The 57,671-nt window shown below is 56.7% G+C and carries 59 protein-coding genes and 1 riboswitch (1 of these 60 running past the window's edge); of the genes, 16 read left to right on the plus strand and 43 right to left on the minus strand.

Translation table 11 applies throughout. The annotated features are described in order from the left end of the window. The 3 genes from P8Z34_08645 to P8Z34_08655 form a co-directional block, all read left to right on the plus strand. Nucleotides 1-235: hypothetical protein (locus P8Z34_08645; GenBank protein ID MEJ2550735.1), on the plus strand; the 235-nt coding region annotated here is incomplete at its 5' end. A gap of 31 nt (nucleotides 236-266) precedes the next feature. Beyond that, nucleotides 267-764, plus strand: coding sequence for a DNA starvation/stationary phase protection protein Dps (gene dps, locus P8Z34_08650; protein ID MEJ2550736.1), 498 nt, complete (start codon nucleotides 267-269; stop codon nucleotides 762-764). 138 nt (nucleotides 765-902) lie between these two features. Next, nucleotides 903-1,391 (plus strand): DUF1801 domain-containing protein, encoded by a 489-nt coding sequence (locus P8Z34_08655; GenBank protein MEJ2550737.1) that lies wholly within the window; start codon nucleotides 903-905, stop codon nucleotides 1,389-1,391. A 254-nt stretch (nucleotides 1,392-1,645) separates the two neighbouring features. Here the strand turns inward: P8Z34_08655 and P8Z34_08660 are convergent, their stop codons facing one another. Further along, the gene (locus P8Z34_08660; GenBank protein MEJ2550738.1) at nucleotides 1,646-2,158 is read right to left on the minus strand and encodes a ClbS/DfsB family four-helix bundle protein; all 513 of its coding nucleotides are present in this window, start codon (nucleotides 2,156-2,158) and stop codon (nucleotides 1,646-1,648) included. Nucleotides 2,159-2,659: 501 nt separating this feature from the next. Between P8Z34_08660 and P8Z34_08665 the strand changes: the two genes are divergently transcribed. The 6 genes from P8Z34_08665 to P8Z34_08690 all read left to right on the plus strand — a co-directional run bounded on the left by P8Z34_08665 (nucleotide 2,660) and on the right by P8Z34_08690 (nucleotide 7,429). Further along, nucleotides 2,660-3,304, plus strand: coding sequence for a CGNR zinc finger domain-containing protein (locus P8Z34_08665; protein MEJ2550739.1), 645 nt, complete (start codon nucleotides 2,660-2,662; stop codon nucleotides 3,302-3,304). A gap of 73 nt (nucleotides 3,305-3,377) precedes the next feature. After that, nucleotides 3,378-3,947 carry a helix-turn-helix transcriptional regulator gene (locus P8Z34_08670; protein ID MEJ2550740.1) on the plus strand — a complete coding sequence of 190 codons (570 nt, stop codon included), beginning with the start codon at nucleotides 3,378-3,380 and terminating at the stop codon, nucleotides 3,945-3,947. Next, nucleotides 3,944-5,086: an ABC transporter substrate-binding protein gene (locus P8Z34_08675; GenBank protein MEJ2550741.1), complete on the plus strand. Its 1,143-nt coding sequence runs from the start codon at nucleotides 3,944-3,946 to the stop codon at nucleotides 5,084-5,086. Before P8Z34_08670 ends, P8Z34_08675 begins: the two co-directional genes overlap by 4 nt. A 17-nt stretch (nucleotides 5,087-5,103) precedes the next feature. Beyond that, nucleotides 5,104-6,096, plus strand: coding sequence for an iron ABC transporter permease (locus tag P8Z34_08680; GenBank protein MEJ2550742.1), 993 nt, complete (start codon nucleotides 5,104-5,106; stop codon nucleotides 6,094-6,096). After that, the gene (locus P8Z34_08685) at nucleotides 6,093-6,884 is read left to right on the plus strand and encodes an ABC transporter ATP-binding protein (GenBank protein ID MEJ2550743.1); all 792 of its coding nucleotides are present in this window, start codon (nucleotides 6,093-6,095) and stop codon (nucleotides 6,882-6,884) included. The genes P8Z34_08680 and P8Z34_08685 overlap by 4 nt, the downstream gene beginning before the upstream one ends. Continuing rightward, complete coding sequence (locus tag P8Z34_08690; protein MEJ2550744.1) at nucleotides 6,881-7,429, plus strand: nucleoside-triphosphatase; 549 nt, start codon at nucleotides 6,881-6,883, stop codon at nucleotides 7,427-7,429. Before P8Z34_08685 ends, P8Z34_08690 begins: the two co-directional genes overlap by 4 nt. Before the next feature lie 45 nt (nucleotides 7,430-7,474). On the opposite strand, the gene P8Z34_08695 is transcribed toward P8Z34_08690, so the two are convergent. Further along, the gene (locus P8Z34_08695) at nucleotides 7,475-8,398 is read right to left on the minus strand and encodes a hypothetical protein (protein MEJ2550745.1); all 924 of its coding nucleotides are present in this window, start codon (nucleotides 8,396-8,398) and stop codon (nucleotides 7,475-7,477) included. Nucleotides 8,399-8,800: 402 nt separating this feature from the next. Here P8Z34_08695 and P8Z34_08700 point away from each other — a divergent pair, with 402 nt between their 5' ends. From P8Z34_08700 to P8Z34_08725, 6 genes are read left to right on the plus strand one after another with little or no spacing between them, the layout of a single operon-like run. Beyond that, a complete protein-coding gene (locus P8Z34_08700; protein MEJ2550746.1) occupies nucleotides 8,801-9,571 on the plus strand; it encodes a hypothetical protein in 771 nt (256 codons plus the stop codon). Nucleotide 9,572: 1 nt separating this feature from the next. Continuing rightward, nucleotides 9,573-10,415, plus strand: coding sequence for a DegV family protein (locus P8Z34_08705; protein MEJ2550747.1), 843 nt, complete (start codon nucleotides 9,573-9,575; stop codon nucleotides 10,413-10,415). A 23-nt stretch (nucleotides 10,416-10,438) separates the two neighbouring features. Next, entirely contained in the window at nucleotides 10,439-11,329 is an 891-nt protein-coding gene (locus P8Z34_08710; protein ID MEJ2550748.1) for a DUF1295 domain-containing protein, read from the plus strand. A 26-nt stretch (nucleotides 11,330-11,355) separates the two neighbouring features. Further along, entirely contained in the window at nucleotides 11,356-11,778 is a 423-nt protein-coding gene (locus P8Z34_08715) for a hypothetical protein (GenBank protein ID MEJ2550749.1), read from the plus strand. A 14-nt stretch (nucleotides 11,779-11,792) separates the two neighbouring features. Next, nucleotides 11,793-12,125, plus strand: a complete 333-nt coding sequence (locus tag P8Z34_08720) for a DUF1475 family protein (protein MEJ2550750.1) — start codon at nucleotides 11,793-11,795, stop codon at nucleotides 12,123-12,125. After that, nucleotides 12,118-12,795, plus strand: a complete 678-nt coding sequence (locus P8Z34_08725) for a DUF3159 domain-containing protein (protein ID MEJ2550751.1) — start codon at nucleotides 12,118-12,120, stop codon at nucleotides 12,793-12,795. Before P8Z34_08720 ends, P8Z34_08725 begins: the two co-directional genes overlap by 8 nt. Before the next feature lie 153 nt (nucleotides 12,796-12,948). Here P8Z34_08725 and P8Z34_08730 read toward each other — a convergent pair whose 3' ends face one another. The 36 genes from P8Z34_08730 to P8Z34_08905 form a co-directional block, all read right to left on the minus strand. Then, entirely contained in the window at nucleotides 12,949-13,293 is a 345-nt protein-coding gene (locus P8Z34_08730) for a type II secretion system protein (GenBank protein MEJ2550752.1), read from the minus strand. 220 nt (nucleotides 13,294-13,513) lie between these two features. Further along, entirely contained in the window at nucleotides 13,514-14,575 is a 1,062-nt protein-coding gene (locus tag P8Z34_08735) for a type IV pilus twitching motility protein PilT (protein MEJ2550753.1), read from the minus strand. Between the two features lie 7 nt (nucleotides 14,576-14,582). After that, nucleotides 14,583-15,320, minus strand: coding sequence for a prepilin peptidase (locus P8Z34_08740; protein MEJ2550754.1), 738 nt, complete (start codon nucleotides 15,318-15,320; stop codon nucleotides 14,583-14,585). A gap of 5 nt (nucleotides 15,321-15,325) precedes the next feature. Then, on the minus strand, nucleotides 15,326-16,201 hold the full coding sequence (gene pilM, locus P8Z34_08745) for a pilus assembly protein PilM (protein MEJ2550755.1): 876 nt from the start codon (nucleotides 16,199-16,201) through the stop codon (nucleotides 15,326-15,328). Nucleotides 16,202-16,258: 57 nt separating this feature from the next. Then, nucleotides 16,259-16,831 carry a hypothetical protein gene (locus tag P8Z34_08750; GenBank protein MEJ2550756.1) on the minus strand — a complete coding sequence of 191 codons (573 nt, stop codon included), beginning with the start codon at nucleotides 16,829-16,831 and terminating at the stop codon, nucleotides 16,259-16,261. A gap of 102 nt (nucleotides 16,832-16,933) precedes the next feature. Beyond that, a complete protein-coding gene (locus tag P8Z34_08755; GenBank protein MEJ2550757.1) occupies nucleotides 16,934-17,581 on the minus strand; it encodes a PilN domain-containing protein in 648 nt (215 codons plus the stop codon). Nucleotides 17,582-17,600: 19 nt separating this feature from the next. Beyond that, nucleotides 17,601-18,860, minus strand: coding sequence for a hypothetical protein (locus tag P8Z34_08760; GenBank protein MEJ2550758.1), 1,260 nt, complete (start codon nucleotides 18,858-18,860; stop codon nucleotides 17,601-17,603). Nucleotides 18,861-18,901: 41 nt separating this feature from the next. Then, nucleotides 18,902-19,444, minus strand: a complete 543-nt coding sequence (locus P8Z34_08765) for a hypothetical protein (GenBank protein MEJ2550759.1) — start codon at nucleotides 19,442-19,444, stop codon at nucleotides 18,902-18,904. Beyond that, nucleotides 19,444-19,863 carry a hypothetical protein gene (locus tag P8Z34_08770; protein ID MEJ2550760.1) on the minus strand — a complete coding sequence of 140 codons (420 nt, stop codon included), beginning with the start codon at nucleotides 19,861-19,863 and terminating at the stop codon, nucleotides 19,444-19,446. Before P8Z34_08770 ends, P8Z34_08765 begins: the two co-directional genes overlap by 1 nt. Then, nucleotides 19,860-21,068, minus strand: a complete 1,209-nt coding sequence (locus P8Z34_08775; protein MEJ2550761.1) for a type II secretion system F family protein — start codon at nucleotides 21,066-21,068, stop codon at nucleotides 19,860-19,862. Before P8Z34_08775 ends, P8Z34_08770 begins: the two co-directional genes overlap by 4 nt. A 44-nt stretch (nucleotides 21,069-21,112) precedes the next feature. Beyond that, nucleotides 21,113-22,825 (minus strand): GspE/PulE family protein, encoded by a 1,713-nt coding sequence (locus tag P8Z34_08780; GenBank protein ID MEJ2550762.1) that lies wholly within the window; start codon nucleotides 22,823-22,825, stop codon nucleotides 21,113-21,115. Further along, nucleotides 22,800-24,011, minus strand: a complete 1,212-nt coding sequence (locus P8Z34_08785) for a hybrid sensor histidine kinase/response regulator (GenBank protein MEJ2550763.1) — start codon at nucleotides 24,009-24,011, stop codon at nucleotides 22,800-22,802. The genes P8Z34_08780 and P8Z34_08785 overlap by 26 nt, the downstream gene beginning before the upstream one ends. A gap of 92 nt (nucleotides 24,012-24,103) precedes the next feature. After that, entirely contained in the window at nucleotides 24,104-24,313 is a 210-nt protein-coding gene (locus P8Z34_08790) for a helix-turn-helix domain-containing protein (GenBank protein MEJ2550764.1), read from the minus strand. 507 nt (nucleotides 24,314-24,820) lie between these two features. Beyond that, entirely contained in the window at nucleotides 24,821-25,714 is an 894-nt protein-coding gene (locus P8Z34_08795) for a GGDEF domain-containing protein (protein MEJ2550765.1), read from the minus strand. 225 nt (nucleotides 25,715-25,939) lie between these two features. Then, complete coding sequence (locus P8Z34_08800; protein MEJ2550766.1) at nucleotides 25,940-26,545, minus strand: biotin transporter BioY; 606 nt, start codon at nucleotides 26,543-26,545, stop codon at nucleotides 25,940-25,942. A 151-nt stretch (nucleotides 26,546-26,696) separates the two neighbouring features. Further along, nucleotides 26,697-27,134: a DUF3795 domain-containing protein gene (locus P8Z34_08805; GenBank protein MEJ2550767.1), complete on the minus strand. Its 438-nt coding sequence runs from the start codon at nucleotides 27,132-27,134 to the stop codon at nucleotides 26,697-26,699. 200 nt (nucleotides 27,135-27,334) lie between these two features. After that, complete coding sequence (locus P8Z34_08810; GenBank protein ID MEJ2550768.1) at nucleotides 27,335-28,774, minus strand: hypothetical protein; 1,440 nt, start codon at nucleotides 28,772-28,774, stop codon at nucleotides 27,335-27,337. A 263-nt stretch (nucleotides 28,775-29,037) separates the two neighbouring features. Then, a complete protein-coding gene (locus P8Z34_08815; protein ID MEJ2550769.1) occupies nucleotides 29,038-29,664 on the minus strand; it encodes a hypothetical protein in 627 nt (208 codons plus the stop codon). A gap of 193 nt (nucleotides 29,665-29,857) precedes the next feature. Continuing rightward, complete coding sequence (locus P8Z34_08820; protein ID MEJ2550770.1) at nucleotides 29,858-30,406, minus strand: flavodoxin domain-containing protein; 549 nt, start codon at nucleotides 30,404-30,406, stop codon at nucleotides 29,858-29,860. A gap of 161 nt (nucleotides 30,407-30,567) precedes the next feature. Next, nucleotides 30,568-32,043 carry an IMP dehydrogenase gene (gene guaB, locus P8Z34_08825; GenBank protein MEJ2550771.1) on the minus strand — a complete coding sequence of 492 codons (1,476 nt, stop codon included), beginning with the start codon at nucleotides 32,041-32,043 and terminating at the stop codon, nucleotides 30,568-30,570. 20 nt (nucleotides 32,044-32,063) lie between these two features. Next, complete coding sequence (gene purH / locus P8Z34_08830; GenBank protein MEJ2550772.1) at nucleotides 32,064-33,566, minus strand: bifunctional phosphoribosylaminoimidazolecarboxamide formyltransferase/IMP cyclohydrolase; 1,503 nt, start codon at nucleotides 33,564-33,566, stop codon at nucleotides 32,064-32,066. 11 nt (nucleotides 33,567-33,577) lie between these two features. Beyond that, entirely contained in the window at nucleotides 33,578-34,201 is a 624-nt protein-coding gene (gene purN, locus P8Z34_08835) for a phosphoribosylglycinamide formyltransferase (GenBank protein MEJ2550773.1), read from the minus strand. Between the two features lie 24 nt (nucleotides 34,202-34,225). Further along, the gene (gene purD, locus P8Z34_08840; protein ID MEJ2550774.1) at nucleotides 34,226-36,496 is read right to left on the minus strand and encodes a phosphoribosylamine--glycine ligase; all 2,271 of its coding nucleotides are present in this window, start codon (nucleotides 36,494-36,496) and stop codon (nucleotides 34,226-34,228) included. 45 nt (nucleotides 36,497-36,541) lie between these two features. Beyond that, nucleotides 36,542-37,975 (minus strand): amidophosphoribosyltransferase, encoded by a 1,434-nt coding sequence (purF, locus tag P8Z34_08845; protein MEJ2550775.1) that lies wholly within the window; start codon nucleotides 37,973-37,975, stop codon nucleotides 36,542-36,544. Nucleotides 37,976-37,981: 6 nt separating this feature from the next. Further along, nucleotides 37,982-38,467, minus strand: a complete 486-nt coding sequence (locus P8Z34_08850) for a 5-(carboxyamino)imidazole ribonucleotide mutase (protein MEJ2550776.1) — start codon at nucleotides 38,465-38,467, stop codon at nucleotides 37,982-37,984. A gap of 16 nt (nucleotides 38,468-38,483) precedes the next feature. Beyond that, nucleotides 38,484-39,455 carry a phosphoribosylaminoimidazolesuccinocarboxamide synthase gene (locus tag P8Z34_08855; protein MEJ2550777.1) on the minus strand — a complete coding sequence of 324 codons (972 nt, stop codon included), beginning with the start codon at nucleotides 39,453-39,455 and terminating at the stop codon, nucleotides 38,484-38,486. Beyond that, nucleotides 39,452-40,858, minus strand: a complete 1,407-nt coding sequence (purB, locus tag P8Z34_08860) for an adenylosuccinate lyase (GenBank protein MEJ2550778.1) — start codon at nucleotides 40,856-40,858, stop codon at nucleotides 39,452-39,454. Before purB ends, P8Z34_08855 begins: the two co-directional genes overlap by 4 nt. A gap of 32 nt (nucleotides 40,859-40,890) precedes the next feature. Then, on the minus strand, nucleotides 40,891-41,640 hold the full coding sequence (purQ, locus tag P8Z34_08865) for a phosphoribosylformylglycinamidine synthase I (GenBank protein ID MEJ2550779.1): 750 nt from the start codon (nucleotides 41,638-41,640) through the stop codon (nucleotides 40,891-40,893). After that, entirely contained in the window at nucleotides 41,627-44,476 is a 2,850-nt protein-coding gene (locus tag P8Z34_08870; protein ID MEJ2550780.1) for a phosphoribosylformylglycinamidine synthase subunit PurS, read from the minus strand. Before P8Z34_08870 ends, purQ begins: the two co-directional genes overlap by 14 nt. 197 nt (nucleotides 44,477-44,673) lie before the next feature. Beyond that, a complete protein-coding gene (locus tag P8Z34_08875) occupies nucleotides 44,674-45,861 on the minus strand; it encodes an aminotransferase class I/II-fold pyridoxal phosphate-dependent enzyme (protein ID MEJ2550781.1) in 1,188 nt (395 codons plus the stop codon). A gap of 180 nt (nucleotides 45,862-46,041) precedes the next feature. Beyond that, nucleotides 46,042-46,153: riboswitch (SAM riboswitch) on the minus strand. Between the two features lie 167 nt (nucleotides 46,154-46,320). Continuing rightward, complete coding sequence (locus tag P8Z34_08880) at nucleotides 46,321-46,695, minus strand: ACT domain-containing protein (protein MEJ2550782.1); 375 nt, start codon at nucleotides 46,693-46,695, stop codon at nucleotides 46,321-46,323. A gap of 124 nt (nucleotides 46,696-46,819) precedes the next feature. After that, nucleotides 46,820-47,536 (minus strand): HAD family hydrolase, encoded by a 717-nt coding sequence (locus tag P8Z34_08885; GenBank protein MEJ2550783.1) that lies wholly within the window; start codon nucleotides 47,534-47,536, stop codon nucleotides 46,820-46,822. Between the two features lie 69 nt (nucleotides 47,537-47,605). After that, nucleotides 47,606-48,490, minus strand: coding sequence for a prenyltransferase (locus P8Z34_08890; protein MEJ2550784.1), 885 nt, complete (start codon nucleotides 48,488-48,490; stop codon nucleotides 47,606-47,608). 121 nt (nucleotides 48,491-48,611) lie between these two features. Then, nucleotides 48,612-49,052: an SRPBCC family protein gene (locus tag P8Z34_08895; GenBank protein MEJ2550785.1), complete on the minus strand. Its 441-nt coding sequence runs from the start codon at nucleotides 49,050-49,052 to the stop codon at nucleotides 48,612-48,614. Between the two features lie 28 nt (nucleotides 49,053-49,080). Then, the gene (locus tag P8Z34_08900; GenBank protein ID MEJ2550786.1) at nucleotides 49,081-49,545 is read right to left on the minus strand and encodes a hypothetical protein; all 465 of its coding nucleotides are present in this window, start codon (nucleotides 49,543-49,545) and stop codon (nucleotides 49,081-49,083) included. A gap of 19 nt (nucleotides 49,546-49,564) precedes the next feature. Next, nucleotides 49,565-51,175 carry a helix-turn-helix domain-containing protein gene (locus tag P8Z34_08905; protein ID MEJ2550787.1) on the minus strand — a complete coding sequence of 537 codons (1,611 nt, stop codon included), beginning with the start codon at nucleotides 51,173-51,175 and terminating at the stop codon, nucleotides 49,565-49,567. Nucleotides 51,176-51,291: 116 nt separating this feature from the next. On the opposite strand from P8Z34_08905, the gene P8Z34_08910 reads away from it, so the two are divergent. Continuing rightward, a complete protein-coding gene (locus P8Z34_08910) occupies nucleotides 51,292-52,785 on the plus strand; it encodes a von Willebrand factor type A domain-containing protein (GenBank protein ID MEJ2550788.1) in 1,494 nt (497 codons plus the stop codon). A 114-nt stretch (nucleotides 52,786-52,899) separates the two neighbouring features. Here P8Z34_08910 and P8Z34_08915 read toward each other — a convergent pair whose 3' ends face one another. The 5 genes from P8Z34_08915 to P8Z34_08935 form a co-directional block, all read right to left on the minus strand. Further along, entirely contained in the window at nucleotides 52,900-53,712 is an 813-nt protein-coding gene (locus tag P8Z34_08915; GenBank protein ID MEJ2550789.1) for a hypothetical protein, read from the minus strand. Nucleotides 53,713-53,792: 80 nt separating this feature from the next. Then, nucleotides 53,793-54,398, minus strand: a complete 606-nt coding sequence (locus P8Z34_08920) for a YcxB family protein (GenBank protein MEJ2550790.1) — start codon at nucleotides 54,396-54,398, stop codon at nucleotides 53,793-53,795. A 38-nt stretch (nucleotides 54,399-54,436) separates the two neighbouring features. After that, nucleotides 54,437-56,749 (minus strand): aminotransferase class III-fold pyridoxal phosphate-dependent enzyme, encoded by a 2,313-nt coding sequence (locus P8Z34_08925; protein MEJ2550791.1) that lies wholly within the window; start codon nucleotides 56,747-56,749, stop codon nucleotides 54,437-54,439. Further along, nucleotides 56,746-57,159, minus strand: a complete 414-nt coding sequence (locus P8Z34_08930; protein MEJ2550792.1) for a GNAT family acetyltransferase — start codon at nucleotides 57,157-57,159, stop codon at nucleotides 56,746-56,748. Before P8Z34_08930 ends, P8Z34_08925 begins: the two co-directional genes overlap by 4 nt. A 104-nt stretch (nucleotides 57,160-57,263) precedes the next feature. Beyond that, nucleotides 57,264-57,671, minus strand: the 3' end of a protein-coding gene (locus P8Z34_08935) for a hypothetical protein (GenBank protein MEJ2550793.1). Its footprint extends 1,212 nt past the window's final position; 408 of the gene's 1,620 nt are visible here — the last part of the coding sequence; its start codon lies beyond the right edge, outside the window — the gene reads right to left on this strand; its stop codon occupies nucleotides 57,264-57,266.

Here is a 57,671-nt window from a genome sequence, read left to right on the forward strand (position 1 = left end):
CAACAATACCATGCGAATAAGGATTGCCGATTTCCCTGAGGCGCTCGTTTGTCACAACCTGACGCATGCGCATCTTGCTGTCGACGTGATCTTTTCGAGAGACTCGGTAACCGTGTGTCAAGAATTCGTGAAAACTTCGACGTATCTTAACATCAAGACAACACAACCCGGGTTCCACGCGGTACGTAATGGACAACGCCGCGAACAAACACATCTATCCATTGCGCTGCCGTAGAGAACCCAAAAAGTTGAGAAGGAGAACTCAAATGGCAACAAAAGTAATAGAACATTTTAAGACTCGCAACGATATCCCTATGGATACGCAGTTGCACATGATCGACGTACTCAACGCGCAGTTGGCGGATACCTTCGATATGTTCAGCCTGATCAAACAGGCGCATTGGAACGTCAAAGGATCCCAATTCATCGCCCTGCACAAGTTGTTCGACGAGATCGCCGAAGGCTTGCTGGGTTATGTGGACATGATTGCCGAGCGTGCTACGGCGCTGGGCGGGGTGGCCCTCGGTACCGTGCGCATGGCTGCAGAATCTACACGTCTGGAAGCCTATCCGACGGACATCTTCGACAGTATGGGCACGGTGGAATTGGTTGCAGACCGCATGGCCTCGCTGGCGAAGAGCACCCGTATGGCCGCCGATGACGCCGACGATATTCATGACATGGACACCAACGACATGCTCATCGAAATTTCGCGAGACCTCGATAAGTGGTTGTGGTTCCTGGAGGCCCACTTGCAGGGATAGTGTGAGTTTTTCGATACAATTCAAAAAATGCGGACCGACTGTCCGATGTTGGCTGTTTACCAACGAACATTATGATAGGAGGTCCGTATTCGTATTGCGGAAAAGTTGCCGATCCTGAGTAAATACGAGGAGGGTACCATGAGCCCGAAGAAGGGAACGAATAAGACTGCTAAAGGCCCCACCGAAAGCGGCAAGTCCAAGGGATTCACGGAAGAGGAACGAGCCGCCATGAAAGAGCGCGCCCGAGAAGTGAAGGTGGAAGCAACTCGCAGATCTGGTGCGAAGAAAGGCAAGGCGGACGGCGAATCTGACGTGCTGGAAAAAATCGCTGAAATGCCGGAACCGGATCGCACCATGGCCGAGCGGCTGCATGCCATCATTAAAGCCAGCACGCCAATTCTCTCGCCGAAAACCTGGTATGGCATGCCCGCGTATGCCAAGGACGACAAGGTCGTCTGCTTCTTTCAAAGCGCGCATAAGTTCAAGTCGAGATATGCGACATTCGGCTTCAGTGACAAGGCAAACCTGGACGAAGACGATATGTGGCCGACATCCTTCGCACTGAAGAAGCTGACCGACGCCGAAGAGGTAAGGATCATCGCACTCGTTAAGAAAGCGGTGAGTTGAACCACACCGAACGCATCAATGGATTACGCCCGAAATCTTGCGCATCTCCTGCAAACCTGACCCCAAACGACGCAAAGCGGCGTGCTAGTCGCCAAAATATCAGATGGCACTTACCCGCCTTGCTGCAGCGATCTGGGTTTGAAAGAAGATCTGGCGGGTAATTAATTTAGAGGCTGACCCTATCGATTCAAACGGATTGAAGCCGGAAGATGATTCGCATTTTTTAGAGTACAAACGAGAATCCGGTTCACTGTCTACATCAATTCTTCAATCGATTCTCGATGTTCCCTGTAATGATCGTACGTGTTGGCTGCGATTCCCACCAACAGCGGTTCTCCTGCTGGATCCCCTGGCAGACGCTCTTCGAGCATCGTTTCGAACGGCAATTCCCGTATACTACGTGTTGCCTGCTCGTGATAAGAATAAAAATCACTGCGGACGTCCTTCAACACCCGATCACGATTGCGTTCGTATATGATGGCGTTGAAACCATCCTCCTCCAGAGACTCGAATTCCTTCGGACTCAATCCGAAGGCCTCGTGGGCGGCCTCATGCTGCAGATAATTCAGACACATGAAACGTTCCCAAGCCGTGATATGGGCGAGGATGTCTTTCACGGACCAACCGCCGAATTTTGGTGTAAGCATCCGATCGGCTCCGATGCCGGATATCACGGCCTCCAGCAGCTTCCATTCCTCATCAATTCGTGCCAGCAGTTCCTCCTTATTCTGGGGTAGATTAGCTTCTTCGTGCACGTCGTCATTCATGATCTTTTCCTTTGTTGGAGTTGCCATAGAAATGGGTTTCGACCTACCATCCTGCGTCGGCCCCTTCGCCAACGCCTCCCGTGCCGTGTGCTTTCGATTCCAGATCGTGTTAGGATAATCGAGTTTCGCAGACTCCGGCTGAACATTCCTTTCTCGGATTGGCTGACGCACGTTGCAGAACATGCACGCTGCGTAATACCTCCACCGGAAAGCGCACGACCGATAATGCCGTCCGTACAAAACGCAGGGGGCTCTTTTGTTTTCGAATGCTTCCCAGGCTTTGCAATATGTGTTGTTGTTTTATCATCTTCCGCAACTCTTTTTGTCGTTCGGCGATCGAGTATTCCAACTGACTCAACGGTAACATCTTGCACCTCCTGCCCTTTTTGAAATTTGACCGGTATATTATAACCTGCTATAATTATTATAGTGGTTATAGAATAGCACAGATTACCTAACCTGTCAAGATGATTATGGTGGTTATTAGGAGTATCGAAAACTATGGCGAGCTTGAATCGAGAGAAGAATTGGGATTTCGACGCAGGATTGCTGCCGTTGGACTTCACCAACACGGCGGAATGGCACGCCCGATCCGATCCGATTGAAAATCTCAATTCATATGCTGACCTGGTAAGCTGGTCCTGGAAAGCCGGTTTGCTGACGGAAAAAGCGGCGCAGAGCTTGTTGGAAACAGCCGAGCGGCGGCCGCAAGACGCTCGTCGAGCGCTCGATCGAGTCATCGAACTCCGCGAGGCGCTCTACCGCATCTTCTCCCATAGCGCGGCAGGAACACAGATACCGAACGAAGATCTGGCCTCGTTCAACGCCGCCCTTGGCGAAGCGCTGCACCGGGTCAGACTGGACGCCTCACGTGATGGATTTTCGTGGGGCTGGTCCGACGATAACCAGAATCTTGAAGCCATGCTGTGGCCCATCTTGTGGAAATCCGCGGAACTGCTCACCTCGGAAGATCTGAAACGGGTGGGAGAATGCGCCGACGATCGCGGCTGCGGCTATCTTTTCTACGACAACAGCCGCAACCACAGCCGGCGCTGGTGCAGCATGGAAAGCTGCGGCAATCGAGCCAAAGTGCAGCGACATTACCAGCGTTCGAAAACGCAGGATGAAAACCTCGACGGGGGATGATCGACACGAAAGAGACTCACGCACCATCCTGACACAGCTTCGGATATGCGATATACTCACTCAGTGAGTAACCATGCCCAAAGCGCAAACGATCGCACATTCGCTGTCCCCGGAATACGTCGTGTTGGGTTTGTTGAAGCTGCAACCCAGTCATGGCTATGCCCTGCACCGACGCCTCGACGATGAGTTGAGCCACGTCTGGCGCGTGAGTCTCAGTCAGGTATACAACGTCCTCCACAGGCTGGAAAAACACGGACACATCAAACCATCGGATATCGATTCATCGATACAGCAAGCGGATCGAGTCCCCTACCGGATCACGAGGACGGGCGATCGGTATTTCGAATCATGGATGCGCACGCCTGTTGGGCCGAGCGTACGGGCGATTCGCATGGCTTTCATCACCAAACTATATTTCGCCCATCACCTCGGAGCACCCTCACTCGAAGATTTGATCAAGCGTCAACGTTCGGCGATCGAAACCCAACTCGAACAACTGGACACGAGGTTCAATGCGATCCCCAGAACACAAGTCATCAACCGTCTGGGCCTGCAGCTGCGCATCAAACAACTGCAATCGCTGGAGGCCTGGTTCGAAGAAACGATCAACAATATCCCGAACACCTTGGAGAGAGAAAAATGAAGCGCAAACACATCATCGCCGGCTTGATCATCCTACTCGCATTCGCTTTCGCCTCCTGCCAGAGCGAGCCCACCCCGACATTCCCAGCACAGACGCCAACGCAGGCAGAACCCGAATCGGAAGTGAACGTGCCGGAAGTCGAACCGATAACAGTTATAGATGCCCTCGGCCGAGAGGTGACATTCGCATCTCCGCCCGAGCGAATCGTCGTCGCCGGAAAAGCCACCACACTGGTTGTCAACTCGGTCTACCTTTTCCCTGAAGCTCAGAAACGGCTGGTGGCCTTCGAGAACCGCAGCCAGCGAGGCTTTGACTTCTATCCCATCATCCAACCGCATTTCGACGAATTCGAACTACTCGAGCGCAACGCGGGACCGGAGCAGATCGCTCCCCTGCGGCCGGATCTCGTCATCATGAAGAGCTACATGGCGGACAGCCTGGGTGTGGCGCTGGAAGAAATTAATATTCCCGTGATCTACGTGGACTTGGAGACACCCGAGCAGTTCGAACGCGATACCGCCATCATTGGAAACGCTTTGGGAGATCCAGTCCGGACAGAAGAGATCATCGATTTTTACAACGCTCGACTCGAGATGATCGCAACAAAGGTCGAGAGCATACCGGAAGCCGATCGGCCTGAAGTCTTACTCATGCAGTACAGCGACGAAGAAGGAGAAATCGCCTTCGAAGTGCCCTCCGTTGACTGGATACAGACCGAACTCGTAACACTCGCCGGCGGCATCCCGGTTTGGACCGATGCTGCGGAAGCCGGCGGCTGGACGGTCGTCGGATTCGAACAAATTGCGGTCTGGAATCCCGAAAAGATTTTCGTCATCAATTACGCCGAGAATCCGGCTGCGGCGGTCGAAAGTCTGAAGCAGAATCCCAACTGGATGGCGTTGGACGCCGTCCAGCAAGGTGAAATCTACGGCTTCCCGGGGGATTTCTGGAGCTGGGATCAACCCGATCCACGCTGGATCATGGGATTGACCTGGATGGCCACGAAAATGCATCCCGAGCTCACGACGGACATTGATATGCGTCAGGAGGTCATGGATTTCTACACGCAGATGTACGGTCTGGCCCCCGGAGTCATCGAGGCGGAAATCCTGCCCCTGATCCAACCCGAGCTCGATTGAGTGTTTGGGAGCAGGTGATGCGCGTCGATCGGCGAAGGCTGTTGTTCATCACCCTCGGTGTGGCGCTGCTCGCCAGTTTTTTCTTGTCGGCGTTCGTCGGGCGCTATCCGCGGCCGTTCTGGATGCCCTTGCGGTTGTTCCGCGAAGATGCACTGGCGCGCCAGCTCGTGCTCGCGCTGCGGCTCCCACGATTGTGCCTGGGCTTGCTGCTCGGAATCACGCTTTCGGCGACGGGTGCGGTAATGCAGATGATCTTCCGCAACCCGCTTGTCGAACCCGGTTTCCTCGGCGTTTCGCAGGGAGCCACATTCGGTGCAGCGCTCAGCATCCTGTGGATCGGATCGTCCTGGAGCATGTACGGCATGGCCATCTTTTTCGCCATGGCAGGTCTCTTCGCCTCGTACTTCTTCGCCAGGCGCATGCGCTTCGGCGGCTGGGTGCTGCGGCTCGTGCTGGCCGGAATCGTCGTCTCGGCCTTGTTTTCCGCCGGCACAGGAATCTTGAAAACCATGGCCGATCCACTGACCCAGCTTCCCGAAATTACCTTCTGGCTGTTGGGCGGTTTATGGTCGGTGACCTGGCAGGACGTGCTTCATGTCCTGCCATTCGCCATTCCCGGGATGACCCTGGTGTACTTGCTGCGCTGGCGATTGAATCTGCTTTCCCTCGACGATGAAACGGCATGGTCGCTGGGCGCGGCTCCGGCGCGCGAGCGCAGTCTGCTGCTTTTCGGCGGGGTCGTCGCTACGGCATCCCTGACCGCCGTGGCGGGAATCGTGGGTTGGATCGGGCTCATCATTCCCCATCTCTCCCGCCGTCTGTTTGGTGCCGATTCGCGCTACAACCTGCCGGGCGCCATGCTGCTCGGGGGAATCTTCACCATATTTTGCGACGACATCGCCCGCAGCCTGATGGCGGGAGAAATACCCCTGGGCATCCTGACTTCGTTGATCGGCGCAGCCACGTTCATTGCCCTGATGATTACGATCAAACGGAAACAACGCACATGAACGACACCGCGCTGCTGCAGATCGAAGACCTTTTCTTCCGCTACGATTCGAGTCAAGCGTGGATCTTCGAGCATCTATCCGCAGCGATCCCCGGAGGAGAGATTACGGCCATCCTCGGCCCCAATGGCGTGGGGAAAACCACGCTGCTCCACATTCTCATCGGGCTGTTACCCGTTCAAAAAGGCTCGGTACGGCTCGCAGGCCGATCGTTGGAGAGTTACACTCGCGCGGAAATGAGCCATCTCATCGGTCTCGTGCCGCAGTTGGAACGGATTCCATTTTCTTTCACCGTCAGCGAATACGTCGCCATGGGCCGGGCGCCTCACATCGGTCTTCTGGGGACGCCTTCCGAAGAAGATCAAATGCGCGTCGATCGAGTCCTCGAAATTCTCGATCTTCAAACTCTGGAGCAGCGTTCGGTGCAAGAGCTCAGCGGGGGCGAAGCGCAATTGGTGCGTATTGCCCGCGCCATGGTTCAGGAACCCCGAATCTTGTTACTCGACGAACCCACTGCCCATCTGGATCTGGGCAACAAACACCGCGTGCTCGAAGTGCTGCAATCCCTGCTCGGTGACCGCACCACCGTGATTTTCACCACCCACGATCCCGACGCGGCGTTCGCCATCGCCGGAGAGGCGCTGCTGATGCACGGATCCTCGGCGCTGGCGTTCGGACCCGTAGGCCGTGTGCTCGACGGCGATAATCTTTCCCTCGCCTACGGACTTCCCATCGAGGTACGACGGGTAGACGGCCGTTTCATCGTCATGCGCAAGGATGAAGCCTCTTGAAACGCCGCGGCGAGATCACCCTCATCAGTGGAAGCGTGGGTTCGGGGAAAACCACGTTCTGCACACACGTGATCGACGCAATCCGGAATTCAACCAACCCAGCATGGCAAATCAGGGGAATCCTCGCTCCGGCTGTGCTTGAAGGCGATACAAAGACCGGCATCGATGCGCTCGATCTCGCCACGGGGGAACGGCGGCGGTTGGCGCAGCGGCGTTCGGATTCAGCTTCGGGGATCATGACGAAGGAATGGTCGTTGGATCGGGACACGATCGATTGGTGCAACCATGTGCTGCGCGCGGCCGTTCCCTGCGACATGCTCGTCGTGGACGAACTCGGCCCGCTGGAATTCGAGCGGGATGGAGGGTTTCAGGAAGGTTTGACCGCCCTGGATTCGGGCCGCTTCCAGGCCGCACTGGTGGTCGTCAGAATGGAACTGCTGCACTATGCCGAGGCGCGTTGGCCGGATGCAGCAGCATATTCGATCCGGAATCGGGATCACGCGCTTGCAAGCGCAGTGCAATTCGCAGCTGGAATCCAACGCTAAGACTGCCCATCATTCTTCCGGATCGATACATTTCACGGCCTTTTTTTATATCAAGTTGAAGTGTTTGAGGACCCGCAGCGCCCGCAGCGTGTTCCAGCGGCTGGGCTGCCCGGGCTTTTCCATTTCGAAGTGCAGCGCTCCGGTGTAGTTCGCCTGCAACGGCCAACGTCCGTCGGCGCGCCTTTTTTTCAACAGCACCTCACAAGCCGGGCGCATGCGCTCGTCCCAAGCGACGCCGGCGTCTTGAAAATAATCGAGAGCGCGCAAGATGTTGTAATGCCAGCGCGCCGGGAAACGCAGCATCAGGAAATCCTTGTTGATGATCTCGCCCGTGTGATCGGACATGTAGAGCTGGTGCAGGAGTATGAACTCGCGCGAGGTCCCGGCCGCGGCTTCTAAATCGTCAAGCCGATAAGAATATCCCTGGCGCGCATATTCCCGGATGCCTTCCAGCACGCAGATCGTCGAGTGCAGCGAGCTGTGTCTCGCACCCGGACGAATTCTCTCGCAGTTAAAGCCACCGTCTTCCATGCGCTCATCGATTATGTAATCCACGATAGACTTTAGGCGGCCCTCGTCCGTGCCAAAATAACAGGCATAGCTGAGGAACATGCCGTTGACGCACACGTCGCTCACTTCGATCGTCTTGGCGGGATTGATCCCGCCGTCTGCGGATTTGCGCGTATCGAGGATGAGATCGATGCTGCGCCGTACCCGTTCGTTCTCCGGGGGGATTTGCAGCGTTTTCAGATCGAGAAGCGTGTAATGTGAGCTGGTCCACTTCGGCTGGTAGAAGCCGCGTCCCCAATAGCCATCTGGATGCCGCTTCTCGAGGAACGCAGCCCCCCAACCTTCTCGATCGATACGCGCCTGGATGTCCGGGCGTAATTCGTCCAGCAGGTCTCGTTGGACTTGAAATTGAATCGATACGTCCCCTTCCAACAGCCAAGAGATCATTTCTTCATCCACGATCAGACTCCAAGTTGCCCTTCAAGTCCTCGATGATCTTCTGCCCCATCTCAGCCACGAGAACGAGCGCGGTAAAAGATCGACGGGAGGCATAGTGTAGATATTACTGGAACCGCCGCTCCATTGGAAAGACCTATTTCGATATGCGGTTCTGCCCGGACAAGCCCCGTTTAAATGTTAATTCTATATCAGAAACGTACGATCGCTGGGATATTTCCATGTTAAAGCTGATAAAATGGGAAGTGAAAATTGCCGCCTGGTGATGTTCTCTCTGTGATCTCGAAAGGTGGGCTGCAGTGAGAGAATGGAACCACGCTCGTAGAACCCAGCATCTCAGTTCGATAGGTCAATGTGTTTCGACGACAGCGATCTAAACAGATTAACAGAATATGGAGTTTTATGATGAAAAAGGTACCCTATTATCCGATCTTCACGCTGCTGGCGACCGCCCTCACCCTGACGGTGAACGGATTGGCCAATATCCTGCCGATCAACGGCCAAACCACGGGCGAAATCTCGGACCGCTTTGCGATCTACTTCGTCCCGGAGGGATATGTGTTCTCCATCTGGGGACTGATCTACCTTGGATTGATCGCCTTTGCTGTCTACCAGATCCTGCCCGCCCAGCGGGACAATTCCTTGCTGAAAGAAATCGCGCCGGCGTACTGGCTTGGCAGCCTCGCCAACGCCGCCTGGATATTCCTATGGCACTACGAATTCTTCCCACTCACGCTGGTCGCCATGCTCGTCCTTCTGGCGACTCTGCTGTTTATCTACGTTCGAATTTCGAAAGCCCGGCCAGGGCTCGATCGTAATCAAAGATGGTTCGTGCAGCTTCCCTTCAGCATTTACCTGGGATGGATATCCGTGGCTACGATCGCCAACGTGTCCCAGGTGCTTTTCTTCGCAGGATGGAACGGATGGGGAATCTCCGCGACTGCCTGGACGGTTATCATGCTCGCCGTGGCGACGTTCCTCGGATCGATGATGCAGTGGCGTGAAAAGGACGACGCCTATGCCCTCGTACTGATCTGGGCTTTCGTCGGCATCGCCAGCAAACACGCCAGTACAAGCGGTGTGGCCTATCCAGCCTGGACGGCCGTTGCAATCCTGGCACTCGGCCTACTCAGCGGAGTCCTCCGTAAACGAAGCAGAATTCCACAAGGGGCGTAAGATGGGCGTCAAGATCGTTACCGACTCGACCTGCGACCTGCCTCCAAGCATCATCCAGCAATTGGATATTACGGTCGTTCCGTTGTACATCAACATCGGCGACCAGGGATACCTGGATGGTGTCGACATCACGCGTACAGACTTCTATACAAATCTACCGGATTACGATATCCACCCCACAACGGCTACGCCGGGCATGAAAAGCTTCACCCAGGCGTACCGGCGGCTTGCCCATTCGGGCGCATCAGAAATCCTCTCCATTCACATTTCCGAGAGTCTGAGCGCCACGGTGGGAGTCGCCCGCAAGGCCGCACAGCGGTTCAAGGAAGTCCCAGTCACGGTGCACGACTCCCACCAGCTGAGTCTGGGAACGGGATTTCAAGTCGAGCTCGCCGGACGCATGGCCGCTGACGGTAAAACGATCGAGCAAATCCTGGCCGCGCTCGCACAGATCATCCCGCGCAGCTTCGTGGCCGCGAGGTTGGACACGCTCGATTTCCTGCGTCGCAGCGGTCGCATGAACCGCTTCATGAGCGGATTGGGCAGCCTGCTGCAGTTGAAACCCATTCTCACCATGAAACTGGGACAACCCGGTTCGGAACGCGTGCGCACGAAGGCGAGAGCAGAAGCTCGTTTGATTCAAATGCTGGAAGAGAGTCAGCCGATCGAACGCTTTGCACTGGTCCACACCAATGCAGCACACGAGGCGGAGATGTTCCGTGCGGAAATCAGTCACCTGATTCCGCAGGGTGAAGTGATCTCGATGGACATAACGCCTGTTATCGGCGCTCACATCGGACCGGACGCCGTGGGGTTTGCCATCATCTCGAAGACGGTGATATGAATCCGAGAAAGGGATTTTCGATCATGAAACAAGAACAACAGCGTGCACTGATCGCCATACCGGTTATTTTAATCATCGGCGCCGGCATTGCCCTCGCCGGCAGCCAGGGAGGATACACTGTAGGGAAGGTGCCCGTGTTTGTCACGTGTGTGGCACTGGCATTCATCATTCAATGGATCGCCTTCGTCCCGGCACACCGCTTGCAGACCGAAAAGTTTTTCGACCTCGCCGGCAGCATCAGCTACATCAGCGTCGTCCTGCTGGCTTTACTGCTCATTCCCACGGTCGACGGCCGCGCCTGGCTGCTGGCCGGCATGGTCATCGTTTGGGCGGTTCGCCTGGGTGCCTTTTTGTTTCGACGCATCCTGGCCGCCGGCGAGGACCGCAGATTCCGGGAGATCAAGACGTCCTTCGCCCGCTTTTTACTCACCTGGACCTTGCAAGGCCTCTGGGTCACGCTTTCGCTCGCCGCCGCGTTGGCGGCGATGACATCCGAATATCGAGCCGAACTCGGCGGCATCGCCGTTCTGGGCTTCCTGGTATGGCTTGCGGGTCTCAGCATCGAAGCGATTGCGGATTGGCAGAAGAGTAAATTCCGGGAGAATCCCCAAAACGCGGGTAAATTTATCCGATCAGGTTTGTGGGCCTGGTCACGCCATCCCAATTACTTCGGCGAGATCGTGCTCTGGATCGGTGTGGCCATTGTCGCCCTGCCGGTGCTGCGCGGCTGGCAGTGGCTTACGATGATCTCCCCCATTTTCATCTTCATCTTACTCACGCGTATCAGCGGCGTGCCGATGCTGGAAACTCGCGCCGATCAAAAATGGGGAGGGCAAGCGGACTACGAATATTACAAAGCCAACACACCGATCTTGATTCCGCTGCCGCCGAAGAAACCGCCATCGGCAAGCTAATCAAATTTGGATTTGACCACCGCATCGTGGAAATCAGCGCTCTCGGCCTGACGGCTCGCGGCGCGCATGCATCGGACGATGAAGCATTCGAAGAAAAGGAGAATATCAAAATGCTGCCGATTCTCAAGACGATATCCGCAATCGCAACGATCGTCACTGGAGCGGTCTCGCTCTTCTGGCCGCTGAAAGTGCTTGGTTTTACGGGATTGGACGTAAATGGCGGACGCGGAGTCACAGAAATTCGAACGATTCTCGGCGCGCTGTTCATCGGATTGGGCGCCGCTGTGCTCTACTTCAACACGCAGCAGGCGTATCAGGTGCTCGGTATTACCTATCTAACCATGGCCGTCGTCCGTGGCATGGCGATGTTCATTGATGATGCGATCGTTTCTTCGAATCTGATTAGCTTCCTCGCCGAACTCGTCTTGGGAATCATCCTGGTTGTGTAAAGGAGCGAATACGCATGCGATTTGCTAAGCTGCTCTCCATCTGCGGAATGATCGTCATGACGATAGCCCTGGTCAACGGCTTTACAAGCGGAAATTTCGCAGCGGACGGCAGACAACTGCTGCACAACCCCTGGGGCGTTGTGTCCATAGTTGACCTGTACACCGGATTTGCGTTGTTTTCGGCGTGGGTCGTGTTCCGAGAGAAATCCATAGCGCGTGCCCTCGTCTGGGTAGCGTTGATGGTCGTGCTTGGATTTCTCACCGCAAGTGTATACGTCTTCTTCGCGCTGCAAGCCAGCAACGGTGATTGGCAGCGTTTCTGGATGGGATGGCGAGCCGATGGATAGGCGCAGGGAATTGGTCGAGGAACTCCGCGTGGTGTTTGCCGGGAGAGGCGCCGGATTATTTGATTCCATTTTCCCTTTGTTGGTCTTTCTGATCGCCAACGCATTGTGGGGACTGAATCTCGCAGTGTGGGGATCCATCGGAGCAGCGGGCATCATCTCAGTCATTCGCCTCCTGCGTCGAGAGCCACTGCGCTTCGCCCTGGCAGGTCTCGGCGGTGTGGCCGTCGCGGCGCTGTTCGTCAAAATCAGCGGCTCTGAGGCGGGTTTTTTCTTCCCGGGCTTTATCTCCGGCGCCGTCACCGTCCTGCTCTGCATCGTCAGTGTGGCGCTGCGACGTCCGCTCGTCGCCTGGACCAGCTTTGTGGTCCGGCGTTGGCCCTTGGACTGGTATTGGCATCCACGAGTCCTGCCGGCCTATAACGAGGTCACGCTGATTTGGGCCGGAGTCTTTGCCGCCCGCCTGGGTTTCGAATTCTGGCTTTACCAGCGAGGTTCACTCGATGCATTGGGCGTTTTGAAAATCATCCTGGGTTGGCCATTGATTGTCATCTTGCTGATCGGCACGTATCTATACGGCTTGATGCGCCTGAGTAAGCTGCAGGGACCAAGCGTCGAGGAGTTCATAGCAGGCAAACCACCGCCCTGGGAAGGACAGCAGCGAGGGTTCTGATAATTACCACGCAGATCGACCACTGCAACGTCATCGATTATTGAAAAAAGACCTCTTTCGATATTGCAAAGAGGTCTTTTTATATTTTGCCTGTACTATATTTCGATACTCAGTCTCTTCAGCGAGATCGAATGAATCTTCAATCCGCAGCCGTTATGGCTGCGTAACGGTTCCGTCAGCGGCCCATGAATAGGTGTATTCCGTGGGCAGAGATCTCAGGTAGGAACAAAAATCACAGTCCGCGTCGGCTGCCGTGATGACAGCCGCAACTGCTCTCGGTGTGATGGTCGTAATCGTTGGATAATTCGTCGCCAGGTAGATGTCGACGGCAGTCTGGACCTGGTCCAGCTCGGCGGCTTTGGTGTTGGCGGTCGCCGACGTGCTCAAACCGTTCAGCGCCAGGGTCACGATGCCGAACAAAACGCCCATGATGGCGATAGTCACCAGCAGTTCGACAAGTGTAAAACCCTCTTCGTTTCGCTGTAATCGTTTCAACATTGGAACACCTCCACGTAAATTCTTTAATTTCGTAATGATTCAACGAGCAAAAATCAACCCGCACTTATACCAAGAATTCAAAACAAATGTCCCTCCTTTTTACCGTTCACACAAGAGTAGTATTGCACACAACCGTAAAACTCACGCTTACAAGATCCTTTCAAAACCAAATCATTCACCGTCCTCAACAACGCCGTTCATGCAGTGAAGCGGCTTCATTTCAACCTTGCTCGATCAAAGCGCGCAGTCCTTGCTCGTCGTGGGCAGCGGCGCAGGCATCATCCAAAGCTATTGCCTGCCGCCGATACAAATCCTTGAGCGCCTGTTCGAGAGTCTGCATCCCTTCCTGCACGCCAGTTTGCAGCACACTGTTCATCTGGTGCGTCCTGCCCTCGCGGATCAGGTTGCGAATCGCCGCGTTGGCCAGCATCACTTCCACGGCCGCCACGCGTCCTTCCGCATCCAGGCGGGGTATCAAGGTTTGCGAAAGAATCGCTTCCAGCGTCAAGGAAAGCTGCATACGGATCTGTGCTTGTTGATGCGGTGGAAAGGAATCGATGATTCGATCGATGGTCGAAGGTGCACTGCGGGTATGCAGCGTCGAAAGAACCAGGTGCCCGGTTTCGGCGGCGGTGAGACACGCCGCCATGGTCTCCGGATCGCGCATTTCCCCCACCAAAATCACATCCACGTCCTGGCGCAAGGCGGCACGCAGCGCGGTAGCGAAGGACTGCGTATCTTTGCCAATTTCCCGCTGTGTGATTACGCAGCGTTTGTCCCGATAGATGAATTCAATCGGATCCTCGATCGCCACGATGAGACGCGCCTCGTGCTGGTTGAGATGTTCGATCATGGCGGCCAGAGTGGTCGACTTCCCACTGCCCGTAGGACCGGTGACGAGGATCAGCCCGCGGGGTTTGAGGGCCAGGGTTTTGCATATCCCGGGAAGTTCCAATTCGTCGATGGTCGGCACCACAACGGCGATACGGCGGAACGCCAGGCTGATACTGCCGCGCTGCAAGCTGGCGTTGACCCTGTAACGTGCCGTATCGGTCAGCGTGTAGGAGAAATCCAGGTCCTTGTTTGCGGCGAAACGCTGCCGGGTGCCGTTGTCGCTGATCTGTTCGAAAGCTTGAATGGTTGCATCCTCCGTAAGAGGCTCCTGATCGGACGCCGGAACGAGTTTCCCGTGCACGCGATAGATAGGCGGCGATCCGGCACGCAGATGGAGATCGGAGGCTCCAATCTCGGCTGTGAAGTTCAGCAATGCCTTGATATCCATCACAATCCTACCTTGACCACCAACGAACGATCTGCTCGCCATAAAACAGGGTCGTCAATGCCCCGAGCGCCAGGAAAGGCGCAAATGCAATCGGATCACGCCGTCCAATCCGGCCCGCCATCAACAAGACTCCGGAAATCAAGCCGCCCAGGACGAACGACAAGAAAAGAGCTAAAATCACGTATGGAAAACCCACAACCAGTCCGATGAAACCCATCAACTTGACGTCCCCCATGCCCATCCCGGTTGGGTAGATAATCGCCAGCAGGAACAACAATCCGGAGCCGAGCAAACCACCGAGCAGGCGTTCGCCGAGCGTCGGCTCCGGGTAGATCAGTGCGAAGATCAAAGCAAAGCCGATCGCCGGATAGACAACGCGGTTGAATATCTTCTGATGTTCCAGATCGATGACCAGAATGACGATCAGAATGGCGCTGCAGCAGGCGACGAAGCCTGCATAGGTACTCGAGGGAAAACGCAGCCAGATCAGGCCAAAGAGCACACCCGTCCCCAATTCAACCCAGAGACAGCGCGGCGGAATCTGCGCTTTGCAATAACGGCATCGTCCTCGGCGCAGCAGAAAGCTGACGACGGGAATCAAATCAAGCGCTTTCAAGCGCCGCCCACACGTATCACACTTCGAAGGCGGCGAGATGATCGACCCACCGTTTGGCAAGCGGTCGATACAGACGTTCAAGAAACTGCCGACCGCAATTCCCAGCAAGGCGAATAAAAGCGTGGACATCGGCCTCACACCTTTTTCAACGCCAGGCCCAGATTGGCGGCGTAAGTCGCCACAGGAAATTCCTGAGGCAGGCGCATCGGCGGCTGCGGAAGTTGAATCGGAAAGGACACTTTCGATTTCAACAATTCGATCATTTTCGGATCATCGAACGGAGCTCCCGTAACGAATACTGGTGTGCGTGGGTCCAGCGGGCGGTCCCGGTTGCTGTCGTTGTGAAACTGGACCGTGCGGGTCAGTTCCAGCGAGAGTCGGTCGATGGCCGCGGCCGGGTTGGGTTTCCCATCGCCTTGCGGCATGCTGCGCACGATCATCGGCACGCCCCCGACGACGATGATCACGCCGATGCCTTGCTCTTCGAGATTGACGATGACCGCGTTGCTTTGATCGACCGCACGGATGAGCGCCAGCGGCTTCAAATCCATGACTCCGGGTTTGATCTTCGCAGCCCGCAGCGTCTCCACCTGACGATCGATCACCAGTCGCGGCACGGCCAGGGCATACACCAGAATCTGGTCTCCCTCCTGCCGGACGACATCCCACGAAAGATACGTCTCATCGAGCGGCAGCGGCATCTCCTGTTTGGCCTTGCGCCGAATCGCATCGTCCAGCAGATCGGGGTTGATCTCCGGTAAGGCAAGCAGCCGGGAAACAGACCGGTGCCCGGTGACGCTGGTCACGACCCTGCGTCTGGAAGCTTTGTGCACGCTGAGGAAGCGCGCCAGCCCCGCACCCATACGCTCGCTCTCCTGGATCACTCCCTGATTCATCAATTCCGGAGAGACGGAGACCGTCGACCAACGCAAGGGGCGCTTCCCGCGAACGACGAGCAATCGAATATCACGTCCGTCGAAATCCAACGTAACGATCTTCCTACCCAGCAAGAGATTCCTCCTTGCACTCGATGACGAGCGCACAGCTCAGCGAACGGAACGAGAACATCATTCGACATCCAACGGTGAAATACTGGCGATGCGGACGTCGAAACTGCAGGCTTCGAGGTCGGGTTCGATGTTGATGTTGTTCAGCGCCAGGGTCTCCAATCCCTCGCTTTCCAGGCTCGCCAAATACGCCAGACATTGTTCCAGATCTGCAGAAGCCGCGACACTGTAGCTGGTCACTTCAAGCGAACCGAAAATCGTGGATTGGACTTCTGCGCCCAGGCTGTGAACGCTCATTACGACCGCGTCGTTCGCAGTTGCCAGCGTAAAGCCCCGGCGATACAAATCGAAAGACGTTTCGAAGTCGGGGAAGGTCTCTTCGAGCGATGCCAGGGAACTTTGTGCTGCAATCAATTCATCTTGGATGCCCTGCAGACCTTCTCTGTCAGCCTCCTGTAGAAGCTGCACGCTCGATTCGAGTTCCTGGACCTGCTGTATCAATTGCTGCGTCAGTCGTTCTTTTTGGAATTTGCCCCCCAAGAAGAGCAGATTCACACCGGCAAACACAATTGTAAAACCCAGCATGACCCAGGCAGGATTTCCCTTAATCCAATTCCAGATTTTTTTCGCCATATCAACCCGCTCCCTGCATGCTGCGTCGCCGTTCCCGTTTGCGGCCGATGCCGCTGTTGCGGTAAAAACGTCCTATCGCATTGAAGAACACACATACCGCCATCATGGAAGCTCCTCGTCGTCTGCGACTCCAATATCGAGCATGATCTCGAATTCATACGCCGGCATCGACACGGTCGTGACGGCTTCTCCACTTTCGGTTTCTTCAGGAAGCTGCTGGACCATGTATTCGATACGTCCTTCGATGAAGAGCCCAGTGTCCATCAGGTCATCCATCAGATTCGGTGGAAGACGGCGATTCTCTGCCAACCCCACTAATCGAACTTCGTTGTCCAACTGACCGATACTGACGAGGTCTATTCCCTGAGGGATCGTCTCTACGATGGATTGCAGAATCTCACTCCAGGCAACTTCCTGGATCACCGCGTTTTCTGCCATCGTTTCGATTTCCAGGCTCTGATCTTTTACTTCCTCGATCTGCGCTATAAGTTCGTCTTTCTCCGCCACGAGTGGCTCGTACGCATCGAGCTTAATTTGGACCCCGGCGAGTGTCAATTCCTGACGCTTCAGGGCAACATCGGCTCGACGAAAGACAACGTAGCTGGGATAGATCAGACCGGCAAAAGCCAACATCATTAACCAGAGCCGCAATGTGCGTAATGAGAGCCTGCGGCGGCGATAGCGCGGCGGAAGAATGTTCAGATCCAGAATGTTTACCTGTCTGTCCGCTTTCCTTTTTGCTGCATCCATAACCGGATTTCCGCTCCTCTCAATTAATATCCCACGACAGAACGGTAACGTTCGATCCTGCAATCTCGATCAAACTGGTGATGGTCATATCACCCGTCTGGGCAACGATCTCGTATTGAGAGCCGCCTGCTTCGTAGCGGCCGAAATGGGGTTGATTATTGCCTCTCAATGCGTAGAAAACGCTGCTGCCCGTATAAACCAGCGCTGCCCCTTCATCGATCGTCGCCGGGACTGCGGGTTGAGTCGACCAACTGCCGCTGGAAATGTCGTAGCGCCAGAAGTCCGTTGCGCTGTTGCCGCGCAATGCGTAGACAGAACCGTTTTGATCGTAGGCCAACGATCCCCCGTCGCGCACCCGATCCGGCGCATTTGTCTCGGAATACCATCGGTTGGCGGATATACTGTAGCGCCAGAAGTCCGTCGAATTGCGGCCCCGGAAGGCGTACAAGTCGTCGCCGCCGGCGTAGGTGAGCGAGCCGCCCTCGCGCACACGGTCGGGTGCGTTGCGCATACTGTACCAGCGATCGCGAGAGATGCTGTAGCGATAGAAACTGCGCTGATTGTTCCCACGCAAGGCATAAATGTCGTCGCCGCCGGGATACGCCAATGCGCCGCCGGAATCGATGCGAGCCGGTGCGCGCTGCATGGTCTGCCACGTATCCGTTGAGATTCGATAGCGATAAAAATCACGCTGGTTGTTGCCGCGCAGCGCGTAAATATAATCCCCGGCCGTACAGACGAGCGACCCACCGGCACCTATCGTTCCCGGGGTATTGGCCAGATACGTCCAGCTGTCCCCTGAAATGCTGTATCGCCAGAAGTCTCGCGAATTGTTACCGCGTAAGGCGTAGATGGTATCAGCGCCGGCGTAACAAAGCGCGCCACCTGCGCGCACAGCATCCGGCGCGTTCGCCATGACCGTCCAGCCGCCGCTGGCAATCGTTTCGGCGCTGATGTCGACCAGCAGTTGGTTGACCGCAATCGCAGGAAGCGCCACCGGGCTTCCCGGGCTGGCATCGACCGACGAGCGGTAGGCCGAATCGTGCAGCAGCTTCCAGATGGCGAATTCGACCCCCGCATCCGCAGCATACTGCTCGCGTTGGTCGCCCCCCAAGTCGAGACCGGCGATGAGGCTGGTGCTCACGTTGGAGAGGAAGGGTCCCATGAGGATCGCGCCGATGGCGAGCACCCACAACGCAGCCGGCAGCGTTTTTCCGGCTTCCGCAGTATGGAGTCGTCGAAATCCGTTTGCGATTCTGACGAACAGGGACGTCTTCATTACAACCATCGAGTCAAATTTCTCCATCCGCCGGTGCAGCATCAATGCACACGCATGGCCAGATCTAATGACTTCGTTTCTGAAACGGCGCCGTCGTCGCTGGTCGCTGTGATCGACACGTGGATCAGATTTCCGATAACAGAAAAGACGATGTCGCCTTGATCTTCGATACGCCTGGCGACGACGAGAGTCGATTGAACGACACCACCGAGCAATTGCTCTCGCACGAGCGTCTTGTTCGCAGGATCGTAGGAATAACGATATTCCACGCTGGGGTCGCCCGTGGTCAGCGTGCCGTATACCAATCCGCTGCCGCCCGTGGCAGTTTGTGCTTCGCTTACGTCGCGGCCGAGCCAGACGGATGCATTCTGCAGACTTTGCAGCACGCTCAGGCGAGCGTTCCCGTTCGAAGTCACGACGAAGAATTGGAACACGGCGGTGCCGATCAAACCGGCCACAGAGGCCGTGATGAACATGGAGACCATCAGCTCCGGAATCGTGGCGCCGCGATCGCTCTGTCCCAATCGCCGTACGCGGCCCTTGCACACCCGCAGGTGCTCCAACACGACAGCCAACACTTCCATCAACGATCCACCTTGTAACAGGTCAAATCGAGAATCAGTCCCTCACTTCCCGATATCGAGACGGTGATCTTCTGCATTCCATCGTCCCACAGCGAACTGATGAACGTCTCACTGGAGGCCTGCCAGTATTCGATACTGACTGCAACCGTGTAGCCCGGTTCCGGCGCAACCGGGGGATACGGCGAGGAAATCGGATCGGCGCTGTACGGCGAGTCCTGGATCAATTCGAGCTGGGAGCGGGCGAGCACCTCCGCGCTCACCCGGCTGTGTTTGGCCTTCACGCCGGCCGTGCCGGTGTAGATCGAAGTGAGCAGGATCCCCACCGACAAAGCCAGAACGGCCAATGCGATCAGCTCTTCCACCAACGCCTGGCCGCGCTCGTCGCGATGCAGCGCTCCACGAGAAGCCGCGCGCATCATTTGATCGCCCCCAATAGTTGATACATGGGCATGATCACCGACACGGCCACGAATCCGACGACCAGTCCGACGAAAACGGTCATCGCCGGCTCCAACAAAGAAGTCATCGTCTTGATCGATCTGTCCGCTTCGTCTTCGTAAAAGTCGGCCAGCGTCTCCAGATGACTGTCCATCGTTCCGGTTTCTTCTCCGATACGCAGCATGAAGGAAACCATCTGGGGGAAATAGGGGATACGCGAAAACGGCTCCGACACCGTCCTTCCTTGGAGTGTTTCCTGGCGCACGTTCTCCAGGGCTGCGGAGATGACGACATTACCCACGGTCTGTCGGGTCAGCTCGATGACGTCGGGCAAGGGCAATCCGGCCTGCAGCAGCGTGGCCATCGTACGGCTGATCCGCGATACCGTTCCCTGAACGAGGATGCGGCCCAGAATCGGCAGCCTGAGCAAAACTGCATCCCGGCGCCGGCGCCCTTCTTCCGTCGAAACGTACCAGGTGAGGAAGACGGCGATCACCGAAGCGCCGACGAACAGATAAACGTTGTAGGCCGTGAATGCGTTGACCAGCGCCAGGAGCAATTTCGTCGTCCAGGGTAAATCCGCGCCGAATTCCTCGAACAACCCCATCAGGGGCGGCAGGGTGACGTTGATGATGATGATCGCCACGACGACCGCCAGCATCAGAATGCCGACGGGATACGCCATGGCACCGCGGATTTTCGAAGCCGTAGCTTGCGCCTTCTCCATGTAGGCGGCGAGCTGCCGCAGGATGACGCCGAAATTCCCCGTCCGTTGACCGACCTCGACCATGCGGCAGTAGATGTTGTCGAAGGCCAGGGGGTGTTTCTCCATGGCAGCGGACAGCGAGCTGCCCATGCGAACGTCTTCCTCGATTTCGTGAATGGACTCACTCAGCGATTTGTTCGTCACGTGTTCGCCAAGAAGCCGCAGGGCGGACATCAATGCCACGCCCGCATCGACCAGGGTTGCCAGTTGGCGTGAGAATAGAATCACGTCGCGCTTCTTGGGACCGAAAAGAGAAGGAAACCAGCGGCTGAGATCGAAGCGCTTGCGCACCTCCTGCAAGTCGGCGATGGTCAGGTTTCGTTCGAAGAGTATGCGTTCCGCAGCATCTTCCTTCTCGACGTCGAGAATTCCTTCGAGCTGTTTACCCTGCGGTGTATAGGCCAGGTATTTGTAAGGCATTGCGCTATCCTTCAGCTTCCAACCGGTCGAGTCTCATCCACGGATCATCCCAACGTATAAACATTCTTCATGACCTCACTCGGAGTGGTCACACCCTGTTTGACCTTCAGCATCCCGTCGCGCCGCATGGGGATCATCCCGCGCTGCGTCGCTTCGGCCTTCATTTCAGAGGCGCTCGCTGAACGCAGCAGCAGTTCGCGAATCGAATCGCCCACCGTCAGAACTTCGAAAACGCCGGTTCGGCCCAGATAACCCGTCTGGCCGCAAAAATTACAGCCCTCTCCCACGTAGCAACTCACCAGTTCTTGTCCCATCGCCTCGCGGTATGCAGCTCGCTCTTGAAGCGTGGGTTCTTTTTCAATGCGGCAGTGCGGACAGATCTGCCGCACGAGACGCTGCGCCACGATTCCCACCACACTCGATACCAACAGATAACGTTCGACGCCGAGATCGGCCAATCGGATTAAAGCGCCCGGGGCATCGTTGGCGTGAATCGAGGAGAGCACCATGTGACCCGTCAACGCGGCTTGCACCGCCGTGTTCGCCGTCTCGCTGTCACGTATTTCACCTACCATGATCACGTCGGGGTCCAGGCGCATGATGCCGCGCAAGCCGGAAGCGAAGACGATTCCCGCAGCGCGGTTGACCTGGATCTGGTTGATTCCCGGAAAGTTGTATTCCACAGGATCCTCGATCGTCAGAATATGAAGTTCGGCGCGATCGAGTTGATTGAGTGCTGCGTAGAGTGTGGTCGTTTTCCCGCTTCCCGTCGGACCGCAAACCAGCACCATACCAAAAGGTGCGCGAATCATGCTGTTGAAACTGGTCAACGGCGCCGGCAGAAAACCGAGTCCAGGCAAATCCAGGATCGTGTCCGAGCGCCCCAGGAGACGAAGGACGACCATCTCACCCCACGTCGTATCGCTGGTCGCTACGCGGAAGAATACTTCCTCGCCGTCGAACGTGCGCGCGAATTGCCCATCCTGCGGACGTCTGCGTTCAGCGATGTTGATGTCCGCCAGAACTTTGATCCGCGAGAGGAGCGGCAAATGGCTGCCCTTGGGCAGCGAAAGTATCTCGCGCATCGCCCCATCGATGCGGAATCGAACTTTAACCCCATCGCGATCCGGAGCAATGTGAATGTCCGAAGCCCGATCCCGGTAAGCCTGCTCGAGCATCAAATCGACAGATCGCACGACCGGGTCCTGATCGATTTCGTCCGAAACCAGAGTCATTTCCTCCGGCAGGGCGTAATCGACCGAAGGCGCAAACTCTGCGATCTCTTTCTCGATCTCGTCCCGGGCACGATAGTTGAGATCGATCGCAGAATGAATGTCCGCACGCACACCCACTAGCGGTAAAACCCGTCTCCCGGAGCGTGCGGTAAGCTCCTCGATCGCTTCGATATCCGTAGGGTCTTCCATGACGACCGCGAGCGCGCCGTCGACGATGTCGAGTGGGACGAGATGACGCTTCCGGGCGATGTCCTCCGGGATGCTTTTCAGCGCCTCCGCCTGGACGAGGTGCCGCTTCAAGTCAATCAGGGGCAAACTCAAATGCAGGCTCAACGCCATCGCCAGGCTTTCCGGATTCACCCAGCCGTTATCGATGAGAATACTGCCCAACCGTTTGCCGGAGGCTTTTTCCATTTCCCGTGCCCGGCCCAATTGTTCTGCGGTGATCAGTTTCGAATCGATCAAGACCTGGCCCAGCGACTGGCTTGGGAGCGGATTATTCGCTGACGATTGGTATGCCATCTTTGTCTCCATCCTGGCCATCCGTACCGGCAAGCAGTTGCTTCACGGCACTGACGAGATCTCCCATGCCGAACGGTTTTTCGAGGTAAAGCCTGGCGCCCACCCGCATCGCGGTGGCTTTGTCCTCCACGCGGGACTTGGCCGAAATCATCAGCACGGGAATGTCTGCCGTCTGGGGCTTTGCCTGCAGGCGGTGACAGACTTCATACCCGTCCATGCCCGGCAGCATGACGTCCAGGATCACGAGATCAACTTGCTCGTTCTCGACGAATTCCAGGGCCTTGATGCCGTTGCCGGCCTTGAGCGTCTCATAGCCTTCGTGCTGCAAGGCGTACTCGATCACGTGCAGGAACGCCGGCTCGTCATCGACGATCAATATCTTCGGATTCGTCGAAACCGGACGCTTGATTTTCTTGACCTTTGCCTTGAGCGGCAGCTTGAAATTGAGTGAACTCCCCCCACCCTGGGCTTCCTCAAACCATATACGTCCGCCGTGCGCTTCGACGATGTGCCTGGCAATCGCCAGCCCCAAACCCAATCCCGCGGTTGCGCCCGTGCGAGGATCGGACGAATCGGCGGATTGGCGGCCCAACTTCGCCAAATCTTCCTTCGTCATACCACCGCCGCTGTCAGTAGTTCGAACGATCAATTGATCGTCCTCCAACCCGGCGTTTACCGTTACTCTTGAATTGGAAGGGGCGAATTTAATCAGCGTATCCAGGATGTCCAACATTGCAGTGTTGATCAGACTTTCGTCGCCTTCCACCGTCGGAAGTTCCGAGGTGCTGTCCTGGAGGTGAATACCTTTGGCATCCGCCTTGAACATCAATTGTTGTATACAACGCCGGATGAGCGTCTCCATGGAGTACTTCGCGAGTTTGAGTTCAAACTCGCCCGTCTCGATCGAAGAGGCAACAATCAGATCCCGGAAGCGATTCGCCAGGTATTGCGACTCGCGATAGGAAATACGCAAGAACTCCATGCGCTGCCTTGGGTCGGGCACCTTGCCGTCCAGGATGAGTTCGATGTAGCCGCTGATCGATTGCAGGGGCTCGAACAATCCGTGATACACCGTCGAGAGTACGATTCCGCCCGCGCTGATTTGCGGGTTCGTCGATTTTGCTCCCCCCTTGATGGTGGGCTCCGCGTCTTTCGTTTCTGATGGAGTTTCCGCTTCTGTGGCCATAAATACCATTCCTACCTACTGAGGTCGGCCGTTCGCCACAACACGTTGCGGCTTCCAGCGAACCTCGAAACCGAATGCGGATTCGACGAGGATCATCCGCCCTCTCCGCCCTTCAACCAACGTTCTTTGTTACTCTCGAGATATTCGTCCAGCATCGCCTTGCTGTAGCGACGATGTCCGCCGTGGGTCCGGAATGGCACGAGATGGCCATCCCTTTCAACCCGATTCAAAGTGGCGAGACTGACCCCCAGGTAGCTGGCGGCCTCTCTCGCAGTGTAGAGCCGTGTATGAGCAGGCTTCATCGTTACGATCCTTTGCCTACGCTATCCACATCCTGTTCCGTGACGATTGCAATGGCGTGCAATCCATCTCATCGGTTTGATACCGATTGACACTATTCACTATATTTGGAAATCGGTTGATTGTGTTTGATCCGTAAGTTGTCTGTAAATAGACCACATGTTCGGATTCGGGTGCCCAAAGGAAGTAATAAATGGGCCGTCCGAGATGATCATCAGACGGCCTCAGTAACGGATGCCATTGACGACTGGAATGTATCCGCTGTCGATATTTATACGTAAATTGGAAACCTGGGCAGCAGGATGAGGATCCCTGCTCAATCATTCATCCTGTAGGGGCAGGATTGAGACCTGCCCCTATAAAATCCAATCCATCAGGATGCAGAAACGCCCTGTTGGGAAAGCCACGATGGTTATTCCGGATAGCGATTGATGATCTTGAAAGTCAGATGATGGCTGATGGAAGAGGAGTTCAGTGTCTGAATGTCGTGCGGGGAGTGGGTGCTTAATTTATCGAGAAACCGTGTTGCGGCCAGCTTCCTTGGCCCGGTAAAGCGCTTCGTCCGCAAGTTTGACCAGGTCTTCCGGCGCTTGCATATCGGTGGAGATTTCGGCGACGCCGATACTGATCGTGGGTTGTATACAAACGTTGTTTCGCGTGAAATTGTGTCCCTCGATTTTCGTACGAATCGACTCGCCGATCGTCTCTGCTTTCGAAAGCGGCGTGTTACGCAAGAACGCGATGAACTCATCACCGCCGTAGCGACTCGCCACACCTTTTCGTCCGATCGTTTTCCGAATGATCTTTCCCGATTCGGAGATGGAAAAGGATCCCATCAAGTGACCGTGGCTGTCATTGATACGTTTCAATCCATCCATGTCCATCATCAAGAGTGACAATTTCTTCCCGTTACGTTTGCAGCGGAAGAATTCCAACTTGAATTCGCGATCGAGAATACGCTTTACGGGAAGCCCCGTGAGATCGTCGATGTTCATGATCTCGTTGAGCTTCGTGTGGAACTTGACCTCGAAGTCGTCTTCGTAGGTGAATTTCAACACCGTAGCACCAACGAAAATTTTATCCCCGTTGTTCAGTTCGGATGTATCCCTTTTTTCAAAATTGACCAGGATACCGTTTCTACTCTGCAAATCGGTAATCGTGTATTGTTGACTTCGAGGGTTGAAATCGATGCGGGAATGAATGCCGGAAACGGTTCGGTCGGAGATGACGATGTTCGCTTTTGCGGGATTGCGTCCGATAATCGCCGGCCTGCCGTTCAGGGGGAATCGTTTCCCAAGCTCCGCCCCCGTGAGCACCAGGACCACAGCTTTTGGCTGTGATAATTCTGCTCCCTTGGCATAGTCGAATTCGGTGTCGCACGTTTCGTCTTCGAAAACTGCCACTTTGACTCGTCCTCCCGACTGGTGGCATTAATCATTCTACAATAAGCAGGACGAGTTCGAGATGGGTAATAGGTCTCACGCATCTCTCAAAGTTAAAAAACGTATCGATCCGGACACAGCCTTTGAAACGCGTTGACGGGCAGCCATAAAGGAGCACAACAAGAGGAACGTCAGTCGAAGATAATGACCGAGCGGATGTTTTGGCAGACGAACACGAATTCCTACCTAACGCTTTTCGGACGGCCGGAATCCCTGCGACTGCTGGCTCAAAACCACCCACCCGGAGGGTAGTGCGATTGCGGCAAGCACAACCTTCAGCCCGTCGCCGACGAGAAAAGGAAGTGCGCCAACTTCCAACACCGCATTCCAACCTACGAATTGCGTCAGCCACAGACAGCCCGCAACGTAAATCGCGATCGTTCCGAGGGACATGGCAAGCAGCGTGCGGATGAACCGGCGATCCCAGCCACGTTCGCTCAATTTCCCGACCAGAAAGGCAGCGATCACGAAACCCACCAGGTAGCCGCCAGTAGGACCTGCAAGATGGGACAATCCCCAGCCCCCGCGCGAAAATACCGGCGCCCCGATCAAACCAGCTCCTATGTAGGTGATCATGCTTAAAGCACCCCGTTTACTGCCCAGCAGAGCCCCCACGAGCAAAACAGCAAACGTCTGCCCGGTGATCGGAACCGGTGTAAGTGGGATTTCTATTCTGGTCAACAGCGCAGTCAACAAGACACCGCCGCCGATCCAGATGATCTCCCGCACCAGTCCGGTTCCCGGCCAAAGCACGTCCACAAACGATAAACGCAGGTCCGAACTACGATTCATAACCATACTCCAGATTGATGGATTTCAGCATCACGCCGTAATTAAAAAGCCAATTCCTTGTTTGTTAACACCAAATCGCACGAGGTTACGCGGGACGATCCCGATTGGAAATTTTCCCGGCGAGATCTTCGAAGGAAATGACCCGTTACGCTCAATCCAGATCCACACTCACGCGGCATGCCGAGCACTGTTTCACGCCTCGAAACAAGCGTTCCCCACAAGCCGGGCAGCGGTACCGGTCGATTTCAGATCGAATCCAGGCTCTGGTTCCATGTTCCCGCCGGTCCGGGACGGCGCGCAGAATGGCTTTCTTTCCCGCAGGGATCGGAAATTCCTCGATCCGTTCACACGGGAAATCCCCACAGGCATGACAGCCTTCGATCCCCTTGGATTGCGTGCAGTCCCGGATCGCACAGACCTGGCAAGAAGGAAAGCGCCTGGATGACAGGCAGCCATCGCAAAGCAATTCCTCCACGGGCAAGGCGGAAATCTGGGGAAAGCGACGTGCGTAGAGCTTGCCCAACCTTTTCAAGTAGCTCAGATCGTTTTCCAAAGTCGCTTGATGGATTCTACAAACGCCGCAATACAAACTACATGGTGCATTGAGTTCTGATGGATTTTCCTGCAATTCTCTTCTCCGAGGTTGTCGTCAACAAAACGGATAGATCAATCACATTCTTCTTGAAACGCTTACCATAACCCAAGCGACAGAGCGGACATCAAGGCGGCCCAGGTAAGCAGATATCGAATTCGGCGCAGATAGATTACGGTCACTTCGAATCAAGAGACTCAGATACTGACTATTGAACGCGCGTTTACGCCGCGCGCATCCGGCGCGTCCCAATCCAAGTATTTTTCGTCTCCATGATCACCCTGGATGATGATCACCAACGGCTTTTCGGTGTTCGCCAATATGGAATCAATGGTGGGCATGAGTGCTTGATTCAGGTAATCCAATTGATACCCGTAGAATTCGACGTAGTTTTCGGGTTCAACCTCGTACCAAAATAAATTGACATTCTGATGGTACTCCAGCGCCTTTTGGTTGGGTCCGTAGAGAAACGGAAAATGAGGTAAGTATATGTGCGCGAACACGAAATAATGCCCATCCCGTGTCGCGTAATCTGACAGGTGATTCAACGTAAAACGGATGCGTTCGCGTCGAACATCCAGCTCATGATTGACCGAGTTGATGAACCCTTCACTAATTCGTGCAGTGGATTCACTTTGAAAATCTTGTTCGTAAAACAGTAATGCGATCGTCGTTCGCAGCATCAAGTGTTCGAAAGGATTCAGATCATGTCCGTTATCGGCCCGCGGTGGATTTGGAGAGAGAAAGATGTCGGCGTACTGATTATTCGTGTCTCCGGTCCCCGAGTCGAAAACGACGACTTTGTAACCCTGGTCGCGCAAGAATTGATTAACGTAGTTCGTTTGAAGGTCGTATCGCGCCTGACGAAATATACTCAGCGGAATCTCATGGAAATACAACAAATTCAACGATGTATTTAGTGAGTACGTAGTATTCATGTAATTCGAGCGGCTTTCTTCAACGATGAAAAATCCGCGGTCTTCCAATGCATCCAGGAAGACAGTATTGTCATAATCATAGAATTCACGCAGCACGTCGGCTCTCGTATAAGCATCGAGGATGATGTAATAGATGTCCGGCATCTCGGGTAAAGGTGTCTCGTGACGGGGGGAAACAGCCTGCGCCTCCCCCCGAATTTCAGAAAGAATCTCATTCTCGGATTCGCCCCCGCGTTCACTTGCCGTCATGCTCGAGAGAATAGACGTCAAAGGGAAGATGACCAGCACGATCCCGATCAAGTTGAGATACACGCTCGTGTTTTGGGGCACCTTCGCTTTGACAACGCCAGCGCACGCCAGAGCATAGATGGTCAGCCACAACCATGCCAGAATTGAATAATTCAAAGCGTGACCCTGCTGTGACATCCATTGTTCGATTACATTCGCGATTTGACCGAATGAGAAAAGCTGGATCAACAACAGAGAGGTTAAAACGCCTGCCTTGTCCCAGGACTTCATGAGGATGCGTAGAATCAATAAATAACAAATCGTGAAACAAAGCGAGATTGCTAGAAAGCGGTAAGTTTGGTCGAAAGGAATGAACATGATGTTTCGCGTGTACACGTAAAGAATAGGATACACACAAAACAACACGGGATGAAACGGAAAACCCAATATTTTTCGAGTATCTTTGTTCATGACGGCACGCCGGAGCCCTGGTTAACGCTCGAATTTCACAGATATTCAGTGTGATTTGATTCTGCGTTCACCCCGCGAAGCATTATTTCACTTTTCGTAGCAGTTCACAAGGAAATCGAAATCCAGATTTCTCCATCGCGAGACTTAGAAATCTTCCAGTGAACAGCGGAATATCATTTAATTCAACATATCTTCGAACGTTCGATTGTCGCCACCGGGGGAAATTTGGGCTGTTCTGATTGAGGAGCTGGAGAGGAAAAGCATCACCCCATAATACGTACACGGATTGCCTGGCAAATGCCGTCGATCGCGGTGGTGATGCGCTTCTTGCTATCCAGACCCATCTCCCAGTATTCGGACTCGAAACCGCGAAGATGGGGATCAGGAGACCTGCCCCAGTCGTCCAATCCTTCATCTTCCATCAAACGGATCAGGCCCAAAAGTTGTTCGCAAACCGCAGCCGGATAGAAGGGGCGATTCTGTTCGATCCGTTTGTATACATCGGTATACGCCGTGGCGAACGCTGCGAGGATCTCCGCTTTACGCTGTTCATCGGGTTTGATGGGGGAATCTTTCATGATCTCCGGTTTCATCAGGCTGGTCGCCCTGCGGAAGGAAATCAGAGAATCCCAGATTTCGGTGAGAATTTTAAATTCGTGCTCGAAACGAGCGGGATGGATGTGGGACTGCCGCGTCATCATCGTCGACAGGAAATTGATATCCCGGTCATAGCGGTCCAGAAATTCGTCCAATTCTTGCAGGTCATTCCGTTGGACGAGATTCGTCTCGATCTTCGCATTGAGGGAGGACACCCTACGCGATAACAAAAGAGTTGAGGCAAGAACAACGCCCAGGATCACGATTCCGACAATGAGAATGGCGATTTCCATCGACTCAGCTCCTCGAGAACCACAGAGAGGTATTTCGTTTCGCTTGAAATAAACACGGTATTATAAAACCGCCAGGTCCACATCTGATCTTACACCAATACTACCATCTTGCCACTCCACAGCACACACCGATTCCGCAGCAGGAATGAAATAGCAAAAACACGGTAACGATAGCACCGATGATCTTTACGGCTCACGGAAGACGCTTGTAGGTCGCCTTTCCCGGGTGTAAATCCTTACGGCCGTCGAAATAGATCGCCACCCACTCCGCCAGGCGTCTGCCCAGCCTGCGGCATGCCTCGACCTCTTTCTCACCGCGCGGGTCTCCGGCTTGCGTGGCCCCATAATGCAGCGTGAACTGCTCGCCGGAATAATCCGTCACCCCGAAAACCAGCATGCCGTAATTGAGCATGATCGTCATCATCGCCAAGCAGGTCAGTTCAGCGCCGCCGCCCCACCCGCCCTCCGAACTGAAGGCACAGCCGATTTTGCCGTCGATCTTCTGCCAAACGGGAAGCAGATCCTCCCAAAATTGCTTCATCTCCGCCGCAACCGTGCCCAGGTAGGTGGGCGAGCCAACCGCCATTCCGTCGCACCAAAGCACGTCTTCCCGCCCGGCCTGCTCGGTCGATTTCAGACGCACGTGGATATCCGCAACGCTGCGCGCACCTTCCGCAACGTACTCGGCCATTTTCTTCGTCGATCCCTCATTGCTGTAGTAGAGCACCAACACGTTCCCCATGGTGTGGCTCCTCGAAACGCATAGTCATCCCGTCGAATCCACTTTACCCCTGCATTTCGACACGCAGTTTTGAGATCGGATTTACTTCACGACGTAAGAACGACCAGCGCGACCCGAAATACGATCCGGGGGAAGAAACCTAGTATGATGACTCAAATGGTCTACATCACCTGGTAATTCGGCGCTTCTTTCGTGATCACAACGTCGTGCGGATGACTTTCGATGAGGCCGGCGTTCGTTATGCGGATCAGGCGTGCATTCTGCTGCAGTTCCTCGAGGTTCTCCGCTCCCGCATATCCCATTCCGGATCGCAATCCGCCAACGAGCTGATAGACGTATTCCTCCAATGGCCCCTTGTAGGGAACCCGGCCTTCGATTCCTTCGGGAACGGTCTTCCCCGATGCTACGATTCCCGAACCGTAGCGATCCCGGCCGTATCCCTTCATCGCGCCCATGCTGCCCATTCCCCGGTAATCCTTGAACTGCCTTCCTTCGAAAAGCACCGTTTCGCCAGGTGATTCCTCCAGCCCGGCAAGCAGGTTCCCCAGCATGACGGCGTTCGCCCCGGCAGCGATGGCCTTTACGATGTCCCCGGAGAATTTGATGCCGCCATCGGCCACGATGGGGACGCCGTGCGCCTTCGCCGCCCTGGCGCAGGCATGAATGGCAGAAAGCTGCGGCATTCCCACACCGGCGACGACGCGCGTGGTGCATATCGAGCCGGCGCCGACTCCAACTTTGACCACGTCGACGCCCGCTTCGATCAGCGCCCTGGTCCCTTCCGGCGTGACGACGTTCCCGGCGATCAGCGCCAGGTCTGGGGCAACTTTACGGATGCGTTTCACGGCTTCGATGACATCTCGGGTGTGACCGTGCGCCGTGTCGACGGCAATCAGATCCACGTCCATCGCCAACAGACCTTCGAGGCGTTTATCCGATCCGTCTCTGACCCCCACCGCTGCGCCGACCATCAACCTTCCCCGCTCGTCTGTGGCAGCCAACGGAAAGTCGCGTTCCTTCTGAATGTCTTTGACCGTGATCAATCCCTTGAGTACCCCCTGCTCATCCACGAGCGGCAATTTTTCGATGCGGTACTTCTGCAGCAAGCTCTTCGCGCCGTTCATGTCGATACCGACAGGCCCAGTCACCAGCTTTTCACTGGTCATGTATTCCCGCACCGGACTGCGGTAGTTTTCTGCGTTCAGGAAACGAATGTCCCGATTGGTGAGAATCCCGACGAGGACGTCGCCATCCTCAACGATCGGGATTCCACTGATGTGATAGTGGGACATGATGTCTTCGGCTTCCTGAATCGTGGCGTCGGGTTTGAGGGTGATCGGATCGACGATCATGCCGGATTGCGATCGTTTGACCTTGTCTACTTCGGCCGCTTGATCTTCGGGCGACAAATTGCGGTGTATGACGCCAATCCCCCCTTGCCGCGCCAACGCGATCGCCAGTCTCGCTTCCGTTACGGTATCCATGGCCGCCGACAGAATGGGGACGTTCAAGCGAATCTTCTCCGTAAGCTGCACGGAGACATCCGTATCGCTGGGAAGCACGTGGCTGTATCCCGGAACCACGAGAACATCATCAAACGTCAGGGCAACGCCCTGCTCGAACAATTCAGTGTTCATCCGATCTCTCCCACGACTATTCAGTGACGGAAATGCCGCACACCTGTGAAGACCATGGCGATATTCAATCGGTCGCAAGCTTCGATCGATTGATCGTCACGAACGGAACCACCCGGCTGGACGATGGCCGTGATGCCGTACTTTGCCGCTTCCTCCACCGAATCCGGGAAGGGGAAGAAAGCATCCGAAGCCATGACGGCGCCTTTCGATTTATCCCCCGCCCGCGTGGCTGCGATGCGCACGCAGTCGACGCGGTTGGGTTGGCCGCCGCCGATCCCCACAGTGGCCTCGCCCACGCTAAAGACGATGGCGTTGGATTTTACGTGCTGGCACGCTTTCCAGGCGAAGCGCAAACCGGTCCATTCTTCTTCGCTGGGCTCGCGCTTGGTTGCGACGCGCCAATCGGTCTTCGGTGGATCTCCCATGTCTATGTCCTGGCGTAGTATCCCCGCGTTGACCGAGCGCAGTTCGTAATCCGGATCGAGTTGCATCGAAGGCATCCGCAGCAGCCTGAGATTTCCCTTCTTGGATAACACTTCAGCCGCGTCTTTGCTGAAGCCGGGAGCGATGATGCACTCCACGAATAACTTGCCCAATTTCTTCGCCACGGCCAGATCGAACTCACGATTCACGGCGATCACGCTTCCGAACGCCGATACCGGATCGGAAGCAAGCGCAGGATCGTAGGCCGCAGCCAACGTCTCGGCCGACGCCAGGCCGCATGGCGAAAGGTGTTTGACGATGCAAACCGTCGGGCGCTCGAACGAAATCGCAGCCCGCCAGGCAGCATCGAGATCGAGCAAGTTGTTGTACGAAAGCGGTTTGCCCTGCAGCAGCTCTCCACCCATCGGTCCGGCTTCCGGTGAAAAACCGTACAGCAGTGCCGATTGATGCGGATTTTCGCCGTAGCGCAGTTCCTGGATGGGGAAGAGCGGCACGTTGAGCGCTCCTCCGGGCGCCAGGTAAGCGCTGATGGCTGCGTCGTACGATTGGGTGTGGGCGAAAGCTTTCACCGCCAGGCGGCGGCGCGTCTCCGGACTCGTCTCCCCGTTCTCGCGCAGCTCCTTCAGGACGAGGTCATAATCATCGGTATCAACGATAACCGTGACGCGCTGGAAATTTTTAGCCGCAGCGCGCAGCAAAGCTACACCGCCGATGTCGATCTTCTCGATGGCCTCCTCCAAAGTCACGTTCGGCCTGGCGATCGTCTCCCGAAATGGATAGAGGTTGACGGCGATCAAATCGATCGGTTTTGCGGATATCTTTTCCAGGTCGGCTGTATCGGCCTCGTTTTCGCGAGAAAGAATGCCGCCGTGAACTGCGGGATGCAGCGTCTTGACCCGGCCGCCCAGGATTTCCGGGTAGCCGGTGTAGTCCGCGACTTCCTTCACGTCGATCTTGTTTTCGCGCAGCAATTTTGCCGTCCCCCCACTGGCAATGAATTCCCAACCCAATGACGACAGTCCTTCGGCAAAGGCCGGTAATTTCGATTTATCCGCAACGGATAACAACGCAATTGACATTATTTCACTCCTTACTGAATTTCGATGGTATTCAACGCTTGCCGAATGGCCTGGACCAGCAAACGGTGCTCGACTCGATGAATGCGTTCCTCGAGGGACTCGAGTGTATCTTCTTTGTCAATCGGAACGGTCTCCTGCGCGATCACGGGCCCGACGTCCACGCCTTCATCGGGCACGTAATGCACCATCACACCGGTCTGGTCGGTCGCCCCGGTTTGAAAATCGTTCCAGGCGCGTTCGATGGCGTGCGTTCCGGGGTAAGTTCCCGGAAGTGCAGGATGCAGGTTGACGACCCGCATGGGATATCGATCCAGGAATGCCGAGGTGAGTACGCGCATCCACCCCGCCAAAATCACGAGGGTGGGTTCGAATTCGGCGACGATTTTCGCCAAATCCGCATCGTACGCCCGGCGGTTCTTTCCCGATTCCTTGTAAGGTTTCCAAGGATGGTAGCGGCTGGGAATGCCGGCCTCCTCCGCTCGCTCCAGCGAGTATGCATTTTTGTGGTCGCAAACCACGGCCGCGACTTCGGCGTCCAGGTCGCTAGACGCACAGGCGTCGATGATGGCCTGCAGGTTGCTGCCGAAGCCGGAAGCCAGGACGACCAGTCGGTTATCCCTTTTCTTTTCTGCCACAGGGTCCCTCTTCTATGTCAGCGGCTACACGAGAACGACATCGTTCCCCGCGCACACTTCGCCGATTACGTATGTGTCCTCTGCAATGGTTTCTCGCACAAGCTTTACGTCGGCCGGGTCGACCACGGCGATCATGCCGATGCCCATGTTGAAGACGCGATACATTTCCTCGCGTTCGATCCGGCCGCGGTCTTGAATCAATTGAAAAACCTGCGGGACGGTCCACGCGCCGCTATCGACCCGTGCACCCAGATTCTCGGGTAATGCCCGGGGTATGTTGTCAAAAAAGCCGCCACCGGTAATGTGCACCAACGCTTTAAGCGGCCTCTCTGGTAGATCGAGCAGATTCGAAAGATACGGCAAATAAGAACGATGCGGCGCCAACAAGGCATCGGCCAGAGAGCTGCCGTCCGCCATTCTGTAAGCAGGCAAATCCTCGCCGGCGAAAACCCGGCGGATGAGTGAGAAGCCGTTCGTGTGCGGCCCCGAAGATGCCAGCCCCAGGAGAACGTCGCCCGCCTGAATGTCGTCCCCGGGAAGAATCGCCTCGCGCTCCACGACTCCCACGACCGCACCGGCCAAATCCAACTGGCCCTCGACGTACATCCCCGGGAGTTCGGCCGTCTCGCCGCCCAGTAAGGCGCAATCCGCTTCGCGGCAGGCATCCGCCACACCGGCGACCAGTTCGGCGACCACGTCCGGATCGGTCGCGCTGCAGCCGATGTAATCCAGAAAGAACAGCGGCCGGGCGCCCTGCACGAGAATGTCGTTGATGCAGTGATTGACAAGATCTACGCCGAGGTCGTGATAGCGACCCAGCTGCACGCCGAGCATCACCTTCGTGCCCACGCTGTCCGTCGACCCGGAAAGCACGGGGTCCCTCATCCTGGAAACCCGGGTCGCCTGAAACAAGCCGCCGAACGCGCCCACACCGGCAAGTACTTCCGCTCCGTGGGTCGATTCCACGGCTCTTTTCATCAACGTCACGGCACGATTTCCGGCATCGATGTCGACGCCCGCCGCCGCGTAGGCCGAAGCCGGTTTGGCGATATCGTTGCGGTACTGCATCCCCTCAAAGCGGATCTTTTCAATGCCGGCATACACGATCTTTCGTGCCTCATCGATGTCCGGGCCGCGAGCGGTCACGCCCAGCACCCGCCCGCCGTTGGTGACGATGGCGCCGTTCTTCTGCGTCGTCCCGGCGTGAAACGCCCACACATCGTCCGGCAGGGAATCCAGCCCGGTAATTTCGATTCCTTTCTTGTACGTTCCCGGATAACCGCCCGAAGCCAGCACCACACACAATGCCGCACCGTCGCTCCAACGCACGCTCGGAGCCGTCTGGGCAAGATTGCCCTCCACGCAGGCCAGCATGATTTCCAGCAGATCAGACTCGAGCAGGGGCAGAATCACCTGGGTTTCGGGATCACCGAAACGGCAGTTGTATTCCAACACCTGAACGCCTGATTCGGTCAGGATCAAGCCGCCGTACAGCACGCCGACGAACGGATTGCCTTCTTCCCGCATACCGTCGATGACGGGCTGCAGCATGCGCCTGCAGGCATCCTCGATTTCTGCAGCCGTCATACTCGGAGACGGCGAGAAGGTCCCCATACCGCCGGTGTTGGGCCCGCGGTCGTTATCCAACAAACGTTTGTGGTCCTGCGCGGTGGGCATGGGCAAGATGTCGCGTCCATCGCTGAAAGCCAGCAGCGACACTTCCCGGCCGGCGAGTTTGTCTTCGATCACGACACGATCGCCGGCGTCGCCGAATCGTTCGTCCACCATGATCTCGCGGAGAGCCTGCTGCGCTTCTTCTGGATCGGCAGGCAGGATGACGCCCTTCCCGGCAGCCAAACCGGAAGCCTTGATCACGTAATCCATCCCGCGGCCGCGCACGTGGTCGATCGCTTTCTCGTACTCCTCGAAGACTTCAAAACCAGCGGTGGGAATACCGTGACGCTGCATGAATGTCTTGGCGAACGCCTTGGAGGATTCCAATTGAGCGGCAGCCGCCGTCGGGCCGAACACTCGAATCCCCTTCGCCATCAAGGCGTCGGTGATGCCGTTCGCCAGCGGGACTTCAGGTCCCACGACGACGAGTTCGATCTCCTTCTCGATCGCCGCCTCGACGATAGCGTTCGTGTCGTCCGCCGAAACAGGCAAGTTCTGCGCCACTTGCGCCGTCCCTGGATTCCCGGGCAACGCATACAGCTCGGAAAGCAGCGATGATTGGGAAATTTTCCAGGCCAGTGTATGCTCACGCCCTCCTGAGCCGACGACCAGGACGTTCATGCCTTCCTCCTCACGTGCGTTTTACAGGTTGCGGATTCCCCCGAATTATCCGAACCGTTCCTTCACCAGTTCCTCAATAACCTCGAAGGGGTACTTGCCGGTAAAACAGGCGTTGCAGTAACCGCTTTCGCTTCCAATCGCCCGCATCATGCCTTCCAGCGAAAGAAAACGAAGGCTGTCCGTACCCAGTATGTCGTTGATTTCGGAGACCGAATTCGACGAAGCCACCAACTCCTCGCGCGTGGGCATATCCACACCCATGAAGCAGGGATGCGTGAGCGGCGGGCAGGTGAGACGCATGTGGACCTGCTCGGCACCCGCATCGCGCAGGGTGTTGACCAGGCGGCGCGCGGTTGTGCCGCGCACGATCGAATCATCCACCAGCACCACTCGCTTCCCTTCCAGCACGCTGCGGATGGGGTTGAATTTCATATATACGCTGCGCTCGCGCTTGTCCTGTTCCGGTCGGATGAAAGTTCGCCCGACGTAAGAATCCTTCACCAGGGCCATCTCGAACGGAATGCCGCTTTCTTCGGCGTAACCCATGGCAGCAGGGATGGAGGAATCAGGCACCGGTACGACCATGTCCGCGTCGACGTTGCCCTCCAGGGCCAACTCGCGGCCGATGCGCCGGCGCACCTGGTAGACGACCTGGCCGTCCCAAACGCTGTCCGGACGTGAGAAGTAAATATGCTCGAATGTGCACAAGGCCAATGGTTTGGCTGGTTCTATCGCCTGACGCACGATCAACGCCGCATCGTGCAGCGCCACCACCTCTCCCGGACGGACTTCGCGCACCGCCTCGCATCCGATGATGTCCAATGCGCTGGTTTCCGAACAAACCGCGTGGCCGCCTTCCGGCAGCAATCCGACCGTCAGCGGGCGCAGCCCCCACGGATCGCGAGCGGCAAAGACGCCGTCGACGGTGAGAATGACGAGCGAATACGCTCCCACCCAATCCTGCATCGCATGCGCCAGGCGGTCCAGCCAGGTGTCGCCGGGAGCGCCGGCCAACATGAGTACCATCACTTCGCTGTCCGAGCTGGAGGTCAATCCCATGCCGTTCGTCAGCAGCTTTTCGCGCAGCGCGTCGGCGTTCACCAGGTTCCCGTTGTGCGCCAACGCGACGGGTCCGTGACGTGTTTCGAGCAGAAACGGCTGGGCGTTCTGCAGGCTCGAGCCGCCGGTCGTGCTGTAGCGCGTGTGGCCGATGGCGAGTTTCGCAGTCAACGTATTGATCTCGTTGTCGGAAAATAGGCCATCGACCAGCCCCATGCGCTTTTCGACATCGATCGAAAGCCCATCACTGACGGCAATGCCTGCCGACTCCTGTCCACGGTGCTGCACGGCATGTAAGCCGTAATACGTGAATTGGACGGCTTCTTCACGCGGGGAGTCGATCCCGAATATGCCGCACGCCTCGTGCGGCTGGTCCGAAAACATTGACCCTGTATACCGGCGCAGATTTACCTCAGACACGATCCATCAACCTCCGAATTCGGTATCGGCCGCCGCCAACCGCTTGCGTTGTTCTTCCTGACGGCGGCGAACCGCTGCGGCGATCTCCGCAGAGGACAATCCCAAGATTTTTGCTGCGGCCAACCCCGCGTTCTCCGGCTCGAGAACGACCATAGGCGCAACGCCGCCGGGCATGCGCAGCGATGAATACAAATCCGCACCGGCGAAGCTGCTGCCAACCGGCGGGCAGGCGATGACCGGCGCGCTGACATTGGCGTCCACCATGCCGCTCAAGGCGTTGCTGCGTCCTGCTACGGTGAGGTAGACCTTTTGGCGCGGATCACTCTCGTACTCGGCCAGCAGATCGAGCAAGCGCTGCGGCGTTTTGTGGGCCGATGCGATTCGCTGCACGCACTCGATTTTCATCGATTCCAGCACAGCCACGATCTGGCCCACGTGCTCTCGATCCGAGGGAGAACCCATCAAGATCACAACGAGCGGTTCTGATGCCATAGGATTACCTGATTCCTTAATGCAGGATTCCACCCGCACGTAAATTCGCCTCCAGGCGCGGCCCAACCGGGTAATCCCCCGGGCGGAAAGTCTCGCCGGTCAGCTTTTCGTAAAGCGACACGTAACGCTCGGCGACCCGCAGCCAGAACGCTTCGCCCATTTCCGGCGGCTCGCCGTCGCCGCGGTAACCCTTGGCGGCGTAATCCAGACGTAAAAATTCCTTGTCGTAGTTCACCGGTTCTTCACCCGCCTCAAACCGCGCCTGGTAGCTGTCCGCCAGCCAGAAGCGGGAGGAGTCGGCCGTGTGTACTTCGTCGATGAGGATCACTTCGCCGTTCGCGTCCAGGCCGAACTCGTACTTCGTATCCACCAGAATCAAGCCGGCCTCCCGGGCGATTTTCTGCCCCAGGCGAAAGACTTCCAGGGCGGCGTGCTGCACTTGATCCCAGAGCGCGGCATCCAGATGGCCGCCCTCGACGACCTCGGCGCAGGTCAGACGCTCGTCGTGGGTTCCCGGTCCGCCTTTGGTCGTGGGGGTGATGATCGGTTCTGGAAGCGCCTGGTTCTTGCGCATACCGTCCGGAAACGTATGCCCGTAGATCGTCCGCTCGCCCAGATCGTAGCGGTACCAGAGTGCGGTTTTGGTCACGCCTGTGATGTAGCCGCGGACGACGACCTCCACCGGCAGCGTTTTGGCCGTACGCGCCAGCATCGCATTGGGATCGGGAACGCGGAGCTTGTGATTGGGAACGATCTCTTCCGTCTTGTCGAACCAGAAAACGGAAAGCTGGTTGAGTACTTGCCCTTTATAAGGCACCAAGCCAAGAACACGATCGAAAGCGGAGAGACGGTCCGTCGTCACCAGCAGCAGTTCGCCGTTTTCGAGCGCATACAAATCCCGCACCTTGCCCGTATGCCGGTCGGGCAGCGGCAGCTGCGTTTCCCGGAATGGATGTTCGACAGCCTGGATGAAATCGTCTTGATTCATGCTTCCGTTCCTGTGGATGAATGCCGGGTACGGATACGCGCCGCCATACTGCGAGCTCTCTGGGGTGCGAATCCCAATCTCTCCTTTGACCGCATCAACGTAGAAAGTGTCTTTTCGGAAAGATAGCGCTGCAGTTCCTCATCTTTTTGCACGCGTTCCGGTAACGGATTGGGCTCTCCACGCACGACCAGCTCCCAGGCCGCCATGGCGTGTTCGCGTAAACGTTCGTGCATCTCCTGCCGGTCGGCGCCCGCCCGACTCAAAGCCATCAGTACGGCCTCGAGCGCGGCGAACGGCGCGTAGCGCTCGAAATTGCGCTCGATGCCGGCTTCCTGGATCACCCAACTGCCGAGGATCTCGTTCACGGTCAGGAGAAGTTCATCAGCGATTAAAAACGCTTCCGGCAATGTCGTCCTGCGGTTGGCACTGTCGTCCAGGGTGCGTTCGAGCAGCGACAAGGCCGCGTTATCCCAGGCCACGCGCGGATACTGCGCCAACAAACGGGCCAGCGAGTCCGTTTTCTCGGAGGCGACGGGATTCTTCTTGAATGGCATCGCCGTTGAACCCACTTGCTTTTTCCCGAACGGTTCCGACATCTCACCCACCGGGGGCGATTGTAAGAAGCGTAAATCGAAGGCAAATTTATGCAGCGAGGCGCCCAATCCCGCCAATGCACAGAGTATGTCGTAGTCCTGCTTGCGCGGGTAAACCTGGGTGGTCACCTCGTAAAATGGTAAATCGAGAATTTCCGAAAGGCGCTGCTCGAAGCGCGCTGCGTTTTCTTCCCCCAACAAATCGATGAAGGAAGCGCTTGTTCCCACGGCCCCCTTGAAACCTTTCCCGCGCAGCGATGCCCGCAGTTGGCGAAGGTGATTCCAGTCAGCCAGCAAATCTTGCGCATAGCTCGCCAGGCGATAGCCCAGGGTCGTCGGCTCCGCCGGCTGCAGATGGGTAAAGCCCATCACGGGAGTGTCCGCATGCGATTCGATCTGCTCGGCCAGGCGGTCGAGAACCGGGATGAAACGCTCGAGGATCAGATCGAGCGATCGCCGCATGCGGAGGGCATCGGCATTATCCACGACGTCCATGGAGGTCAATCCCAGATGGATCACGCCGCCGCCGACCGTCGCTTTCTCGGCAAACGCTCTCACCTCGGCCATCACGTCGTGCCCGATATCCTTTTCAATCTCCAAAGCGCGAGGGATATCGATGTCATCCTCGTGCGCCTGCAGGTCATCGACCTGATCCTGTTCGACCAAGCCCAACTCAGCCTGCACGCGTGCGACGGCCACCCAGATTTCGCGCCACAAGCGCCGCTTGGTGCGTTCGGCCCAGAGTAGACGCATGGCATCGGAACCATAACGCCAGCTAAAAAAGGATTGATAGCGATCGTACTCGTCCATCGAACACTCGACTGTAAGATTATGTTGCGGACTTAAGCTATTTTAAGACCGTTCTCAAATAGCTTTAACCCCATAGAACCATTTCCCGCTCGGAGCCAGTGAGGGTGCTGATAGGGATGGATGTGATCCTCGGGATGAGGCATAAGTCCAATCACGTTGCCTTCCGGGTTCGTGATGCCGGCAATGTCGCCTACCGAACCATTGGGATTGGCCGGATAATCACCGTTTGCCGCCTTTCCCGAAGGGTGAACGTAGCGAAATGCAATCTGGCGCTCCGGCAGCACGTCGCCCTGATCCACGATGAAGCGACCTTCGCCGTGCGCTACGGGACAGAGAACCGCATCCAGGTCCTGCAGCCAGAGAGATGGATTGGTCCGATTCCCTTGCAGATGTACCCAACGGCATTCGAAGCGGCCGCTGGCGTTGAACGTAAGGGTCGCGTGCACACCGCCTTGCGGCAGGAAACCCGCCTTGACCAGGGCCTGAAATCCGTTGCAAATGCCGATCACGGGTCTGCCGTCGTCGATGAAGGCGCGCATGAAATCCGCAAACCAGGTTTCGAGGTCGAGGGCAAAGAGACGGCCGGCACCCAGTGCATCGCCGTAAGAGAAGCCTCCGGGAAGCGCAAGCATCCCGAATTCTCGCCAATCGCCATTGCTGCTGCGCAGCGCAGAGAGGGGCATGATGACGACCTCTCCGCCCGCTCTGGCGACCGCTTCCGCAAGATCGCCGTCGCGATTGGTGCCCGGCGCGTGTAATATCAATACTTTAACTTGCGACATCGCTGCTCTTTTTCGTGTAAGCTTGCACGAGATTCTCGACCGGGAGATTGACGATCGTGTTTCCGCCGTGCTCGATCACGAGCCTGGAATCGTCTCGAACGCTCCCAATGTGTAACAGCGGCAGCCCCTCGAAATGGTTTTCGAACGCCGCGGCGTCTTTCTCGGCGACTTCGACGAGCAGACAGCTGTTGGTTTCTGCAAACAGCGCCAGGTTGGCATCGGCGTGCAGATCCGTGAGATCCAGGTTTAGACCCGATCTCCCGGCCAGCGCCATTTCCGCGGCAGCGACTGCCATGCCGCCTTCGCTGAGATCGTGCGCAGCGCGCAGGAGGCCCTCCTGCACGGCCCGATGGAAGGCTGCATATACCCGGGGTGCGTTTTCTGCCAATCCGGGCACCTGCTGGCACGCATCGACGTTTCCGAAATATTCGGCATCGGCCAGTTTCAAAGCGTACCCGCCGAGCAAAGCCGGCTGCCATTGGCCAACGAGGAACATCTGATTTCCTGCAGCTTTCAGATCCATACTCACGGCTTTGCGCACGTCCGGAAGAATGGCGATGCTCGAGATCAACAGCGTCCCCGGAATGGCATGATGCTCGCCATCCTTGCCGACGTACTCGTTGTTCAGGGAGTCTTTTCCCGAGATGAACGGTGTGTCATAGTGAATCGCCGCATCGTGACAGCCCTGCGAGGCGCGGATCAACCCCGCCAATTGTTCCGGATCGCGGGGATTCCCCCAGCAGAAATTGTCCAGCAGGGCGATGCGCTGCGGATCGGCGCCTACGGCAACAGCGTTGCGGACGGCCTCATCGATCGAACTCACGGCCATGGCATAAGCATCGTAACGACTTAGCGACGGCTTCACCCCGTTTGCCAGTACGAATCCCTTCCAACCTTCGGTCTCCAGGGGTTTCAACACGGCCGCATCGGAAGGGCCGTCTCCTAATTCGCCCACCCACGGGCCGACGACAGTGGCGCCGCGCACCAGGTGGTCGTAGCGCCGGATGATGTCCTCATTGGATGCGATGTCCGCGTGCCCGAGCAGCCCCAGGAGCAATTCCTCTGCATTCGAAACGGCGACTGCGCTTCGCGCCTCCTCTTCGACGGTGCTGCTGCCGTTTGCCCGGAAATACGCTTTCAGGCTTCGTTGCGGCCGGCCGTTGTGCAGGAATTCGTTACTCAGATCGATGATCGATGTCTCACCGCAACTGACCTGCAGTCGTCCGCTGGCGACGAATTCACCGACGTCTTCCCACTCGACCCAGTATCGATCACAAAATTCGACCAATGCGGGGACACAGGCCGGTGGGATGGCGAGAACCATTCGTTCCTGGGCTTCACTGAGCCAAATTTCCCACGGCTCGAGGCCGGCGTATTTCAGACGCACGTTGGTCAGATCGACGCGAGCGCCCAATTCTGAACTCATCTCGCCAATCGCGCTGGAGAGGCCGCCGGCGCCGCAGTCCGTAACAGCGTTGTACAACCCGGCGTCCCGGGCGCAAGTCACGACTTCGATCACACCTTTCTCGGTGATCGGGTCGCCGATCTGAACCGCCGATCCGGCGACCTTGCCGGTCTGCGCGTCCATTGGCTGGCTGCTGAAGGTCGCCCCGCGCAAGCCGTCCCGTCCCGTGCGTCCCCCGATGACGATGACGCGATCGCCCGGTTGGGGATTTTTGGGATGCGCATCACGCGGACCAATACCAATCGATCCGCAGTAAACCAGTGGATTGGCCGTGTAGCCCGGATGGTAGAGCACTGCGCCGTTCACAGTCGGCAAACCCAATTTGTTGCCGTAATCCTCTATGCCGTGCACAACCCCCTCGCGAATGCGTTCCGGGTGAAGTACACCTGCCTGCAAATCTTCCCGATTCATGTTGGCGGGACCAAAACACAGCACGTCCGTGCTGGCAATCGGACGATGCGACACGCCCAGCACGTCGCGTACGACCCCGCCGATGCCGGTGTTGGCGCCGCCGAAGGGCTCGATCGCCGAGGGATGATTGTGCGTCTCGACCTTGAAGGAAAGGTCATATTCGTCGTCGAATTCGATCACACCGGCGTTGTCCACGAACGCGGATCGCACCCAGGGCGCGTCGATTTTCTCCGTCGCAGCCATCAGGTACGTCCGCAGGATCGAAAAGATCATGTCCGGGAAATGCTCGGGACGGGTCTGACGATCGAAGCCCGCCTCGTACTCGCAGTCGATCTGCGCTCGAAACGTCTTATGCACACAGTGTTCCGACCAGGTCTGCGCCAGGGTCTCGAGTTCGCCGTCCGTCGCCGGTCGATTCTCGGCGGCGAAATAGGCTTGAATCGCTTTCAATTCTTCCATGTCCAGTGCCAAACGCCGTTCGAGGTTCACCGCCTGCAGTTGGTCTTCATTCATCCCAACCAGATCGATGTACGTCGGGGGGACGATTTCGCCCTCCTGAACGACGAACTCAGGCTGCATCTCGCCGATGGCGTAGCGCTGGATAACGTCGTTGAAGAGAAAGGCCTCGGCGATTTGCTCCATTTCAGCGTGGGTCAATTTTCCTTCGAGTTCGTAGCGCTCTCCTGTGGCGACCGCTTCCACGCCCCCATTCTCGAGACGATGGATGGCGCGCAGGAGCTCGTTGGCCACGTTGTCCGTCACACCGGGCAGGAAACCGACCTCGATCACGCGTACGTTACCTTCTACGGACCGAGCGGACCCGATCGTGTCCGAATCGGACAAGGTGAAGTCGTACTGCTCTGTGACCGGGTCGCAAATCAACCGTTCGGCGATTTCCCTGGGAGCTTCATCCGTGAAACGACCTTTCAGGAAATAAAGATCACGAACTCTGATGGACACGGGTTGGTGGATTCCGATCGAGGGGAGCTGGGACGATAAAACCTCACCGCGTGTTGAGAGCGGTGAGGTGACTTCGATGCGACAGAGGCGCTGTGTAGCGCTTTGTGATCCCGATACAGCCATATCGGGAGTGTATTATACATCAATTCTTTGGCAGGTGTTAATCTACAACCTTAAAATTATTTGTTCAAACAATTTCATTGCTTGAAATCAGCCAAAGCTTGATCCAGATCCGCAATGATATCCTCGGCGTCTTCGATGCCCAGGGCGTAACGCACCAGACTGTCGGATAGACCCGCAGCCTTACGTTCCTGCGCGTCGAGGGAGAACAGCGCCGCAGGTTGTTCGATGATGCTCTCCACGCCGCCGAGAGTCGGCCCAATGTACGGCAAGCGGAGGCGATCGATGAACCGCCCGGTGCCCTCGAAATCGCTGTCGATCTCGAAACTGACGACGCCCCCATGGCCTTCCATCTGCCGTTGGGCGACCTCGTAATCCGGATGACTCGGCAGACCGGGATAGTAGACACGTTTCACTGCGGGATGGGCCTCCAGGTACTGCGCCACTTTGATTCCATTCTCATTCTGGCGCTGGACCCGCAGGGCGAGCGTCTTCAGACCGCGCACCAGTAGATAAGCATCGAGCGGATTGCTGATGCCGCCCATCACGCCGCGTGCGTCCAACACCGGCTGCAGAAGCTTGCGCCCACCGATAACGACGCCGGCGAGCAGATCGTTATGGCCGCCCAAATATTTCGTCGCACTGTGCGCCACGAGGTCGATGCCGAATTCGAGTGGACGAAGATTCATCGGCGTGGCGAAAGTGCAGTCCACCATCGTGGTTATGCCGGATCGCTTCCCCAACGCGGCCACGTGCTCGATGTCCTGAATTCGCAGGTACGGGTTGGTGGGCGTCTCGACGAAAATCAGGCGCGTTTCCGGCGAGATCGCCTTTTCCAGTGCTTGCGGATCTGCGGCAGGCACCATCGTCGAGGTGACACCCCAGTGCGCGAGAAATCCGGTGGCGAAATCGCGGGTCCGGTGATAGCAGTCGAAGGCCATCAAGAGATGATCGCCGGCGGACAAGAGTGCCGCCATGGTCGTGGTGATAGCGCACATTCCACTGGCGAAGAGCAAAGCCTTTTCACCGCCATCGAGATCGGCGAGTTTCCGTTCAGCGACCGTTTGCGTGGGATTGCTGTAACGCCCGTATTCATTACGCACGTTCGCGCTCCCGTTCGATTTGGCGTGCATGAAGTCCAGAATTTCATCCGTGTCGGTAAAGGAATAGGTCGAGGTCTGCACGATCGGCGTCGTCACCGCGCCGAAGGGCTTCGGCCGCTGTTCGCCGGCATGCACGGCACGCGTCGAGTGATGCTGCTTCATGGTTTTTCCTCCTGGTTCATCCGCGATCCAGGCGATCTGCTTGCCAACAGCGGAAACGAAATTCGCCGCAGCAGGCGCGCATTTCCGAGAATCGTCGATTGGTTACAGAGAGGGGAAAAATATGAGAGCCGTCTCAGCCCATCATACCGGTTGAAGCGGCTCTTGTGTGCAATTACGCCACTCTCATCTCCCAGTACCCGCTGAGGGTCTGTCGGAATTGGCACCATAGCAATCGAACTGCTTGGTTGCCGAGGTTTCACAGGGCCGATCCCTCCACCTCTCTGGATGAGTATTTCTCATCGAGTGATATTCAATTGTCCGAGATGATAGCACAAGCGCGGGTTCTCGTCAAACGCCCGATCGAATTTGACGCTGCCCATGCATGCTCCACTACCGCCGCCCGCGATGGAAAAAGGCGGCCGCATCACATATTCCATTCGTTTGTTCGGCGCAGCGAGATTATTCGTCGAGCACGCTGCGGGCGGCAGCGAGATCGTCTGCCCCGAGAACCAGACGCGTGTTCGTGGCCAGATAGGCCAGGTTTAGGTTCACGCCCGCATCGCCGAGTTTCCCCGCGACCTCACCCAACGTTCCCGGCTTGTCTTCCACATCCAGGATCAGCACATCGTTTTCTGCTTTAACCCGGATTCCCGCGCCTCCGAGCGCTTTCCGCGCCGCAGCCGCGTCTTCGACCAGGACGTGGACCTCGCCCTCGCCTGCGACGGTCACGCCGCTCAAGCCTTCGATGTTGACTCCGGCGTCTCCGAGGGCCTTTCCTGCTTTCGCCAATTCCCCAGGACGATCTTCGAGCATGATGGTCAAATCGGTTGCCATGACTCCCCTCCTTCGGTTGATATCGATTGTATGGTCGATCGGATGAATAGATGAGAAAATCGAATCCGTACCCGATTTTAGCTTAGAACATTCCGGCGCATTTTTCAAGCAGCAAGCTGTGCCGTTAATCCGCGGCGAGATCGGCCAACGACGAAATGATCAGATCGGGCTTGACTGCACGCGAGGGCGGCGTCCCATTACCCGCAAGATCGATCCACACCGAGAAGATTCCCAACTTCTGCGGCGCCTCGACGTCCCAGACCAGATTGTCTCCCACCATCCAGGCGTCGTGCGCATCGATTTGGAACGTATCCAATACATGTTTGAAAACGCGTGGATCCGGCTTACCCATGCCCATTTCACCTTCGATAAAGATATGTTCGAAGAACGGCGCGAGATGGAAACGCTCGATCTTGGGACGCTGCTCAGAAGCGTTGCCATTTGTGACCAAGCCCAGGCGAACCCCCAGCCGGTGAAAGCCATCCAGCGTTTCGATCGCACCCGGAACTGGATAGAAGGACGATTTTCGTTCCTCGGTGTAGGCGTCAGCGAGTTCGTATGCCAGTTTGTCGTCATTTCGTCCGAGTGCCGAAAATGCACCCGCCACGACTTCCCGCCGGGCTTTGGGCAAATCCAGTCTGCCGCGCTGATGACGCGCCGAGTCGCTCCAGTATTCTTCGCTGCTGGCCTGGATCGCAGCGAAAAGCCGATCCGCCGAGAGACCATCGATCCCAGGAGCGTAGAGTCCACACACCCGCCGCCAGCAGGGATCGGATGTTGCCGAATGCACGATGATCGTGTCGTCCAGGTCCAACAGCATTACCTGTGGAAACGTATGCATCTATTCCACTACCTCATTGGCGCCGTGTACATCGAACCGGCTTACACCGGGCCATCAGCGAGCAGGATCTCAAATCGATCCCAAGAGTAATCCGATGGCCACCAGCGTGGGTGTGAGCAAGGTAATCTGCACATTTAAACCCCGTACCTGCACGAGTGCTGCGGTGTCATCCGCAAAACGCATCGCACCTCGAATGGCACGCCAGGCGAGCACTGCCGTCAACAATCCGAGCAGCGACCACGCTGGCAGTACACCAAACAACACGGCCAGAAGGATCGAAACGTAGGTCAGGATGAGAAAAGCCGAGTAAATACGAGCGCTCTTCTTCCGGCCGATCACGATGGGGTAATGCCGCCTGCCGACCTCCCGGTCCGCTTCGACATCCGGGAATTGGTTGAGCAGCAGCAAATTGGAAACGAGGAAAAACGGCACGAGGGATGCGACCCAGGCTTCGAGGAGTGCGAAATGCGTTCCGACGACCATGAGGGGGCCGAATCCAATACCTGGGGCGAAGAGACACAGCAGTGGGTAACGCGTGATCCAAGTCGTATAAAAAACAATGAGTACGATTCCGAGTAATCCCAGCGGCAGCAGAGTAAGGCCGCGGATGGTCAAGAAATAAACCCCGATCAATATCGTGATCGCCATACTCACGATCCCCGTCCAAAGTGCATAGAGCGCCACTTCGGGTTTGTGGGGCAGCGTACCGCTGCCGCCGCTGAACGGCGTGCGTTCTGTTTTCGTGTCCAAGAGGCTTTTATAATCGAGATACTCGTTCAATGCGTTGACGCTGATGTTTGCCATGATGGCGCCTACGAAGGTAAGAACTGCGGAAAGAACGCTCACGCTGCCGCTGGTCCAGATAGCCGTTCCGAGTCCCACGAAAACACACGCGGGATCTAGCAGAAGAAAAGGAACCCGCATAGGTCCCAACAGGTCTTTCACTTCGATCATCGTTCCCTCCGGCTATCGATTTTGTAAAATGGCACCGCAGTTACAACACCCAACCTGGAAACGAGGTTGCGTTTGGGAAAAAGGACCGAGTGCATGAAATCTGGCCAGCCGGTGAATGGACTCAGGAACGGGATTCAAGGAATTGCTTGATAGCCTGCAAGCGCTTTTCCCACGTTTGGCGGAAAGCGGCGCCGATGAGCGGCGTAAAGAGCTTCATCACACCCAAAGGATCGATCCACTCGTACACCGTCAAGATCGTCCCCTTCGCGTGCGCCACGAGGGAAATGCGTAAATTTCCCCGCATTCCGCCTCCCTGCCAGATATAGGTAATTTCCCTCTCGGGTTCGAATTGCCGGATTTCCGAGATCATGTTCAGCGCCAACAACGGCAGCATTTGCACTTTCTCACGATAGCACGTTCCAACACCCACCCGCCCGGATGTAATCTTCTGCACCAGGAGCACCTTGGAATCTGCCTCCTGCGGATGGTTTTCAAATTCCTTCATGAAGGCAAACACCGCTGCCACCGGGCGTGCAATGCTGACCGTTCGCCGAAATTCCATGATGGACTCCTTTTAAGGAATCAACACACTAGGGTCCTATATCCGACTCGATCAACGCCAGGAAGAAATCCCCGACCGTCCGCCACAACCACCACGCACCAACGACGATCAGCGTGACGGAAAAAACCAGCCCGGTCAAGAGCGGATAATTTTCTGCGAAAATAGTCATGACCAGGTCCCAGGTCAAACCAGATGGTTCAACGATGTAGAACGCGAGCTGCGTTGCCAGGTGATAGATACTCGCAACAGCAAGAACGAGGCCTGCAACAAACGTGACAAAAGCGATGATCCCATAAACGACGTTCTGCCGCAGGCTAACTTCCCGCGAACTTTCCAGCAGGATCTCATCGACCAACATCTCCGCCTGCGGCCAGGATAAGCCATGTTTTTCGCAAATCGCAAAGAGGATATCGTCCCTGCCGACGCCGCCCGTCGTTCGTGCAACGACGAAATCCTGGATTTCGTCACGATCGAAAGACGACTTTTCTTGCAAAGCGCATCTCCTCGCTGAATTACTCTTCGATTAAAGCCTGCAGCGTCTCTGCGTCGAAAGGATTTCGACCATCTTCAAGTTCTACGATCCACGCCGACCGAGTGGGTCCGAAGTAGAGATAGGCCGGTGGATTGTTGGATGCCAGTGTATCCAGAAAATATTGGAACTCCTGCGCGGCGTCCGTATAGCGGCCCAGGAGCGCTAAAGCCAGCCCGCGGCTGTCGTTGGTGTAGCCGGAGGGATTCATCTCGACGGCCAGGTCACAATGCGGCAGCGCCTCTTCCGGCCTACCCGCCAGACTCATGTACCAACACAACGTATTTTGAAGGTCGGCAGATTTCGAATGCTGCGCCTCGAACTGCAGGAGCAGATCGATCGCCTCATTTTGGTTGCCCGGATCTTGACGGAAGAGCGTGATGGCAAGGTTGATCACCGCAGGTTCGTAACTTTCGTCCTCTGCCGTCGCCACCTGGAAGTCGGCCAGTGCTCGCTCCAGGTCCCCAGCCTGGCCGCGGTTGAGGTAAGCAACGCCTCGGTTGTTATAAGCCGAGATCAATTCCGGGAACTTCTCAACAGCTTCGGAGTAGTATGCGATCACTTCGTTGATATTGGAATCCTCCGCATAATCCTCGATCAAACCCAAGAAGAAATAGATCCGGCCTGCTTTCGAGGCATCTTGCGTATCTTCGATCAAAGCACGACGGAACACTCGTTCGGCCAGATCATAGTGCTGCAGCGACAACTGAACACGCCCGAGCACGTAGAGCGAAAGCCAACGGACGTCTCTGGGCAAATCGGTATTGACGATCGAATTCAATTCCTCCGATGTGGCGATGAGCCAGCGCTGTTCGCTGCTCCCGATCCGTTCCTCGGCAGTCGGTGCGCTGACGATAGCGATAACCCTTCCACTGTCGTACTCCCCCCAGATGACGAGCGAGGCATGAAACTGCTCACCCATGTGCTGCGCCGCCCGCTCGTTCGAAACCGTCTGCGGGAGCAGCTCGATGCGTACGCTTTCGAGTTCGGTTTCATCTAAATCCTGCTGCAGTGCCTCTTGAATACGGCCGGCGATGTTGTAGCCGATTTGTTCGCTGCCGTAGTTGGCAAATTCGCTCACCAGGATCAGCGTCTCGTCTGCCGCGGCCGTATTCGGCCAAAGCGAAGAAGTCGAATCATTCCTGACATCGAAACCGAGTTGGCTGGCTACGTCCCGCCACAATCCACTCAGGGCCAGAAATCCGGCAATCACTACCAATCCCGTGATGAGTATCGTAAGTTTTTTATGCCGCATCACGCGTTGGCGCAGACCGATCAGGAAATTCGAGGGTGCACGCCGGAAAGCATCGCGGAACTGCTTTTCATCTGTGGCGGATCGGGACTGAAGGGCAGAATCCACGCTGCCTTCGGGGTGAAATCCGCCGGCAACCAGCAGTGCATCGCGCTCTTCCGACGAAAGTCGCAGCTTAGATGCCAGTTGAAGCACGTCTTCCCGATTACGGGGCCTGCTGGTCTTGCCCTCCCGCCAACGGAAGATCGTCTGCCGACTCACGCCAAGCCGGCGGGCAATTTCGCTGTCGCTCACACCGATGCGGTCGATGTATTCGGAAACAAGCTGAGAGAAGTTCCTCATCACACCATCGTTGTTGCAAAGAATGTTGCATCAAATGTAACACACCTGGCGCTTGAAGTGTACTGGGGCTTTGGCAGGATGAGGGCAAATTCCAAGATATACCAAGGAGGTCCCCCATGTCCACCCGAAGAAGTCCGAAGACCAAGATGGCTTGTCTCGTGCTGCTGGTCCTGCTGCTTGCCGGCTGCGCAGCGGCGCAGGACGCTTCGAAATCCTACAGCCGGGCGGTCATCAATCAGGGGGAAATTGTGCCTGCCGAGAGGGTACGCGTGCACGAATACTTGAATTACTACGAGCAGCGCTTCCCCGAGCCCATCGATCAACCACTCGGGCTGGATTTGCGTCTCGGCAACACGCACATCCCTACCAGCGGCGGGGAGGTCTGGCTTCAAATCGGCCTGCAAGCACAGAGTTTGGAAACAGAGCCGCGTACGCCCATTAACCTTTCGCTGGTGCTGGACTGCAGCGGCTCCATGAACGGCGACAACAAAATGGAATCCTTGAAGCAGTCGTTGGAAGTCTTTCTGCTGAGCCTGCAGCCAGACGACGTGATCTCGATCGTCGGCTACGAAAACAAAGCCTACGTACTGCGCAGCGCCCAGCCATTGGGCGACGGCCGCTGGGTTCGTAGAGTCATCAGCGGATTATCCCCGGGAGGAAGCACCAATTTACACGCCGGTCTGATGCTTGGCTTCGAAGAGGTCGAGCGCAGCTTCGACATCCGCCGCAACAACCGCGTCATTCTGCTCACCGACGGCATCGCCAACGTCGGCGTGACCAATGCGGAACGGATCGCCGCGGATGCATTGGCCTACAACCAAAAGGGAATATACCTGTCCACGGTCGGCCTGGGCCTGGACATGAACGACGAATTGCTCAACACGCTGGCCGATCAGGGCCGCGGGGCTTACCACTTCATCGACTCGGCGGAGGAGATGGACAAGGTTTTCCGTGAAGAGGTGGATGGCCTCGTCGAGCGGGTGGCCAACGACGTGCGCGTCGGCATTCAGCCGGCGTCCGGTGTTCAACTGAAAAGCGTGAGCGGATACGAAGGTCCGCTCTCCGGAGACGGCGTGCAGGTCGTCCTGTACGACATGGGCGCCGGACAGAGCCAGGTGCTGATTGCCCGCCTGCAGGTCTCTCCACGCCAATCCGGTCAGCAAGCGCTTGCCGAAGTCACCCTGCAGTATACCGACGTGTTCGCCCAACAATCCCGTCAGGTCAGCGGCTGGGTATCCGCCCAGGCCGTGACGACGGATACGTACAATCCCGTCGGCGACATCGAGGTGTACAGAAACGCCACGATCGTGAAAATGGCGGAAGCGCTTAAAACGATCGACGCGCTCTGCGATGCGGGGCTTTACGAGCAGGCGTGGGACATCGCTTACGACATGGAACACGAACTGCGTACGGTCGCCGCATTGGCGGGCGATGCGCAGATGGTGGAAGACGCCGATCTCTTTTCCCGCTACCAGATGACTCTGGAAAACGTCCTGGGGTACGACCCGCTGGAAGCGGATTTCGACGTAGATACGATCTCCTCGCAGGACCAGGATCAGCGCTGGGGAGATCCAGGGAATTCTACGCTTCCCACGATTGACGTGGATTGAAGTAATCAGGACAACGCCAGATCACTTACAAAATACAGACCGGATGGTAAAGATTCACCATCCGGTCTAAAAGTTATCCCAGGCAAAGCTAAGGGTAACCAGTTGATTCACGCATTACTCTTCAATGAATCGGAAACTCTCCACCATCTGCGAATCGTAAGCTTTGCTGTATTCCGCATCAGCCGGGAAGTGATAGGACTGGCCGGTGCGCCAGGTGGCCGCCTTTCCCAGTTCTGGTGCGTAGATAAAGACGTAGCCGCCGTTAAGCAGGCATGTCGATTCCTCGATCGGTTTCCCGTCACCCTGCACCTGCACACGTATGAACCCGTTCCCCTCGACGGGTGTTTTCTCCCCCACCCTGAAACATCCCCCGTAGACTGCATCGACCAACGCCTCGAGATCATCCTCGGCGGCGACATTCCATACCACGATCTCCCAATAGAAGCTCGTCCCTTCGCTTGCCAGCATACGCTCGAAATCGTTCTCGACCCGCGCACAGCCATCGAATTCAGTACGGTAACCATTTCCGGAGGGAATTTGCGTGGGCAGTGTGAGCTCGGAGTAGTATTCGCTGGTAATGAAGACCCGGTCTTCCCCTTCGATCACCACGACGGGGACGACGCCACCCAGCGGCCGGTAGGAGCTGTCGGTCTCCGTATCGTTCCAGTAGCAATCCGCATCGAAACGGTAATGCTGCCTGGGAACGCGCATCGAAAAGCCCAGACGGTGATTGGTATATCGATTCCATTCACCGTCGATTTCCACGAGTTCCGATTCGCTGTTGGGTTCGGTAAGTGGGACGGTTGGCGCCGGATTCGATTCTTCCAGCGCGCCTGTCGCAGAAGGCGCCGCGACAGGATAAGTATCACAAGCCGCGAGGATCAAACTCAGCAGAACGAACAGGATGGGTTTCGGCAATTCATTCATTTCGATGACTTCGTTACTTCGTTTGGTTTTCAAACCACCTGACCAGTCTTAGTGAGGAAGATCCATCTACAGCGCGGGAATCACTCGATCTCGGAAACCGGTACTCCGCTTGCTTGCGCAAGGAAATCTCTGAAGGTCTCGATCTCGACCTGTTTCTCGATGATGCGGTCAGGAATGATTATGTTATTCTGGTTGTCGGTAAACAGTATAAACCCCTCTCGGTAAGCGTAGATTTTCTGGATGCGAGACCACCCTATCCAGGTTTTCCAATCTTTGAGATTCATCTGCACCGCCTGCGAATCGACGACGATCTCGTACCGCTCATTTTCAGCCTGGTTCCTGCGAAAAGCGCGTTGGATGCGCCAGCGGAGCAGCGTTTCATCGAGGTTGAGAATCGAGAAACCGAGAACGAGGATCAAAAAGCCGAGGATGATCGCACCGATTTTGATCAAATCGTTGACACCCGGATTTCCACTCACCTGTCTGAGCAGCACCGAGATGATGAACAGCAGGGCGAATTGGATCAGCTCGATCACGATGGCGGCGACCAGAATCACCATCAGAATCTTGCGAAATCTATAAAACGGGCGCAGTTTCTGACGCGCCGTTTGCGCGGATAATACATCGTCAATTTCCGTAGTGAGCACAAACGAGAATCTCTTACTCGAACCCGTATCTTCTTCCAAGTTCCTCTCCACTTTTCGCTGGGGTGCCGGCATCTCGCTCACGCGATCCCGGCCAGTTCGTCATCGATGCAGCGTAAGGTCATGTCCACGTCGTCCGCGGTCAGCACCATGGGCGGTTTGATCTTGATCACGTTGTGAAACGGACCGTCGGTACTGAGCAGAATCCCGCGCTCGTTGAGCCGCTGGACCAGTTCATACGCCTCTTCCGCGGCCGGCTCGAGCGTCTCACGATCGCGCACCAGCTCGATCCCAAGGAACAGTCCCGCGCCGCGCACGTCCCCGACGAGGGCATGCTTCGGCACGAGGCGCCGCAGTCCCTCCTGAAAACGTTCGCCCAGCTCGAACGCCCGCTGCTGCAGTTTCTCGTCTCGAATCACATCCAGCACGGCCAATCCGATGGCGCAGGAAACCGGGTTTCCGCCAAAGGTGGAAAAGAACTCCATCCCGTTGGCGAACGAAGCCGCGATCTCTTCCGTCGTCACGACCGCCGCCATGGGATGGCCGTTGCCGATGGGTTTGCCCATGACGACGATGTCGGGCACCACGTCCTGCAGTTCGAAGGCCCAGAAATGGCTGCCCGCACGCCCGAATCCGGTCTGCACTTCATCCGCGATGCAAACCCCACCCGCCTCGCGCACGTGCCGAAAAGCACGCTCCAAGTAGCCATCCGGCGGGACGATTTGCCCTCCGCACGACATCAGCGGCTCGACCAGGAACCCGGCGATCGGAGCATCCGCGTCCTGGATCACGGTTCCAACTTCATCACCATACGCAATCCCCGCTTCGCGTCCACATCCCTTGTGTGTCCCGCGATAGCCATCCGGCATGGGGACGACGTGCACCCAGGATTCGGTCCTGCCGCAGCCGCCTGGCCCCCTGAATTTGTACGGACTGAGGCTGATCAAATTCGCCGTATGCCCGTGGTAGGCGCCTTCGACCACGAGGAAATCCATGGCACCCGTGTGCGCCATGGCCAGACGCAAAGCCAACTCGTTCGCTTCGCTGCCTGAGTTGAGCATAAAAACGGTGGTGAGCGAATCGGGCAGCGTCGCACACAAACGCGCCGCATAGTCCGTCAGGCCGTCGTAGAGGTAGCGCGTGTTCGTGTTCAACTGGGCCATCTGGTGTTGACCCGCCTCGACGACGCGCGGGTGACAGTGCCCCACGTGGCACACGTTGTTGACCAGGTCGAGGAACGGCCGGCCGCGCCGGTCAAAGAGGTACTGGCCTTCTCCACGAATCAACTTGTGCGGATGACGGTAGGCAATGGAAAGCGCCGGGCTGATATAGCGGCTTCGCTTACCAAGCAGCTCTTGTTTCGAGGCGCCTGGGTTTCGGAGAGGATGGACGTCGATCGTCGAGGTCAATCGCTCCTCCGCCTCCGCGGGATCGATTGTGTAAAGCCGTTCCATCAGGTCCCAGGCACGCGCTTCCGTAGTGAACCAGGAGGAACGATCGGGATCGATGCGTCGTCGTTCCGCGGCGATGAGCACCGAAGTGCACAACCGTCCACAGATCAGGGGGAAGAGCACGCCGATTTCACTCTCGAGCAGCGGACGGATGGAATGGTAGCCCCCAATGATTTCGGCGCCGGCGAGCAAGGGATCGGGCCGATCGAGGACGGCATAGGCCATTGCAATGGCGAGTTCGTCGACCGTCGGATTGCGCAGCGCATCGCTGAAATCGAGCAGGCCCGAGATGCGCCCATTCCGAAGCATCAGATTCTCATCGTTGACGTCGCCGTGGATGATGCTCTGCGGCAAATCCGCGAGCCGGGGACCGGTGCACGCCGCATAGAAGTGGAACATCCACTCCACGATACGCCGCCGATTGGGCGCGCGAATCAAATCGATCGTGCTGCGGTGCTGCGCGGCCCGGGTCAGGTCCCAGGGATGGGTTCGCCGGGCGAGGGGATGTTCGAACGCGGCAAGCGCCAGGTCGACTTCAGCCAGAACCGCCCCCAGATTCCGGAGTTGGTCGTCCCCCGGGACTCCTGCCGCAATCCAGGGCGTCCCCGAGACGAACTCGAACAGCCGGGCGCGTAGTGTGTTTCCATCTTGCGTCCGGTAGGATGCCTCCTCTGCACCCGATCGGGTGGATATCTCCCTGGGTAAATCCAGTTTCACACCCGCGGCCTGCAGGTGGGCCACGATTTGCCGCTCCATTTCGAGTACCTCACTGGAAATACGCTCCGTTATGCGTTTGAGAACGTAGCGCCGGCCATCCGCCAGCGAGACGAGATAATTTTCATTTTCACCGCTGAGCGGCTTGATCTCGCCGTCCAGGCCGTATTCGGCTCGGACCAATTCGACGTAGGTTCCCAGGGACGGCTGCGAAAACTCCGCTTTCATTCCAGACGCTTTCCCATACTGAGGCGCTCTTCACTCTCGTATCCGAGCGTCCGGTAAAAATCGACGACGGCCGCGTTCGTCGCACGCACCTGAAGGTTCACCTTCGGGCAGCCAATCCCCGCCAGACCGGATTCCACTTGCCGGACCAACGCAGAACCGATCCCCTGCCTGCGGTAGTCCGGGTGAACGGCAACGTAGTACAGCCAGCCGCGGTGGCCGTCGTACCCGCCCATCGCGGTTCCCACCAGCGTCTCGTCGACGAGCGCAACATAGAACAGCTCCCGCTGTACTTCGAGCTTGCGCACGATGTCTTCCTCGGGAACGTTCCACGATGACGAATCGGGGAAAACCGTGCGCCACAAAGCGGCGACTTCAGCTTGGTCGGATTCGGAGTAGGTTCGTATTTCCATCTGCTGCTCTTTTCGGATGCGCCTGCTTCCTGCTAAAGCATCTCACCTCGACACCTGTGATCCGGTTCGCGACATCGGATCGCAGATTGTAACCCGGGACGGGATTATCGATTCTCGATCAGCTCCAGACTGTTCAGCGAATTCCAATAGTAGGAATAATAACTTTCATCCGGCAGGAGGGAATAATCCATGCCGAAGTAAAGGTTAAATAGAATCCGGAATGAATTGACAGGGCTGATCCCGGGATAGAGCGTGTCCGTGCTCTTCCCGGGAAAGCAATAGGCATTCAGGATCGAAAAAGTCTCGTGAATGGCCTGCGGTGAAGGGGACTTCCAGTCCAACAACGACCGCGGACCGTGATCCGCCTGTAAGATGATCACGGGAGGCGTGCCCGGCTTGGAAAGGATCGCTTCGACGATATCTTCCAATCTGCCATTGAGATACTGCAACTGTTCCACGTATCCCGTATGATACTCCTCCACACTTCCCTCAAAATCACTGCCGTCCATGTA

It is taken from the genome of Anaerolineales bacterium (assembly GCA_037382465.1).
GTDB lineage: Bacteria > Chloroflexota > Anaerolineae > Anaerolineales > E44-bin32 > WVZH01.

Bases quoted from the DNA above. Each gene is read 5' to 3' on its own strand.
- dps (MEJ2550736.1), top strand. From the start codon at position 267: ATGGCAACAAAAGTAATAGAACATTTTAAGACTCGCAACGATATCCCT.
- P8Z34_08655 (MEJ2550737.1), top strand. From the start codon at position 903: ATGAGCCCGAAGAAGGGAACGAATAAGACTGCTAAAGGCCCCACCGAA.
- P8Z34_08660 (MEJ2550738.1), bottom strand. From the start codon at position 2,158: ATGAATGACGACGTGCACGAAGAAGCTAATCTACCCCAGAATAAGGAG.
- P8Z34_08665 (MEJ2550739.1), top strand. From the start codon at position 2,660: ATGGCGAGCTTGAATCGAGAGAAGAATTGGGATTTCGACGCAGGATTG.
- P8Z34_08670 (MEJ2550740.1), top strand. From the start codon at position 3,378: ATGCCCAAAGCGCAAACGATCGCACATTCGCTGTCCCCGGAATACGTC.
- P8Z34_08675 (MEJ2550741.1), top strand. From the start codon at position 3,944: ATGAAGCGCAAACACATCATCGCCGGCTTGATCATCCTACTCGCATTC.
- P8Z34_08680 (MEJ2550742.1), top strand. From the start codon at position 5,104: ATGCGCGTCGATCGGCGAAGGCTGTTGTTCATCACCCTCGGTGTGGCG.
- P8Z34_08685 (MEJ2550743.1), top strand. From the start codon at position 6,093: ATGAACGACACCGCGCTGCTGCAGATCGAAGACCTTTTCTTCCGCTAC.
- P8Z34_08700 (MEJ2550746.1), top strand. From the start codon at position 8,801: ATGAAAAAGGTACCCTATTATCCGATCTTCACGCTGCTGGCGACCGCC.
- P8Z34_08705 (MEJ2550747.1), top strand. From the start codon at position 9,573: ATGGGCGTCAAGATCGTTACCGACTCGACCTGCGACCTGCCTCCAAGC.
- P8Z34_08710 (MEJ2550748.1), top strand. From the start codon at position 10,439: ATGAAACAAGAACAACAGCGTGCACTGATCGCCATACCGGTTATTTTA.
- P8Z34_08720 (MEJ2550750.1), top strand. From the start codon at position 11,793: ATGCGATTTGCTAAGCTGCTCTCCATCTGCGGAATGATCGTCATGACG.
- P8Z34_08725 (MEJ2550751.1), top strand. From the start codon at position 12,118: ATGGATAGGCGCAGGGAATTGGTCGAGGAACTCCGCGTGGTGTTTGCC.
- P8Z34_08730 (MEJ2550752.1), bottom strand. From the start codon at position 13,293: ATGTTGAAACGATTACAGCGAAACGAAGAGGGTTTTACACTTGTCGAA.
- P8Z34_08735 (MEJ2550753.1), bottom strand. From the start codon at position 14,575: ATGGATATCAAGGCATTGCTGAACTTCACAGCCGAGATTGGAGCCTCC.
- P8Z34_08740 (MEJ2550754.1), bottom strand. From the start codon at position 15,320: ATGTCCACGCTTTTATTCGCCTTGCTGGGAATTGCGGTCGGCAGTTTC.
- P8Z34_08750 (MEJ2550756.1), bottom strand. From the start codon at position 16,831: ATGGCGAAAAAAATCTGGAATTGGATTAAGGGAAATCCTGCCTGGGTC.
- P8Z34_08755 (MEJ2550757.1), bottom strand. From the start codon at position 17,581: ATGGATGCAGCAAAAAGGAAAGCGGACAGACAGGTAAACATTCTGGAT.
- P8Z34_08760 (MEJ2550758.1), bottom strand. From the start codon at position 18,860: ATGAAGACGTCCCTGTTCGTCAGAATCGCAAACGGATTTCGACGACTC.
- P8Z34_08765 (MEJ2550759.1), bottom strand. From the start codon at position 19,444: ATGGAAGTGTTGGCTGTCGTGTTGGAGCACCTGCGGGTGTGCAAGGGC.
- P8Z34_08770 (MEJ2550760.1), bottom strand. From the start codon at position 19,863: ATGATGCGCGCGGCTTCTCGTGGAGCGCTGCATCGCGACGAGCGCGGC.
- P8Z34_08775 (MEJ2550761.1), bottom strand. From the start codon at position 21,068: ATGCCTTACAAATACCTGGCCTATACACCGCAGGGTAAACAGCTCGAA.
- P8Z34_08780 (MEJ2550762.1), bottom strand. From the start codon at position 22,825: ATGGCATACCAATCGTCAGCGAATAATCCGCTCCCAAGCCAGTCGCTG.
- P8Z34_08785 (MEJ2550763.1), bottom strand. From the start codon at position 24,011: ATGGCCACAGAAGCGGAAACTCCATCAGAAACGAAAGACGCGGAGCCC.
- P8Z34_08790 (MEJ2550764.1), bottom strand. From the start codon at position 24,313: ATGAAGCCTGCTCATACACGGCTCTACACTGCGAGAGAGGCCGCCAGC.
- P8Z34_08800 (MEJ2550766.1), bottom strand. From the start codon at position 26,545: ATGAATCGTAGTTCGGACCTGCGTTTATCGTTTGTGGACGTGCTTTGG.
- P8Z34_08810 (MEJ2550768.1), bottom strand. From the start codon at position 28,774: ATGAACAAAGATACTCGAAAAATATTGGGTTTTCCGTTTCATCCCGTG.
- P8Z34_08815 (MEJ2550769.1), bottom strand. From the start codon at position 29,664: ATGGAAATCGCCATTCTCATTGTCGGAATCGTGATCCTGGGCGTTGTT.
- P8Z34_08820 (MEJ2550770.1), bottom strand. From the start codon at position 30,406: ATGGGGAACGTGTTGGTGCTCTACTACAGCAATGAGGGATCGACGAAG.
- guaB (MEJ2550771.1), bottom strand. From the start codon at position 32,043: ATGAACACTGAATTGTTCGAGCAGGGCGTTGCCCTGACGTTTGATGAT.
- purH (MEJ2550772.1), bottom strand. From the start codon at position 33,566: ATGTCAATTGCGTTGTTATCCGTTGCGGATAAATCGAAATTACCGGCC.
- purD (MEJ2550774.1), bottom strand. From the start codon at position 36,496: ATGAACGTCCTGGTCGTCGGCTCAGGAGGGCGTGAGCATACACTGGCC.
- P8Z34_08850 (MEJ2550776.1), bottom strand. From the start codon at position 38,467: ATGGCATCAGAACCGCTCGTTGTGATCTTGATGGGTTCTCCCTCGGAT.
- P8Z34_08855 (MEJ2550777.1), bottom strand. From the start codon at position 39,455: ATGAATCAAGACGATTTCATCCAGGCTGTCGAACATCCATTCCGGGAA.
- purB (MEJ2550778.1), bottom strand. From the start codon at position 40,858: ATGGACGAGTACGATCGCTATCAATCCTTTTTTAGCTGGCGTTATGGT.
- purQ (MEJ2550779.1), bottom strand. From the start codon at position 41,640: ATGTCGCAAGTTAAAGTATTGATATTACACGCGCCGGGCACCAATCGC.
- P8Z34_08875 (MEJ2550781.1), bottom strand. From the start codon at position 45,861: ATGAAGCAGCATCACTCGACGCGTGCCGTGCATGCCGGCGAACAGCGG.
- P8Z34_08880 (MEJ2550782.1), bottom strand. From the start codon at position 46,695: ATGGCAACCGATTTGACCATCATGCTCGAAGATCGTCCTGGGGAATTG.
- P8Z34_08885 (MEJ2550783.1), bottom strand. From the start codon at position 47,536: ATGCATACGTTTCCACAGGTAATGCTGTTGGACCTGGACGACACGATC.
- P8Z34_08890 (MEJ2550784.1), bottom strand. From the start codon at position 48,490: ATGATCGAAGTGAAAGACCTGTTGGGACCTATGCGGGTTCCTTTTCTT.
- P8Z34_08895 (MEJ2550785.1), bottom strand. From the start codon at position 49,052: ATGGAATTTCGGCGAACGGTCAGCATTGCACGCCCGGTGGCAGCGGTG.
- P8Z34_08905 (MEJ2550787.1), bottom strand. From the start codon at position 51,175: ATGAGGAACTTCTCTCAGCTTGTTTCCGAATACATCGACCGCATCGGT.
- P8Z34_08910 (MEJ2550788.1), top strand. From the start codon at position 51,292: ATGTCCACCCGAAGAAGTCCGAAGACCAAGATGGCTTGTCTCGTGCTG.
- P8Z34_08915 (MEJ2550789.1), bottom strand. From the start codon at position 53,712: ATGAATGAATTGCCGAAACCCATCCTGTTCGTTCTGCTGAGTTTGATC.
- P8Z34_08925 (MEJ2550791.1), bottom strand. From the start codon at position 56,749: ATGAAAGCGGAGTTTTCGCAGCCGTCCCTGGGAACCTACGTCGAATTG.
- P8Z34_08930 (MEJ2550792.1), bottom strand. From the start codon at position 57,159: ATGGAAATACGAACCTACTCCGAATCCGACCAAGCTGAAGTCGCCGCT.